The following is a 45914-nucleotide window of genomic DNA, read 5'->3' as shown; positions in this document are numbered from 1 at the left end:
CTTTACGTTATGATCGAGTTTTCAAATGGTTTTTTATTGAGCCTTTCGCTGTGTCTTGATATCGGGATTGCCAATATCGCCATGATTACCCTTGCCATGCAACGCGGGTATTTTCATGGTTTCTGGCTGGGAATGGGAACCTGTGTGGGTGACCTGGCATATGCATTACTGGCGCTGGCGGGAATGGCCGTAATGCTTCAGTATGAAGCAGTACGCTGGATACTGTGGATTGGCGGTGGTGCGATGCTTTTATGGTTCGCCGGCAAAATGCTGGTGGCCGCCTTCAGGAAGGCCTCAGAGCTTAACGTGAGCGAAACCCATCAGTATCGCCCGCTGCTGCGTGAATTTGGTCGAGGCGTGGTGCTTGCCATGTCCTCCCCCACGGCCATTCTGTGGTTTGCGACAGTTGGCGGTGCGCTGATATCCCGGATGGGCCAGCACAGCGTTACGGCAACGTCCTGGTTTCTGAGTGGCTTTTTCATCGCGGGAATGTTCTGGACCTGTGTTTTGTGCCTGGTTGGAAGTTTTGGAGGCAAACTGCTTGGCCATCGCCTGCTTAAATATTCCTACATAGCCTCAGCGCTCATATTCAGCTATTTTGCGCTTTACGTGATTGTGTCAGGTTACCGGGAGTTTATGGTGACCTAATCTGACCTGCGAAGCATAGTGATGGGGTGTTATTCCCATCACTTTGCGAAATGCATTAATGAAATGACTCTGATCGTAAAATCCCAGCATTATCGCCGCATCGAGCGGATGCACGTTTCTGCGAAGCAAGTCGCGGGCATGGTGCAGACGAAGCTGCATATGATATTGCAGAGGCGGCATACCCGTATGCCGGGTGAAGAAGCGCACAAGATGATATTTGCTCATCCCCGCCAGCTGCGCGAGCATCTCCAGCTGCGGTTTTACGCTGAGGTGCTCCTGCAAGTATTCGATAACAACGCTGATTTTCTGTTCATTACCTCTATGAAGTAGAGCTGGCGTCTCAAGCAGCTCACCACAAAGTAAAATCAGTTCCTGCTCCTCATCAGTGCCCTGCTCCAGCCGGGCTGATGTTGCAAAACGGTACAGCGCGTCAAACAGGCGAGTGTTATTAATTATGCCTTCTCGCAGAACAGGGGCTTCATGAGCGCTATTGAGATTGTCCTCATCTGCAAGCATTTTTATCACTGTCTGGGGTATGTGCACACTGATGAATTCCACGGCTTGAGTATCAAAACGCGAAGCCTGAATGGTTCCCGGATTATATAAGGTAACCTGACCACTTTTAACATACGCGGTTTTACCTGCCAGCCAGATTTCTTCCACCCCCGTCAGGTTGGCACTGATGACATATTCATCGTGAAGATGTTTCGGAAAGCCCGAATTACGGGCTCTGACCCGTGAACACTCTATGCCATTCCGGCTAAACCATTCTGCAGACTCTAGTGACAACGTATCTGACCCTATGCAGCAATAGTGAATAATTATTAATGAATTATAAAACCATTTACTGAACGCTTTTTCAACTGGTGGTTTTAGGACTCCAGCGAATAAATTATCCTCCGGGTGCAGTCTGCCAGCAATCGGACATGTCCCTTCCTGACCAGACAGGGCCCGCGCGGCCTGATAAATCTAGCTGGCTTTGTCGGTTAGTTCACCAGGACACACGGACTGGCAATGCAATAAAGGGACAGAAGGACGTTATTCCTGATGTCCGCTTTGTGCCATAAGGACATTATTATGTCCTTATGGCTGGCCCATTAGCAGGCCTCATTACCTCTGCGATTCACTGCGCTCTAAAAATTTTTTTGCAGAAGCCTCAGTCGCTCTTAGCTGCTCTTCCAGATCAATGCCCTGCAGCTTTCCCTCTGCTTTGATAATGCGGCCGTCGACAATGACCGTCTCCACATTTTCCGGTTGAGCCGAGTAGACGATGAGGGCTGCAGGATCGCCACCGCCAAATCCTGCCATATTCAGCGAGTTGGGATTAATTATCTGAATGTCTGCCCGCCTACCCTCTTCCAGCGTGCCGGTTAATGCCCCCAGCCCTATCGATTCAGCAGAACGACGCGTTGCTAACGCCAGAAGCTGGCGCGCGTCTGGAAGCGTTTCATCCTTTGCCTGACCACTTTCAGTAAGCGCAGCTGTGCGAAGCGTTTCAAACATGTTAGCCCCGCCAGACAATGCATTACCATCTATACCAAGCCCCTGCCTTTCAACAACCTCAAAGTGATCAAGCCTGGTCAGCCCATAACCAACGCGTTGCTCGCTGACCGGTGTTAATACCAGCCCACCACCCGATTTCTGCAACGCATTTAGCTGCTGCGGGAGCGCATCACTTGCGTGTATTACCGTCAGCGATGGCGATAAATATTGACGGTCTATAAGTGCATCGAACATTGGACGGGCATCGCCGCTAACATGCACCTGAATCGGCAAATTGTGCTGAACAGCAAATCTGTATTCTTTATCCCGCATAGCCCAGTTTTGCTGGCTGGATAAGTCCCTGGGGATCCGCCAGCCCAGCCCGAGTTGAACACGATCGGTTGACTGCTTTTTAAGTTCAGCCAGGTGCCTCAAATCAATCATGCTTCTCGTGGTTTTATCAGGACCACCGTAATACATGATGGCGCGAATGCCGCTTTTTTCCAGCGCTCTGAAGCCAGCATCACCCCATGCAGGGCCATGAATGTTATCAAAGAAGTCGCCAGTGGTCGTAATTCCTGACTGTAACAGTTCAAGCGAACCAGAATACATTGCCTGCCAGATATCATCCGGCTGCATCTCCTTTGCTAGCTTGTTACTGACAGGGAAAAACTTTCCCTGTTTATTTCTGAACTGGCCACGCATGGTGGTGACCCATAAATGATTATGCGCATCGACGAACCCCGGCATGACATATTTACCTCGGGCGTCAATTATCTTTGCGTCGGCGGCGACAAGATTTTTGCCGATCTGTACTATCTGGTTATTGCGGATCAGGATGTCGGTCGAAGGCTGATCCTGTCCGTTGACTGTCATGGGTAACAGGTAACCCTGGCGGATGAGCAGCGTGTTCTGAGGGGCGGCGCTGACTAAAGCAGAGAAACAGCAGGCGGTAATTAGTGCTGCTCGAAGTTGACATGACATACCTACTCCATCGTAATTAAACAGGATTGAATCAGAGTATAGGCAGGGCTTCTTTGTGACACTGGCCGAACAGCCGCACAGCGTCAGCCAGCAAATGATTACAAAGGAGATATCGTTTGGACGTGATGCTGGAAGACGTAAGGATCGGATAGCAGCTGAAATTGCTCATCATCCGGATAGGTAACTGCAATCTGGTATTGTTCGCCTGCGAATGCCTTTACAGCCTCAAGATCTTTCCAGTAAGTCGCCAGAAAGAAATGCTCCCACTTACCCTGCGTCTCTCTGCGTACATACGCTCCCAGATTTCCTGGTGTCCTCTCTGAATGTTCAACGCCCGTTTTTTGCAAATGGTCTGCAAAGCCTTCTGCATACTTGATGGGTACGCATCCGTGCCATGTTCTTACTATCATGTTTCTACCCTCATGTTATGGAAGGGTTTTAAACATAACATAGTGTAGGGGAAGGTGTGATTCGTGAGCGTACGCTGTTGTTAATTTCATCTCACCGGCATCCTGTAACGGAGAAAGCCTCGTGCAATGGTTCAGTCAGAATAAATATGAGATTCGCCTGGAATGGGGCCTGTCTGCCGTAGAGCATCTTGCAAGGGAGGTCGACTGTGCTGTCATTGTTGACGTTATGTCGTTCTCAACGTGCGTCAGCCTGGCTGTCGATAAGGGTGCCCGCATTTATCCGTATCCGTGGAAAAACGAGTCTGCCAGCGAGTTCGGCAGGAAAATCGGCGCGAAGACAGCCAGTCCTGACAGAAGATTCAGCGCTGGAGATTACAGTTTGTCACCAGTCTCGATTCAGAGGATTAGCGAGGGTGAAAGTCTGGTACTTCCATCTCCTAATGGTTCGGCCATTTCATTCAAAGCTAGAGATGAAGGCATTACGGTTTTCAGCGGCTGCTTCAGAAACCTTTCTGCTACGGCAGAAGCGTGTAGCGGCTTCAGGCGTGTCCTGGTGATCCCCTGTGGAGAGCGATGGCCAGATAACAGCATTCGTCCCGCTGTTGAGGATTATGCAGCAGCCGGTGGCATCATCGCCGCAATGGGACGCGGGAGTTATTCTCCAGAAGCGCAGTCAGCCATTGCTGCCTGGCAGTTTTATCAAAAGCAAAACCTGCTGCCGCTTCATGAGTGTTCTTCAGCGCTTGAGCTTCAGCAGCGAGGGTTTAATGAGGATATCGCTCTTTGTCTTGAAGTGGATACAGCTAAGCTGGCATGCCAGCTGTATGGTGATTTTTATGCATCGTTTAAACGCATACATGATGGCTGGTAAGAATGTCACTGCTGTAGCGGTGAATCATTAATGCGGGTGGATCAACGACAGGAGGAATATGTTTTGTTCCAAACCAGACGGGATTGGCCGGGCAGACAGAGCCACATATATAAGCGGGAACGCCTGCGAACGTGCCAGCAATCGGTCGGTGAACATGTCCGGCACAAATGGCCACTAGTCTGGCCGGAGTACGTTTAATTAATTCATCTAACTTACCAAGGCCTCTGCACATCGATTTATCCAGCGTAGGTATGCCTGATCTAAATACGTGATGATGCATAAACAGCAAGGATGGCAAGCTCTCAGCTTCATTGAGTTGTTTGTCCAGCCATTCTAGATGGTCAGTCACGCTGCCATAACCGTGAGTATCAACCGTAGAATCCAGACCTATTAATCGCAGACTGCCAACATCATGGATGAAGTGCAGGGTTTTCGCAGGCGCATCAGTCGCCCATTTATTTTCCGCCCATACCGAACGCATCAAACGGCGGCCGTCTGAATTGCCTGGCAGGACGAGCGAAGGATAACTCTGCTGGTTCAGGCGCACAGCTATCTGTTTATAACCCTCATGCCAATGTCCATCAGTTAGATCACCCGTAAGTACCAATACGTCAGGTCGCAAATGCGTAAGCCACATTAGCACCCGGTCAAACCGTTGTAAGTTATCGTTTTCAGGTGACGCGTGGATATCTGAAACCTGCGCTATCAACATAAAGACCTCGACAATTAAGGTGCGACGGTCAACCAAGGGGTTAATTTATATGTAAAGTGTGAGCCAACATTATGACGCTGAATATGATTGAGCTGATTCTTTGAAAGTACAGCAGACAACGGGCAAATTTTAGGCCCAGTGAGGCAGGCCAACAAAATGTTCAGCGCCTCATAGACGCAGTTGAGGTGCCCAGTCGCTGCCACAAGGTTTCTCGCCGCAGGCCCATCTGCTCCATACGGAATTCAATCGCCTCTAAAAGAAGAGGTGTAAAGGTGAAGCAGCGCTACATTCCTCTTGCACATCAGCCCGCAAAGCGTAACCTATATACAAACCATATACGTTTCATATAGGCCAACCATGGGCATTGTTAAAATATCCGATCTGATGCATGAAAATCTGCGCATCGCCAGCCAGGCGATGAGCCGCTCAATTAACGCCCAGGCTGAACACTGGCTCAAGCTAGGCATGCTGGCAGAGCTCTATCCGCACTTTACCCAGCAGGAGCTGGCGCAGTTGCTGATCCGCGTCGAGCTGGAGCACGGCAGCGACCTGCGTCAGCTCCTCTCCCCTGCCGATCGCCTGCCACAAGGAGAAGCGCAGTGAAGAGAAGCGTAAAGATTCATACCCAGGAACAAATTGAGCTGGCGCGCGCGGCGGGCCACGCGGCGGCACAGGTGCTGGCGATGATTGCGCCGCACGTGCAGCCAGGCGTCACCACAGAAGAGCTGGATGAGATCTGCCACGATTTTATCGTTAACGAACTGAAGGTGATCCCCGCCAATATCGGCTATCAGGGCTACACGCGCACCACCTGCACCTCGGTGAACCACGTGGTGTGTCACGGCATCCCCTCGGCCAAAAGGCTGAAAAAAGGGGATATCGTCAATATCGATATCGGCATCATTAAAGAGGGCTGGTACGGCGATACCAGCCGCATGTACTTTGTCGGCGAACCCTCGGTGCGTGCGCGGCGGCTGGTGGATATCACTTATCAGTCGCTGGTCGCGGGCATTCGCGCCGTGAAGCCGGGCGCGACGCTGGGCGATATCGGCGCGGCGATCCAGCGCGTCGCGGAAGGCGCCGGTTTCTCCGTGGTGCGCGACTACTGCGGCCATGGCGTCGGTCAGATCTATCATGACGAGCCGCAGGTCCTGCACTACGGCACGCCCGGGCAAGGCCTGGCGCTCGAGCCCGGCATGATTTTTACCATTGAGCCGATGATCAACGCCGGTAAAGCGGGCACCAGTGTGCTCTCAGACGGCTGGACGGTGGTCACCAAAGATCGCTCGCTTTCGGCGCAGTGGGAACATACCCTGGCGGTAACGGAAAGCGGATTTGATCTGCTGACGCCCTGGCCGGACGGCTACGGCGACTATCCTGCGATTTAACGCCCGCGCAGGCGGGAAATCACTCTTCGCCCCTTTTTTCGTGCCAGGCTTACTGTGCTTTCATGAAAAAAGGGGAAAACAGTGAGCAATAAACTGGCTTTAATCACCGGGGCATCAAACGGCATAGGTTTCGAACTGGCGAAGCTTTTCGCTCAACACGGCTACGATATTATCGCCGTCGCCAGAAATAAGGAGAAGCTCAATAACGCCTGCGAAGCGCTGCGACATGTTGGCGGCAGCGTACAGCCTATCGCCGCCGATCTTAGCCGCTATGAAGAGATTGAGGCGCTGAAGCAGAAAGTCGACGGCCTGGGCAGAGATATCGACGCGCTGGTTATCAATGCCGGACAGGGTTTAGGTGGACGTTTTATCGGCGGAACGGCGCTGGAAAAAGAGCTTCAGCTTATCAGGCTGAATGTGGATTCTTATGTCCATCTCTCTAAGATCTTCCTGCCCGACATGATCCAGCGCGGCAGCGGCCACGTGCTGATGACCTCCTCTGTTTCAGGGACGGCGCCCATTCCTTTTGAAGCGATTTATGGCGCATCCAAAGCCTTCGTTAACTCCTTCTTCTGGGCCATACGCAACGAACTGAAGGGCAGCGGCCTGAATATGACGCTGCTGATGCCTGGTGCTACCGAAACCAACTTCTTCAAAAATGCGGGGCAGACCGACACCGCCGTAGGCGCCTCGCAGCCGACGAAGCCCAGCGAGGTCGCCGAGCGCGCCTGGTATGCGCTGATGAGCGGTCATGAGTACGTTTACGGCAGCGATGAGGCTGAACATGAGGGCGACGTGCTCAATCGCCTGCAGAGTGAATCCCAGAAGGCGCAGCGCCATCGCATGATTTCTGAACCGGGCTCGGCCGGTAAAAAAGCCTCATCAGGCTGACAGCGCGCGCCCTGCTGGGGAATTTAACGCTCGGCGTTTACGCCGGCTGCCAGAGGCGCACGCCGTTGCGGCCGTCGCGCTTCACCTGATAGAGCGCCTCGTCGGCGTGGCGCAGCCAGTGATGGATCGAATCCGCCATACTGGCGGGCGCGATGCCGATACTCACCGTGCAGGAAAAGTCCGGCGACGTAGGCAAACGAAGCTGCGCGATGCGCGTTTTCAGGGTTTGCGCCAGTGCCAGAATCCCCGCATCCTGCGCATCGCGCACGATCACGCAGAGCTCGTCGCCGCCAAAGCGCGCCGGAATATCCTCGATGCCGACGCCGTCGCGCAGCAGCGCGGAGATCTCCGCCAGCAGAAAATCCCCCGCTTCATGGCCAAAACTGTCGTTGACCGCTTTGAAATGGTCGACATCGATCAGCATTAGCCAGGCGGCGCTTTCCCCGCGACGAGTGCGCAGAAACTCGCTCTCCAGGCGACGTTCAAACAGCCGCCGGTTGGGGATCTTCAGCCCTGGATCCATCAGCGCGATCCGCTCAAGCTCACGATTTTTCAAACGCAGACTCAGCGTCAGGTTATAAGAGACCACGCTTAACGCCAGCAGATAGAAGGTGGCGAGCGGCAGCGTCAGCCACACCGTGCGCGTGCTGAAGCTCATCGTGACCGGCGCGCCCTGCAACGCCCAGGTCAGCACGAAGGCGACCAGGAAAGCCTGCAGCGCGGCGATAAGCTGCGCCAGGCCGCCCGCGGCGTAGCGGTCTGCCACCAGAACCGCCATGATAACGAAAGACGGCAGCGGGCTGATCGCCATCATCGCTACCCAGATGCCGCCAAAGGCGGCGTCCAGCGTCAGGTTGGTGCGTTCGCGTCCGGTGGGATCGTCCGAGGCAAGCGCCAGCCGCCACGCCATCCAGGGCCAGAAAAAGGCATTAACGAACAGCAGCGCGCAGATGCTCAGGCTTTTTCCCGACTCCATTAATACCGACAGAATGGGATAGAAGCAGAGAAGGGTTCCCAGCTGTCGCATAGCAAACATGCGCCTGACGAACCGTGTCGAGCGTAACTTCAGATGCCTGTCATCAGGAGAATAATAATTCATTAAATCAGTATTGAGAGGCGGATGGTTCTCGCAGTTTATCGGGATTTGGTTTAAATCGGTGAAATTTTTTAGGAATTTTCTTATCTTCTCACAAGGATGCTCAAGAAAGCCGCCCGGACAGGTTAATGAGCAGGGTTTTAGCGGGGTCAGGATACGTTTTTAATAGAAGTGTAAATCGGCTGTCGTCCCCGCTGCTGGCATGTTAAATAAGGCTTTTTTAGCAGGAGTTAGCATGTCAGCATACTTACTGGTTTCACTCATGGCGCTCTGTATTGCGCTGGGATTCTTATTCATGGGCGTGAAGCGCCAGCAGAAAAACCTGCTGACGCGTGCGGGCGTCTACGCCGTGGTAGCCGTCGTGCTGCTTATCCTTGGCCTGGTGATGCCTTAGTTAAGCAGTGCGGCATAGATTGCGTAATTTTCCTCATCGAAACAGACAATTTTCACCTCGTCCAGCGCTGGATTGTCCGCCAGCGCCGCTTCTGTCGCCGCCAGCGCAATTTCAGCCGCCTTCTGCTTTGGAAAACGGTAGATGCCGGTGCTGATGTTGGGAAACGCGATGCTCCTGATATCGTGCTGCCGTGCCAGCTCAAAACAGCTGTCATAGGCGCGCCTTAGCAGCTCCGCCTCCTTCTGACTGCCGCCGTTCCAGACCGGACCCACGGTATGAATAACATAGCGTGCTGGCAGTTTTCCCGCGGTGGTGATCACCGCATCGCCGGTAGGGCAGCCGCCCTGCCGGTTGCGAATAGCCCGACACGCCTCCAGTATCTCCGGCCCGCCGGCGCGGTGAATGGCACCATCTACGCCGCCGCCGCCGAGCAGCGAACTGTTCGCCGCGTTAACAATCGCGTCGGCCTCGATTTTGGTGATATCGCCTGCCATCAGCGTGATCTTCTCTGTCATCATTAGCTCCTTATCCTGTTCGTTAAGTCTAGACGCGCCGGATAACGAGCACGCGGGCAACGCGCGCCTTTACTGCGACGGCAGCGAATAGCGCGACATCGGCGCGACCTGGCCAATAAGCTTATTGTCCAGCATATAACGCGCAAACGCCTGATAGCGCGCCTCGTCAAAGCGACCGGCATCGCTGGCGAACAGCGGCACCGTCGCCTGCCACGCCTGGTGGTTAAGCGGCGTGTTCAGCTCCGGGTAAGCGCGGATAAACGCCTGCCAGACCGCTTCCGGATGGGCACGCAGGTAGGCCACGCCCTCGTTCAGCCCATGCAAAAACTTGCCGATACGCGGGTCGGTGGCTGCGGTTCCGGCATTCGCCAGCAGGATCAGTTCGTCATAGGCGGGCACGCCGTGATCTTCTGGCTTGAACGTCAGGGTTTCCGCGCCCTGCTGCTTAAGCTCCAGCAGCTCGTAGTTGCGATAAAGGGTCATTGCGCCGCTGATTTTATGGCTAAGCAGCGCCGAGACGGCGTCCATATTAAGGTTGATCAGCTTTACTTTATCCACGTCCACGCCTGCGGATCTGAGCATGGTCTTGATGGCGACATCCTCAAACCCTGGAATGGCGTAGCCGAGCGTCTTACCCTCGAAATCTTTCAGCTGGTGGATATCGCCACTTTTCAGCGCGGTGAGGGTGTTGAGCGGCTGGCCGATCAGCGTGCCGACGCGGATGGCTGGCACCCCTTTATCCACCAGCGTGTAGAGCTGCGGCTGGTAGCCGACGGCGAGATCGGCCTTGCCTGCCGCCAGCAGCAGCGGCACCGAGGCGGAGTCCGCTGGCGCAATCATCTCAACGTCCAGCCCCTGACGCGCAAAGGCGCCGCTCTCTTTGGCAGCAAAGATCGCCGCATGGTTAGGATTAACGAACCAGTCAAGCAGCAGGCGCACCTTCTGCGCCGCCTGCGCGGGCGCCGCGCCCGCAACCAGTAGCGCCAACAACATCAGCAACACTTTTTTCACAATTATTCCTTATGCAGAGTAGAGAAAGCGACGGCGCAGCAGTGCGACGCCGCCTGATAACAGCAGCGCCAGCAGCATTAACAGCGCCAGCGCAGCGAAACTGAGCGGCGTTTCCAGCCGCGCGTTGGCGTGCATCATCAAATAGCCGAGCCCCTCACTGGCACCGACCCATTCGCCGATCACCACGCCGACCGGCGCAAGAATCGCCGCCATTTGCAGACCAGAAAAAAAATGCGGCAGCGCGGCGGGCCAGCGCACATGCAGGAACAGCCGCAGCCGCGAGCGGTTCATGGTCTGCGCCAGCTCCAGCCAGCCGGGCGGCGTGCGGCAGAGCCCGTCGAACAGCGACAGGCAGAGCGGAAAAAAGACGATCAGCGCCGCGACCGCCACTTTTGAGGCGACGCCGAAGCCGAGCCACAGCACCAGCAGCGGCGCCAGCGCGAACACGGGAATCGTCTGACTGGCGGCGACCAACGGAAACAGCAGGCGGCGCAGCAGCGGACTTGCAGCCATCGCTATCGCCAGCGTGACGCCAGCACCGCCGCCCAGCAGCAGCGCCAGCGCGATCTCGCCGAGCGTGTAGCAGGCGTGGTGGATCAGCAGGGCGTGCTGTTGCAGCAGCGCCTGCCCTACCGCCGCTGGAGAGGGCAACAGAAAAGCGGGCACGCCGCTATAGCGCGCCAGCTGCCACGCGCCGCCGACAATCGCCATCAGCCAGGCAAAACTTAACAGGCGCTTAATCATGACTGAGCACCTGGAAAAGCTGGCTCTGCGCCTGCAGGATTGCCTCAGCCTGCGCCGCACGCGGCACCTCGCCCTCGGGCGTCGGCATGTTGCGGACGTGCAGCGGCGCATCCTCCAGCAGATAGATATCATGCGCCAGGCGGCACGCCTCGAGCGGATCGTGCGTAACCAGCAGCAGCGTTTTGCCGCGCAGCAGTTCGGCGGTCAGGCTCTGTAGCCGCAGCCGCGTCATAACGTCGAGGGCGGCGAACGGCTCATCCATCAGCACCACCGGGCGGTCCTGATAGAGCGTGCGCGCCAGCGCCACGCGCTGCCGCATGCCGCCGGAGAGCGAATCGGGCCGCGCATCCCCCAGTCCGGCAAGCTCAACCTGCGTCAGCAGCGCCTCCGCGCGCTGGCTATCAGGCCGCTGGCCGCTGAGCCGCGCGCTGAGCATGACGTTGTCGCGCACCGACAGCCAGGGATAGAGATCGTCACGCTGGCCCATCCAGGCGATTTGCCGCGACAGCGCACCGGGAAGCGAGCTGCTGACGCGCCCCTGCTGCGGCGTTGAGAGCCCCGCCGCCAGCCGCAGCAGCGTGCTCTTGCCCGCGCCGCTGCGCCCCAGCAGCGCGCTGGTTTTGCCACCGCGCAGCCGCAGGCTGAAGCGCGCGCAGAGGGGGGCGCTCTTCCAGCCGAAGGTCACGTCGTCGAAGAGAATATCGGGGCCGTGCGATACCGGGCTCATAGCTGGTTCGCCGCGATAATCGCCAGCCGCTCGACGCCACGCTGCGCCAGCGCGGCAGCCGCTTTCGCCGCGCGAATGCCGCTGGCGCAGACCAGCACCACGCGCCGATCGGCAGGCGGCTGCCACGCGGCGATCGCGTCGGGCAGCAGGCGATCCACCTGCGCCGCCACGCTGTGCGGCGCTTCCGCCAGGCTGCGCAGCTCAACGATACAGTCGTCGGCACGCAGCAGTTCGCGATCGATAAAGGGAATGGCGGGTTGCGTCGGCTCCTGCGCGTCATCAAAGCGAAAGGCGCGAAAGTGCCACTGGCTGAAGTCACAATTTATTACGCTGCCGAGCGGTGACGGACTATGCCCCAGCAGCACGCTGAGGGCCATCTGCGCCTGCATCGCGCCCAGCGTCGCTACCGCCGGTCCCATCACACCGGCGGTGTCGCAGCTGCCAGCGGAGGCGGGCAGCCGGGGAAACAGGGCGCGATAGCCCGGCGCCCCGCCGCAAAAACCGCCAACATAGCCCTGCCGCCCCAGCACCGAGGCGCTGATCAACGGGATATTGCGCGGCCGGCAGGCGTCAGAGAGCGTATAGGTCACAGCAAAGCTGTCCGCAGCGTCAATCGCCAGATCCACCTGCAACAGTGCCTGCTCGACCGTACTGGCGCGCAACGCCTGCTGCCGCGCCTCGGTAACGCAGTCGCGGTTGCGGGCGGCCAGTGCGCGCGCGGCGCAAACCGCCTTCGGCTGGCCGACATCCTCCTCCGTGTAAAGCGTCTGGCGATGCAGATTATGCAGCGCTACCTGGTCAGCGTCCCAGATACGCAGATAGCCGACGCCCGCGCCTGCCAGCAGCGGCAGCAGCGTCGATCCCAGCCCGCCCGCGCCGACCACCAGCACGCGCGCGGCGCGCAGCCGCTGCTGTCCTGCTTCGCCGATTTCCGGCAGCATCTGCTGCCGCTGATAACGATTCATTAGGTTTTCCCGTTAGCTGAACTCTGCCAGGCCAAATACCGGCGTCGACGCGGCGGCCATATCGCGCCGCTCCATCAGGCCCGCCTGATGCGCCTGCTGCCCCGCGCGAATCGCGCTTGCGAAGGCGCCCGCCATCGCTGCCGGATCCTGCGCTTTGGCAACGGCGGTGTTGAGCAGAATGGCGTCGAACCCCATCTCCATCGCCTGCGCCGCCTGGCTCGGCGCGCCGATACCGGCGTCAATCACCAGCGGCACCCCCTTGAACCAGGCGCGGAAGCTGCGCAGCCCGTCGATATTGCGCAGCCCCTGGCCAGAGCCGATGGGCGCGCCCCAGGGCATCAGCACTTCGCAGCCCGCCTCCAGCAGTTTTTCACCGACGATGAGATCCTCGGTGGTATAGGGAAAGACCTGGAAACCGTCAGCGCAGAGAATGCGCGCCGCCTCGACCAGCGCAAAGGGATCGGGCTGCAGCGTGTCGGCGTTGCCGATCACCTCCAGCTTTATCCAGGATGTGTCGAAGAGTTCGCGCGCCATATGCGCCGTGGTCACCGCCTCTTTCACGCTGTGGCAGCCGGCCGTGTTGGGGAGCACGCGGCGGTTGAGCTGGCTGAGCAGCTCGCGAAATGCGCCGCCCTGACTGCCCTCACGCCGCAGGCTGACGGTGATGATCTCCGCCTCCGCGGCGCAGATCGCCTCGTGCAGAATAGCGGGCGACGGATAGCCCGCGGTGCCGAGCAAAAAACGCGAACGGGGAACAAAGCCGTAAAACATGGTTCAGCCTCCCTGCATCGGCGACAGCACTTCCAGGCGGCATCCCGCCTCCAGCCGCTGGCTCTCATACTGCGCGCGCGGCAAAAACTGGCCGTTATAGGCGCTGGCCACGCAGGCGGCGTCGATCTGCCGCTCCTGCAGCAGCGCGGCGACGGTCGTCGCCTCGGTTTCCACTCTCTGACCGTTAAGTTCGATTTGCATCATTCGACTCCTGACTAAGCAGTTGCATAAGCTGCTGCGCCATGGCGGGCGCGAGCAAAAAACCGTGACGGTACATGCCGTTAAGAGAAAAAACGCCGTCTTGATAGCGCACTTCCGGCAGGTTGTGGCGATAGGCGGGACGCCGCCCCGTGCCGCTCTCGACAATGCGCGCTTCGGCCAGCGCCGGATGGATACTCCAGGCGGCGCTGAGCAGCTCCATCATGGCGCGAGCGCTGATCGGGCTGGCGTCGTCGCTCTCGACCATGGTGGCGCCGAGCATAAAGCGGCCACGGGCGCGCGGCACCAGATAGCAGGGAAAGCGGGGATGCAGCAGCCGCACCGGACGGGAGAAATGGAGTTCATCGCACTGCAGGATCAGCATTTCGCCGCGCACCGCGCGCAGGTCGGGCTGGCTAGGGGCGGCGTGAATGCCGCGACAGTCGATCACCTTGCCGCCGGGTTTGCCGCGGTGAAAAGCCACGCCGCGCGTTTCCAGGCTGGCCCGCAGCTGGCGCAGGGCGTCGCGCGGATCAAGGTGCGCTTCGTCGGGAAAAAACAGGCCGCGCGCAAAGCGCCCTGCCAGTTCAGGCTCAAGCTGCGCGGGATCGCGCCACTGGTGCTGCCGCGTCATATGCGCGAAGCGCGTCAGCTCCGCCGTGTCGCGCGGCGCAGCCACCACCAGCGTGCCCTGACGTGCGACGCCATCGACCCGCTGCGCCCACCAGCCGGCGGCGTGCTGCCCCAGCTCAATAACCTGTTCAGGCGCGCTCTCCCCTTCGCAAAAGGGCGCCAGCATGCCGCCCGCCCAGTGCGACGCGGGCGTCTCGTCGCTGAGGATCACCTCTGGCGTCTCGCCCTGTTCAGCCAGCAGCGTCGCGACGCATAAGCCAGCGACGCCGCTGCCGAGCACCGACCAGCGGCTCATAGCGCGCACCCGGCAGAGAAAACGGTTTGAAAAAGAGTCATGTTCACGCAGGCCTCGATGTTGACGACCCGTGATACGTGAAGGGAAAAAGCGTGAGCGGTGAGCAGGCTCGCGCGGCAGGCATCTCAACGAGGTGAAAAACAATGAGATACGAGTCTTCCTACGCCAGTATCAACTGGGTCAGGTTCAAAGGGTCGCTAAACCGCGCGCTGCGCTATTAGCCTCTCAGTCTCTCTGGCGAGACTCCCCCGACGGCCATTAGTTGTAGGGCAACTGCCTGCCCGACGTCAAGCAGAGTGTGTTAATCAGGCGTTAAATCGGCGGTGTCGCGGCGGGCGGTCAGCGCCGATGCCGCAGCCCGACGCCGCTGACGTCGCTCGCTTAAAACCGCATAAATGCCGGCGAACGCCACCAGGCTGGCCCCAATCAGGGTGAGTTTCTCCGGCAGGGTGCCGAGGAAAACCAGGCCGATAATCACCGACCAAAGCAGTGAGCTGTAATCGAACGGGGCGAGCAGCGAGGCGTCGGCGTAGCGCAGGCTCAGCGTCAGCAAAATTTGCGTCAGGCCGCCGCACAGGCCGCACCCCAGCAGCAGAAGCAGCTGCTCTCCCTGCGGCACGCGCCAGCCAAACGGCAGCGTCAGCAGCGAGGTCGCGCCCGTCATGGCGGTAAACCAGAAGGCGATTGCGCCCGGCTTCTCTTTACCGCTGAGGTAGCGGATCTGAATCAGCGCGCCTGCGGTGCAGAGCGCAGAGAGTAGCGCCAGCAAGACGCCGACGGAAGAGGCCAGGCTGGCGACCGTTAGCCTGGGCGCGCCGCTGAGCGACAGGTGGCCGGAGAGCATAATGACGATCCCCACGAAACCGGCCGCGACTGACAGCCAGCGATTCAGCCGCACCTTTTCGCGCAGCACTAAGGCCGCCAGCAGCACGGTGAATAGCGGCGCGGCGTAGTTAATTGCGGTGGCGTCGGTCAGAGAGATATAAATCAGCGACAGATAGCTGAGGTACATGCTGAAGGTGCCCGCCAGGCCGCGACCGATGTGCCCTTTCACGTTGCGGGTTTTAATGTTCTGAATAATGCCGCCCTGAAAGGTTAGCCATACCAGCAGCGGCATGATGCCCACCAGCGAACGAAAGAAGATTACTTCTCCCACCGGAAACGCACCCTCCAGACCTTTTACGCAGGCAAGCATCAGCGTCGAGCTAAGTGTCGCCATAATTTTGAGTGAAATTCCCGTCGACGCGCTCACGTGGCGCTCCTTATTGCCTGTTGCAGAAAAGAGCGTTCAGAGTAACCCAGACGCACGGCGCGAGCGGGGGGAAACCTCAGTAAATACAGCGTATTCTGCCTTTATGAAGCGGCCGGACAGCATAAATATGCGCCTGGTTTTTTCGCTGTTTCGCTGCGGGCGATAAAGAGCGTTATTTCCCGTCTTGCCTGGCGAGGATAAATATATTTTTTGCCCTGACAAGAAGTGCGCTAAGCATCGTTCAAAGCGCCAACGCAAACAAAATCAGACCAGGATAAAATGATATAAAAGCGCAACGTAAACGCCAGCAATATAAATTAACCTACTGATAATAAATAATTTATACATAAAAACATTATTAATACAGCTCGAGCAAATCAGATAAGCGTGGATTATATAAACTGTTTATTAAACCGGCATTTAAATATCTCTGGCAAAAAAAATTGTGCGGCCCACCCTGAAAAGCAAAAAGGCGTCTTATTATTAATGCTGATCTCTCAACAGGTGGATTTAATAATCTTTCGCGAAATTTAATGTGACAAACTTCACATATGTGCCAGGCTTATTATTATCCGAAAACGATGTGCAAGGAGCTAAGCATGAGTAATCAAAACGACAAAACTCTCGTCCCGGTTGAATTTCCGACACCCTCTTTCCCAGGGCAGAAACAACCCGTGCCTGGTCTTGCCAGCAAAATGGAGCCGGTTCCAGACCACGGGGAAACAACGTACCGTGGTACGGGCCGCCTGACCGGCCGTAAGGCGCTGATCACCGGCGGTGATTCGGGCATCGGCCGCGCTGTGGCTATCGCCTATGCCCGTGAAGGCGCCGACGTGGCCATTAACTATCTGCCAGAAGAAGAGTCCGATGCGGCGGAAGTGATTCAGCTGATTGAAGCGGAAGGCCGTAAAGCCGTGGCGATCCCGGGCGACATTCGCGACGAAGCCTTTTGCCAGTCACTGGTAAAACAGGCTGTTGAAAAGCTCGGCGGACTGGATATTCTGGTCAACAACGCAGGCCGTCAGCAGTTTAATGAGTCGATCCGTACCCTCTCCACCGAAGACTTTGACGCCACGTTCAAAACCAACGTCTACGCGATGTTCTGGATCACCAAAGCGGCGGTGGATTATCTGCCACGCGGCGCATCCATTATCAATACCTCGTCCGTACAGGCTTATCAGCCTAGCGAAATTTTGCTCGATTATGCGCAAACCAAAGCCTGTATCGTCGCCTTCACCAAAACCATGGCACAGCAGCTGGGCAAAGAAGGCATCCGCGTAAACGCGGTGGCGCCCGGTCCTTACTGGACGCCGCTGCAGGTTTCCGGCGGTCAGCCGCAGGAAAAAGTGAAAGAGTTCGGTGCCAGCGCGCCGCTGGGCCGCCCCGGCCAGCCGGTTGAAATCGCGCCGCTCTATGTGACCCTCGCCTCGGTCGAAAGCAGCTACACCTCTGGTCAGGTATGGTGCTCCGACGGCGGCACCGGCACGCTGTAACCCCCTGCTTTTTGTCAAACTGGCCGCCCTGTGCGGCCAGTTTTTTCGTCTGTAGAGAATGCGTTTCAGACAAGGATGCTTCTGATGAAAAATGGTGATTACGCCTCGCCCATTCGCGAGGAGGGATTTGCTGGCCTCGGCGACTACGCTGCCATTGGCGAAGGGCGCTCCGTTGCGTTAATTGCGCCCGATGGCGCCATCGACTGGTGGTGTGCCCCAAACCTGGATTCGCCGCCGCTGTTTGACCGCTTGCTCGACCCGGCTATCGGCGGCTTTTTTTCGCTGACGCCCGTTAAGCCCTGGCGCGTGCAGCGCCACTATCGCGAAGAGAGCAATGTGCTGGAAACCTGTTTCTCCACTGACGAAGGGGAAGTGCGCCTGACCGAATCGCTCAACAGCACGCTGGCGGGGCGGCTGCCGTGGAGCGAACTGGCACGTCGCGTAGAAGGGGTGCGCGGCAGCGTAACGCTTAAACTGCATTTGCGTTTCGGCACTGTGGCGGAAACGCGATCGCCCTGGATGGGCGAGACTACGCAGGGCAATGTGTTTCATATCGGCGATATCATGGCGATGCTGCGCACCAGCGACGACGTGAAGATCACCCATATGGATGACGAAGAGGTGATCGCCGAACTGACCACGCAGCCGGATTCTCGCTCGCTGGTGGCGCTGCTGATTACCCAGCGCGAACCGCTGGCGGTGCCCGATCTCGACGCCATCGATACCCGTATTGAAACCAGCCATACTGCCTGGCAGGACTGGTGTAAAAGCCTGAGCTACGAGGGCGAGTACAAAGTCCACGTAAAACGCTCGGCGCTGTCGCTGAAGTTTCTGTGGTACTCCCCCACTGGCGCGCTGGCTGCAGCGGCCACCACCTCGCTGCCGGAAGGCATCGGCGGAGAAAAGAATTACGACTATCGCTACGCCTGGGTGCGCGACGCCTGCCTGATTATTAAATCTTTCGTCTATCTTGGCGCACTGGAGGACTGCAAGGCGGCTTTCTCATGGCTGTCGCAGACCATTCTGCGCCACGGCATTGAGCTGCGCACCTGCTATACGCTGGAGGGCGATATCGTACCGCCGGAGCGTTATCCAGCGCTGCGCGGCTACAAAGATTCGCAGCCGGTACGCGTCGGCAATAACGCACGCGACCAGCGCCAGCTAAGCATGTATGGCGATATGCTCGCCACGGCGCAGCTGTTTATCGAAGCGGGCCACGTGCTGGATCTGGGCACCTCGCGCCTGTTGGGCCAGCTGGCGAACCACTGCGCCGACCGCTGGCGTCTGAAGGATTCAGGCATCTGGGAGCTGCCCGATGAACAGCACTATACCCATTCGAAAATGGCGTGCTGGCTGGCGCTGGATCGCGCGGTCGTCATGGCCGAGGCGCGCCATATCGAACCCACCTGGATGGCGCGCTGGGCGCGTGAGCGCGACCGCATCCGCGACTGGATAGAAACACACTGCTGGTCAGAGAGCAAGCAGGCCTATCTGTTTTACGTCGGCAGCGAAGATCGGCTGGATGCATCGCTGGCGCTGGTGCATCACTACGGCAACGCGGTCAACCCGGCGCGTATGCGTTCAACCTATGCGGCGATCCAGCGCGAGCTAGGCCAGGGGCGCGCCATGCTGTACCGCTACAGCGGCGTGGAAGAGGAAGAGAGCACCTTTATTGCCTGCTCGTTCTGGCTGGCAGAGGCCTGGGCCTCAATGGGCGAAATCGACAAGGCACGCGCCTGCATGGAGGAGATCCTGGAGACGCTGTGCGACAGCGGCAACGTTGAGATCTTTAATGAAATGTTTGATGTGCGCAGCAACGAGTGGCGCGGCAACCTGCCACAGGGCCTCAGCCACCTGGCCCTGATCTGTGCTGCGCAGGCGCTAACCTGTCATCAACGTAATCAGAACACCAAAGGAGAAGCCTGATGGCGATCAGAGGCATTGAGCATATTGGCATCACCGTCAGCAATATTGAGCAGGCGGAAAATTTCTTTATAAAGGCGCTCGACGCGTCCATTCTCTATCGCATCGTGCCCTGGCAACAGAGCGAGCAGCGTATCAGCGGCGACCAGATGCGTCCGGTTAACGGCTTTCCGTCGCAGCTGAGCGTGGTTGGGCTGTCAATGTTACGCCTGGGCAACGGCTGTAACGTGGAGCTGTTTCAGCTCGATCCGGGAATTGCTGACGATTTAGCGAATATTGGTCAGCCTGGCGTTAACCATTTCTCTATTCTCGTAGAGGATATCAACGCGACCGCAGAAAAACTGAAGGCGCACGGCGCGCGCTTTTACGACGGCCCAAACGACTGCTTTGCGCAGGAGGAAGGCGCAGGCAATCAGACCTGGTTCTGCCTGACGCCGTTTGGCGTACTTATCGAGCTAATCGCTCTGCCCTCGCCGCTGGACTACGACAGCGAAGCGACCCAGACGCGCTGGCTGCCCGCCGAATAACTGCTGTAACAGACCGCGCTTCGGCGCGGCTGCCCCACCCTGCTAGGACTATTCTGAATCACTGGCAGTCGCAAATTAATGTATATTTTTTACGGCAGCTTAAACCTGTACACCCTTATTATTCGCATACAACTTCACATATATTCTCTTTTATTTCCAGCCGCTTCTGCCAGCCAGATTAATTACTCTGTTATTTAACCTGCCATTTATCGCCTCGCCGCAGCGCTTGCGGAATAAAACAGGGCTTCTAATCTTAAGGCTGTAAGACGCACACAGCTTTGCAAACCGGCTGTGTTATTTCTCACTCATGAAGAGGACCCATTATGGCTCAACATCGAGGCGGATCAGGTAACTTTGCTGAAAATCGTGAAAGAGCGTCAGAAGCTGGTCGTAAAGGCGGACAGCACAGCGGCGGCAACTTTAAGAATGACCGTGAAAAAGCGTCCGAAGCGGGTAAAAAAGGCGGGCAGAACAGCCGCCGGGGCTCCTGAGCACCTGTCCCCCCACTAGGGTTCGGCGGTGTGAAAAGCGATGTGAAAACAGGACATCGCTGAACTTAAGCCGCCAGTCACTGCGCCGGGTTGCAAAACCTGGCGCATATTTTTTTCTGCCCGCACACTAAACCGCCGCACTTCTTCATTAATTACCCCGCACAGGCGCTACACCCGTTAATCAGAGCCAGCCGTCAAGACTGGCCCATTATGATTAAAAGGTGGCGTTTACGCCGATATTCCAGCCGATTTGATGCGCATCGCGATTGCCGCCAACTGCCGATACGCCGGCAAAAGCATTGACCGTTTCGCCCAGCGGAACGTTGGCGCCGACGGCGGCGTCCAGCCAGTTGCTGTCGCGTGCGCCTGTGGTTCGGCTGAAAGCGGTGCGGGTTGACTTCAGGCCGGCGGTTACGGTGGAGTCAGTATCGCCAAACTGATGGTTGTAGCTCACCTGAGCCCAGGGATTAACCGGCCACTGATGGCTGTCGATGCGCCAGCCGATGGCGCCGATTTGCGAATGGCTGGTCTGGTCACCGTAGCGCATTGACGTACTGCTGTTGCCCTCTTCGCGGTAGCCGCCGATACGGCCATAATCGAGCGCATAGCTGGCGATGGGGCCGGTTGTAAGATGCTCGCTCAGCGGCAGGTCCCAGCCGGTTTGCACGCGCATGCCCAGCAGCTTGCCGCCGGTGTTCCCCTGCTCGGTCCGGGTGGCCGGACCGATTTTTATGTCGCGCTGGATATCGTCAAAATCCAGGTCGGCATAGTGCAGATCGGCGTTAATCCATGCCTGATCGCCCAGTTCAAGCTGGCTGTAAAGCGCCAACAGATTGCCGCGCAGTCGGTAGTCGTAGCGCGAGGAAGGCGTCTGCCGCTGATTGGTATTCGAGAAGATCACCCCAGTCTGCCAGCTATCAGTAAGCTGATAGCCGAGCCCCAGCGTAAAGCTGGCGGTGGTGGCGTCGCCGTTGTACCAGGCATCGCCTTTGTAGTCCACATGCTGGCCAGCATAGCCGCCGAATACTGACAGATCGCCCGCACTGCTCGTCTGATGCCGCTGCTGTTGCAGGTGCCCGTCCAGCGTGCTTTGCATATCGCGCGCCAGGGTTTGCGGCGCCTGGGAGAGGGCCGCGACCTGCGCGGGCGCGTCGAGAATCGACTGAATATAGTCCGCCATCATCGCATGTACGTCGGGGCTGGGGTGCAAACGGTCAGCAAACAGATAGGCCTGGGCGCTGGAGAAGCCGGCGTCGGTAGAGGCGCATTCATCCGCTGCGGTGCCGACCGGGCAGGCAATGCCGATGGTATTGGTCAGGCCGTAGCGGGTCGGATCGGCGATCACCTCGTTAAACAGCCCGGCAATATCGACGCGTACAATATTGCCGTTAAGCGTCGCCAGCCCCTGCTCCTCCTGCTGGTTATAGCCCGCCGTCAGCGCCGAAACCTGCGTGCTCAGTGCCTCCCAGGCGCGATAAAGCAGTTGCGCCAGCGCGTCGCGCTGGGCTGGCACGGCGGTCACCTGAGCCGCCGCCTGGGTGAAGGCGTTGCGTACCGCCTGCTGGCGCGAGGCGACATCGGGCGTGGCGGTGCCTGCGAGGGACTGAAAGGCGGCAGTTGTGGCCGCGCTGGAGGCGGGCCCCAGCGCGCGTAACACCGTCTGGATCATATAGGGGGTTTCGCCCAGCTGCGGGACGGTCGGCACAATCACCGCGCCTGCGCCAGCATCCAGCAAGGTCTTCACCTGCGCCGTCGCCGCTGCCGCGCTGGTGCTGAGCGTATTGGTCGCGGTAGCAGGATTGGTGACGGCGGCGGCAACGTCGTTAGCGCCGATCCAGTGGATATAAAGTCCGTTGCTGTCGGCGCGTCCGCCGGTCGAGCTCAGGTAGCCGGCGAGCTGGTCTTCAGTATTGAGCCGGGGATCGAGTTGCGGCCGTGATACTGCGCCACCCTGCGCATAGTTGCTGCCGCCCAGCCTCGAGCGCTGTAGGTCCTGCCCCAGATGTGCAGCCAGAATCTCATCATAGAGCGGATGGCGAGCACCGTCCCAGGTAAAACGGCCGATATTGCCGCTGTCGCTCAGGCTGTCACCAAACACGGTAAGGCTATCCCACGCCAGCGCCGACAGCGGCGTCATTAAGACGCCAAGGGCAGCAAGGGCAGCGAGAGAACGCGCGTCTTTAAGGGTTTTCATCATCGACTCCGGAAATCGCCAGGCGTCACTCGCCCGGCCGCAGGGTTGAAAGACAGACGCGGTCGAAGATGCCCGCGCAGCCTGAAAAGCGCCGCATCACTGATGCAACGTAAAAAAATTGTTAACAAGGACGATTAAAAAACTAGTCAGAGAAAAGCGCTATTGCCACTCTTTCGGCAATATTTTGTCAGGCAAGGGTTAAAACGAAGCGGAGGGTAACGCGTTGTTGTGCCAGCACTCCTCGCTGGCACAGACTTTTCAGGCGGCCTGGATTTGATAAATCCAGGCAGTGACGAGATCGCCTTTTTCAGTGTTCACTGTAACTGGCACGCGTTCGTAACCCGCTTCAAATTCATCCAGCATCGGCCAGTGCTGCGCCAGGCTGGTTGACTGAAAAACATAGCCATGTACAGGCGATCCCTTGGCATCCAGCTGGATAGCCGGGAATCCCAGCGCCGCGCCCCAGCCCGACTCATGCAGTACGCCCTTCACCCACCCCGCCAGCCAGTCACCGCCGATATTTTCCAGAATATGGGCGCTGGAACGCCCCGGACACAAGGTGCCGTAGACAAACAGCTTTTCCATTTACTACCTCCTTTTAAAAGCGAAAGCCTGACTTTACCGACGATGTCAGGCAATGTCATGCTCTGCGCCGGTTACAGTGAACAGATCTGACGTCTGACTGGGCTACTGATTACAGTGAATGTTGTCGCATCGACGTCAGCACCACACTGCTGATTACAGTGAATGTGTTTGCGTCTGTGAAAGCACAGCGCGGCTGATTACAGTCAATCTGCCTGCATAGCTGCCCGACATGCGAACAACAGGCCGATCTGTTTAATCCCTGAGCGATTGTGGGATGAAATGTGATCGCATCTGTCAGTTACCAGACATTCACTGTAATCAGTAGAGAGATGAGAAAGGAGAGCGCGCTACCCATCGACGGTTAGCGCCAGGCAAAGCTGGCGATTTCAGGCTGAAACGCTTAAAAATCAAGGGGCTTATCCTTCAGCCCCTTTTGTTGTTACCAGCGCGTCTGCGCCATATCGATAACGAAGCGATATTTGACGTCGCCCTGTAGCATACGAGCGAAGGCGCTTTCGATCTCTTCACCCGCGATCATTTCGACGTCGGCGGTAATGTTGTGTTGGCCGCAGAAGTCGAGCACCTCCTGCGTTTCGCGGATGCTGCCGATAGAGGTGCCGCTAATGCTCAGTCGGCGGAAAACCATCGGCGTGACATTCGGCGACGGGTGTGGCCGATCGGGAATGCCCACCAGAACCAGCTGACCGTTGGTTTTCAGGGTCGCCAGATAGGGATCAAGATCGTGCGGCGCGGCGACGCAGTCGAGAATGATATCCAGTGAGGCCTGACGGGCAGCCATCTGCTGCTCATCGCGCGATACCACTACGTGGCTGGCGCCCAGGCGACGCGCATCGGCACCCTTTTCCGGCGAGGTGGTAAACAGCGTCACCTCTGCGCCCAGCGCGCTGGCCAGCTTCACCGCCATATGCCCTAGCCCGCCCAGCCCGATTACGCCAACTTTGTCCCCTGGCTGCACCTTATGGTGACGCAGCGGCGACCAGACGGTTACGCCAGCGCAGAGCAGCGGCGCGACCGCTTTCAGATCGAGAGTCTGCGGAATAGAAACCACAAAATGCTGATCGGCAATCAGATGCTGAGCGTAGCCGCCGAAAGTGGGGGCGCCAGTATATTTATCGGTTCCGTTATAGGTGGGCGTAAAGCCTGTCTCGCAGTATTGCTCTTCCTGCTGCTGGCAAAAATGGCACTGGCCGCAGGCGTCAACCATTACACCGACACCGACAACGTCGCCCGCTTTAAAGCGGGTGACGTTAGCGCCAGCGGCTTCGACGCGTCCGACAATTTCATGGCCAGGCACCAGCGGATAACGGCTTACGCCCCACTCATTGCGCGCCATATGCAGATCGGAATGGCATACGCCGCAGTAGATAATGGCAATTTTAACGTCGTCCGGCTGCAGTTCGCGTAACTCGACCTGACCGACAGCCAGCGGTTGCGTCGCCTGCTGAGCGACCAGTGCGTTAATTTTCATGGTGTCCTCCTGATGTCTGCCTGAAGCGGCAAAGAAAGCGGCCCACTATAGACAGGCGGGGAAGCTATTGGTAGTAGTTACCTTTTGGTGACCACAAGGAAATTTTGCCATGCCAGCCTGGATTGATGGAAAGCTGATGTTTTTCGCGGATTCACCGCCGCGGCGTCTGCTGGAGCTGTTTGCCGTAAAGTGGAGCACGATGGTGCTGCACGCCCTTTATCACTGGCCTGAGCAGCGCGCGCGCACGGGTGAACTGCAGCGCAGCCTGCAGGGAATTTCCAAAAAAATGCTGGTGCAGACGCTGCGTGAGCTGGAGCAGCGCGGGCTGGTGTCGCGCAAAGTGTTTGAAGTGGTGCCGCCTAAGGTGGAGTACGCGCTGACACCGCTGGGTAAAACCTTTGCCGAACCGATTGAGCGGATGTATCAGTGGGGGCTGGAGCATCAGGCCGCGCTGGATGAGATGGAGCAGAATCTCGAGGCAGCGCGGCGGCAGGCGTAACCCCGCGGCACCGCATGCGGGGTCGGCAGAAGCTTATCCGAAGGGAAATTCGCGCGAGAGCACGCGAGCGATAACGTTTAACGCGCCGTCGTCATTATTGCTTTCGGTTTTATAACGCGCCACGGCGCGCACCGGCTCCACGGCGTTCGCCATCGCAAAGCTGAAGCAGGCCTGGCGCAGCATCTCCAGATCGTTGGCACTGTCGCCGATAGCGACCACTTCGCAATCGCTGATGCCCCATTTTTCCTGCAGCAGCGCAATGCCGTGCGCTTTGTGGCAGCCCGGAATAATCAGATCGATAAAGCCATAGCCGCTGGAGACCGGATGCATAATGTTTTCGATCTCGCCCAGTTGATTATGCAGGCGCGCCAGCAGCGCATCGACGCCTTCATGCGCCAGGTTCAGGGAAAATTTAAAGATGGTGTCGTCGAGAGCGTAGAGATCGTCGCGTTTCTCCAGCCGGGCATAATGGTTGGACAGCAGGTTGACTACCTCATCCGGGACCGATGAGTGAACGTAGGCGCCATTACGCCCGCACACTACGGTGCTGATATCGGGCTCTTTTGCCAGGATGTCCAGCACCTGATGCACGCGCGATTGCGCCAGCTCGCCACAAAAAATCTCTTCATTGCTGTCTGAAACCCAGGCGCCGTTCTCGGCAACAAACGCAATTTCATCCTTAATTTCAGGAAAGTAACGCTGCAGCTGGTAGTACTGATTGCCGCTGGCGACCACGAAACGAATGCCTCTCTCTTTCAACAGCGCGTACTGTCGTAAAAAGCGCTGAACGTTGTACTCCTTGTTGTCGTCGAGAAAGGTGCCATCCATATCCACCGCGATCATCTTTACCGCCATTGTCATCTCCTTGCTGAGGCTGTTGTTTTAGTGATGCCCACTCAATGAGTAAAGCTTACCCGCAGTGTGGATTAATGAGAATTCTAATAATAAGAATGTTCAGGGCTTTCGGAGCTTTCCTGACGTCATGTGCAGGCGATCACGAAACGGGGGGTTGCCTAATCATAGCTGCTCTGCTTAAACTTACGAACGAAACATAATTTTATTACAAATGAAAAACAGTTACCAGCCTACGGAGGCCAAAATGACCCTACACACACAGACTACGCCGTTGCCCGACGACACCAGCGTAGCGATTCGCACCTTTAAACAGCAGCTTCGTGAGCAAATCGGCGATGTCGAGGCGCTTTTCGCCCGTGTCAGCCAGCGCATCGAAAGCGCGATTGCAGAAGCAAAAGAGGAAGAGCATCAATACGGTACGGCATGGCCGATTGTGTCGCTGGACGCTATCGCGCAGGGAGCGGTTTCGAATGAAACCCTGGCGCGCATTAAACGACGCGGCTGCGTCGTGGTGAAGCAGCAGTTTCCTCGCGAGCAGGCGCTGGCGTGGGATCAATCGCTGCTGGACTATCTCGATCTGAATGACTTCGACGTGCAGTATCGCGGCCCCGGCGATAATTTCTTCGGCAGCCTTGAAGCGTCACGTCCGGAAATTTTTCCCATCTACTGGTCGCAGGCGCAGATGCAGGCGCGCCAGAGCGACGCCACCGCGCAGGTGCAGTCTTTCCTGAATCGTCTGTGGCGTTTCTCTTCACAAGGCAAGCAGTGGTTCGATCCTGACGTCAGCATTATTTATCCCGACCGCATCCGTCGTCGTCCGCCGGGCACCACCTCGAAAGGGCTGGGCGCGCACACTGATTCCGGCGCGCTGGAGCGCTGGCTGCTGCCCGCTTATCAGCAGGTGTTCGCCGCCGTCTTCCGTGGCGATATAGAGGCTTACGATCCCTGGGACGCAGCGTGGCGCACCGAGGTGAATGAGTACGACGTGCCCGACACCACCAAATGCTCCGCGTTTCGCACTTTCCAGGGCTGGACCGCACTGTCAGATATGCTCGCCGGACAGGGTCTGCTGCATGTGGTGCCGGTGCCGGAGGCGATGGCCTATATTCTGCTGCGTCCGCTGCTCGACGACGTACCGGACGACGAGCTGTGCGGCGTCGCGCCCGGCAAGGTGCTGCCCGTCAGCGAGAAGTGGCATCCGCTGCTGATTAACGGCCTCTGCTCGATTCCGCCGCTGGAAGCGGGTGATTCGGTATGGTGGCACTGCGACGTCATCCATTCCGTCGCGCCGGTGGTAAATCAGCAGGGCTGGGGCAACGTGATGTATATTCCCGCCGCGCCGATGTGCGCCAAAAACCGCGCCTGCGCGCAGGCGGTCGCCGAAGCGCTGGCGCTCGGCCGGTCGCCCGCCGATTTCCCGCCTGAGGATTACGAAACAGGCTGGCGCGATCGCTTTACGTTCGACGATCTCAACGACAACGGCCGCCGCGCACTCGGTCTGGCCTGATCATTGCCGCGCAGCGTCCCCTGCGCGGCCTCTCTCTGCTACACTGGCGCCACCCTTTTCCACTAAACGGCCCGCATGAACGCTCGTCATCAACAGATTATTCAACTTGTTAACACGCGCGGCAGCGTGACGGTCACCGAACTGGCCCAGCTGACCGGCGTTTCCGAAGTCACCGTCCGTAAGGATCTCAACCTGCTGGAGCGCGACCATTTCTTGCTCCGTGTTCATGGCTCCGCGATGGCGCTGGACAGCGATAACGTTGGCATGCGTATGCATACGCGTTATGAACTCAAACAGGCGCTCGCCAGTCACGCCGCGGGCCTGATTGACGCCGGCGAGGCGATCTTTATCGAAGGCGGCAGCACCAATGCGCTGCTGGCTCGCCTGCTGGCCGATCGCGCCGACATTACGGTGATTACCGTCAGCCATTTCATCGCGCACCTGCTGAAAGACGCGGCGTGCGACGTGATCGTGCCAGGCGGGCTGTTGCAAAAGAGCAGCCAGTCGATGGTCGGCCCGCTGACGCGCTACTGCATTCAGCAAATACACTTCCATAAAGCCTTTATCGGCGTTGACGGCTGGCAGGCGGAAACCGGCTTTACCGGCCGCAATATGCTGCGCTGCGATGTGGTTGATGCGGTACTGGCGAAGAGTGTACCGACCTGGGCGCTGACGGACGCCTCGAAGTTCGGGCAGATCCATCCCTATCCGCTGTCGTCAGGCTATCGCGTTACGCAGGTCATCACCGACAGCGGGCTGAGCGCCGAGACGCTGGCGCAGCTAGAGGAACAGGGCGTCGCGGTCACGCGCATTGCACCGCACTGACTGTCGCCTAAATCTTCATATGATCGATGAGCGCCCGCAGCTTAGGCGCCAGATTTTTCCGACTGGGGAAGTAGAGATAGAATCCGGCGAAGGTCGGCAGAAACTCCCCCAGCAGCGGCACCAGCTCGCCGCGCGCGATATAGGGCTGATAGGTCTCCTCCATGCCGAATGCGATGCCACCGCCCGCGCAGGCGGTGCGGATCATCACCCCCATGTCATTGGTATTCAGTCGCGCGTTAACCGCCACATCGAACTCCCTGCCCTCTTCTGCAAATTCCCAGCGATAAGGGGCCATGCCCGGCTCGCGGCGCCAGCCGATGCAGCAGTGCTGCAGCAGCTCATGAGGGTGACGCGGTGTGCCGCAGCGCGCCAGATAATCGGGCGAGGCGACGGCGACCTGCCGCTGGCGCAGCGAGACCGGCACCGCAATCATATCCTGCGCGATGATCTCTCCCAGCCTGACGCCAGCGTCATAGCCCTGCGCCACAATATCGAACTCTTCGTCAGTGATGGAAATATCCAGCTCGATATGGGGATAGTGGCTGAGAAACGACGCCAGCAGCTCACCGTTGATAAAACGTTCGGCAATAGAAGAGACGGCGAGCCGCAGCAGCCCTCGCGGCTCGCCCGCCAGCGCGCTGACGTCCACCACCGCCTGATTGAGCTGTGAGATGGCTGGCGCCGCCTCGGCGAAGAGCCTCTCCCCGGCCTCAGTAAGGCTCAGACTGCGCGTAGTGCGATGTATCAGCGATATCTGTAGCCGATCCTCCAGCCGCCTTAAGGCCTGGCTCACTGCCGGTCGCGTCACGCCCAGCGTCTCAGCCGCCACGCGAAAGTTGCGCGTTTGCGCCAGGGTGACAAAGACCTCCAGCGCGTTTTTATCCAGCATCATTGGTTAGCCTCTATTACCAGTCAGGTAAGGAACGGGTGGATTCTCTTTATAGAGCAGCAGGCCTAGGATCGCCAGACACTTAACAGCAGGAGAGAAACCATGAGCAATAAAGTGATCTTAATCACCGGCGCCTCAAGCGGCATAGGCGCAGGCATCGCGCGTGAGCTGGCGGCGAGCGGCGCGACGCTGCTGCTAGGCGCACGCCGTGTCGATCGTTTAGAGAGGCTGGCGGCGGAGCTTGAGCGCCAGGGGGGAGAGGTGGCCGTCGCCGCACTGGATGTCACCTCACGCGCGTCCGTTCAGCAGTTTGCCGACGTCGCGCTGGAAAAATGGGGACGGATCGACGTGATGATTAACAATGCGGGCGTGATGCCGCTGTCGCCGCTGGCATCTCTGAAGGTTGATGAGTGGGATCAGATGATTGACGTCAATATCAAAGGGGTGCTGTACGGCATCGCCGCCGTGTTGCCGCCAATGCTGGCGCGTGAAGCGGGCCATATCATCAATATCGCCTCCATCGGCGCGCTGAGCGTTTCGCCCACCGCAGCCGTTTACTGCGCGACCAAGTTTGCCGTGCGGGCGATCTCAGACGGTTTGCGTCAGGAGAATACGCAGCTGCGCGTGACCTGTATTCACCCTGGCGTAGTGGAGAGCGAACTCGCCTCTACCATTACCGATCCCGCCGCCGCCGCGCTAATGGAGGATTATCGATCTATCGCGCTCCAGCCAGCGGCGATCGGACGCGCCGTCCGCTTCGCTATCGAGCAGCCTGACGATGTCGACGTCAGCGAGATTGTGGTGCGCCCTACCCGCTCGCCCTATTAACCCCGCCTTAGCGGTTAAGACTGGGCAACAAAAAAGGCTGCCTTGCGGCAGCCTTTTCTGGCACGTCCCTGTACGACCATCCGTTATTTATAGAGTTCAGCGGTCATGTAGACGCCGTTATCGGCGCGGGCGCTGGTAATTTTGTAGCCTGATGCGCCTTCAGCCTGCGCTTTTGCGGCGATATGGGCTTCAGCGCTGTCCAGCGTGCTGCCGTGTGCAGAGATGCTTTCTGCGGCAAAGCTGCCGAATGAGATCATAGAAAGTGCAGCGACGGTAGCAAGAGCGAGTGTTTTTACGTTTTTCATGGTCAAAATCCTTCTTTTGTTAGTGCAAGGCAACATGCCTTCGATGGGTGTAATAGTAACCCCAGTTACTATTACTCACCTAACAAAAAGTGCGATCTTGATCACTCTTTTTTTAATGCCTGCTGGACCGCCCATTGCGCATGAATTTGCGTGGTATCGAACAGGGGCACGCAGGCATCGTTCACTGTAACCAGCATAGTAATTTCGGTACAGCCGAGGCTAATCCCTTCGGCACCCTGCGCGGCAAGCATGGCCATGATCTCGCAAAACCGCGCCCGCGATTCCGAATTGATTACTCCCTGACACAGCTCCTGATAGATAACCTGATGGACAAAGTCACGGTCATTCTGCTCAGGCGTGATAACCTCCAGCGCCCATTTATCCGTGAGCCGTCCGCGGTAAAAAGCCTCTTCCATGGTAAAGCGCGTGGCCAGCAGCCCGACCTTCTTTAATCCTTGTTCATGGATGCGTTGCGCAGTTGCATCGGCGATATGCAGCAGAGGGATCGTTACCGCCTGTTCAATCTGGGGTGCCACTTTATGCATGGTATTGGTCGCCAGCACCAGAAAGTCAGCGCCTGCACGCGAAAGCGCCTGCGCCGCTTGCGCCAGCAGCAGGCCAGCTTCGTCCCATCGTCCCGCCCTTTGCAGCTTCTCTATCTCATCGAAGTCCAGGCTGTAAAGCAATACGCGCGCCGAATGCAGGCCACCCAGGGCGAGCTTAACCTCTTCATTTAAAATGCGGTAATAGAGCGCCGTCGATTCCCATGACATGCCGCCGATTAAGCCGATGGTTTTCACATTACGCCTCGCTTCTTCAGATGATGATTGTTATAGCATGCCTGATAACAGACCGCGCAGGCGCGGCTTTATTGCCAGGCGGGTGCGCTTGAGCACAAAAAAACAGCCACAGATATGGCTGTGCTTATTTTCCGGGAATGGATTACGCCTGCTGTGGCCAGCGGGCCTGAGGAAACAGCGAGAGCCGTACGTTGAACAGATACAATAACGGCGCATAAAAGCGACTATCGTGTTGCGCCAGGGTTTCCAGCGCCAGCACCAGCCTGTCCAGCTCACCTAGCAGCGCCTGATGCGGCGGCGTCTGTAACACCCTGATACGGCTTTTAAGGAATTGCCGTAGTTCGCCGAACAGCGGGTCGCAGCTAATCTGCTGCTCGGCCAGCAGCGGCTGATGACGGACGTAGAAGTCATAGCAGTTGGCGCCCAGCCAGGCTTCGGTAATCAGATTGCCACCCGCCGCCAGTTCGGCATCGTTGTCGATACGCTTACGAGGAAGGATAACGTTAACCTTGTCCAGCGTGCGCGCCACAAACTGCTGACGCATCAGCAGCGAAGCGCTGTTGAGTTCAACCGCAGTAATAAACTGCAGCAGTTCTTTCAGTCCTTTGCGCAGCGCACGTTTAGCAGTCCAGGCAGGCCGTTTGTTGCGGATCACCGCGGTAACCATTACCGCTGCCGCAATGCCGCTGAGGGTAGAGAGGGAGGCATTCACTATAAGCAGCAGGTTGGGTTTGAAGTGATGACTCATTCCGATCAGGCCAGGGATCTGCGTCGCCACAATCAGGCCGATCAGATTAGTGGAGGGATTAGCGATCACCAGTCCTAACGCCATCAGCCCTGGCGCCAGGCAGAGCACCAGCGCTTCAAAGGAGGTCGCTTCCGGTATCAGCAAGGTGGTGTAAAGCATGCTGATGACGATCGCCACCACCACGCCCTTGAGAAAAATCTTCATCGGCGCGAGCGGACTGTCCATGGCAGCAAAGAAGGAACAAAGAACCGCCGCCATCATGGGGGCAGTGGCGCCATCCACCCAGCCGCTGCCTATCCAGAACAGACAGGTCAGGAAGGTGGCGAGAAAAGCGGTCAGGCAGGAGAGCAGCAGCATGCCTTTATCGACATGTTTATGGCTGCGCGCCACCTTGCCAGGTTTCGTGCTCGGCGTCAGATCGCTGACACGCTCGCCCACCGTCTGGTAAGCCTCTGCGATACGCACGAAATTCAGTAGCCTTTCCAGCAGACCGGCGAGCAGGATGCTCTCCTCAACTGGCAGCTAACCGCTTTCCCACTCCGCCTTAAGTTGCTGCTGCGCTATCGACAGCCTTTCATTAATCGCATGCGTTTCGGCGCCGTGCTCGGCGCTGTTCAGCCAGCGCAAAAACTGCTGAAACGTCTGCGCGACATGTTCTGGAAAGCGTATCTGCTGTTCCGCCAGCAGGCTGAGGCGCGCCTCAATCGCCGTGAGCGTGGGAATTAAATAGGAGAGATGCTGATACTGCACGCTGACCAGCCGAATTAGCCGCCGAGCCGCTTCGCCTTCATAAACGCAGTGGGTAATCAGGGTCTCAACGTTCAGCGGGTAGTTCGCCATCTGGACAAGAATATCTTCCCGTTCCAGCGACTTCTCTTTAGGCATCACTGTAATCAGCTCGGCGCAGAGCTTTCTGGCATTTTGATACCAGTTGCTGACGCTCTGCTCCAGCATGCTGCTCATCGAGACCGGCATAATGAGCCGATGCACCAGGCTGCTACAGAGGATAGCGACACTAATCTCCTCCACGCGCGAGATAACCGTATAGGTGATATCGGCCGGAGCGGTGACGTCAGGAAAGCCCATAATCGCCGCGCTATATCCCGCCAGCATGAAGACATAACTTTTGGGCGTGCGGTCGTGTAGCGACAGGTAGAGACAGAGCGCAACCCATAGCGAGATGCAGAGGCTGAACAGCATTGGGTCCTGCACCGTGGCGGGATAGATCAGCAATACGAACAGCCCGCCCAGCAGCGTGCCTAAAAACCGGAAAACAGATTTTGAGATAGTGGAGGCGGAATAAAGTTGTGAAGCGACATAGACGGTGGTCAGTGACCAGGCAGGTTTATCAAGGTTGAGTTCTAGTGCGATAAAGAGCGCTAAGAAGGCGGCCAGGCAGGTTTTGCTGGAAAAGAGTAGCGCGCTTTTTGAAAACCACTTCATACGGTGAATGGACCTCAGACAGGCATTTTTGGCCGTATCCTGGCAGAAGGCCTGGCGGAATGCTCTTTGATTATTACTACAAATTATTAACGTGCTAACTATTCTCTCGCAGCATAAGTCAATGCAATTGGTTATTTACCGGTTATATCCGCTATTTGCTAGGTTAGCGAAAAAAACGGAGAGCAACAGATGAAAAGAAATGGATTAACGCTGGCAATAGTGGCCTGCGCCCTGACTGCCGCCAGTCACGCAGCACCTGAACAGGTAAATATCGGCTATCAGAAAGCGAATATCTTTGCCCTGCTTAAATATCGCGGCACGCTCGACGCCGCCTTCAAAAAAGAGGATATCGCCGTTCGCTGGGTCGAGTTTCCCGCCGGACCGCAAATGCTTGAAGGACTGAATGTAGGCAGCATCGACCTGGCGGCCACCGGCGATGCCCCGCCCGCATTTGCTCAGGCGGCAAAAGCCGATCTGGTTTACCTGGGACACTCACCTGCGAATCCGAAAACCGAAGCAATAGTAGTGCCTTCCTCATCTGCTATTCACAGCGTTAAAGACCTTAAAGGTAAACGTGTGGCGCTGAATAAGGGCTCAGACGTTAACTATCTGCTTATCGCTGCGCTTGAAGAAGCCGGACTGACCTATAAAGATATTACGCCGGTTTATCTGCCGCCAGCCGACGCGCGCGCCGCTTTTCAGAAAGGCGCGGTGGATGCCTGGGTGATTTGGGATCCCTATCTCGCAGAAGTTGAAGCCAGTACTGGCGCGCGTCAGGTGCGCAATGCGGAGGGACTGGTGCCGCATTACACCTTTTATCTCGCCAGCCGGAAATTTGCCGACAGCAAGCCTGATACGGCCAAGAAAGTGCTCCAGGAGTTAAGTACTTTAAGCCGCTTGGCAAATGAGCATCAGGATGAGGCAGCCGCAATTCTGGCGCAGTCCACCGGCCTGGATAAAGCGATCTGGCGCACCACGCTCACACGTCTGCCTTATGGAGCGAAACGCATGTCCGAAAGCGTGTTTTCGCAACAGCAGACACTGGCGGATACCTTTACCCGTGTGAAGCTGCTGCCGGTTAAAGTCGATGTGCGATCGGCTACCTGGTCAGCAGATAAGTAATAATGTGTTATTGCCCTGACCTCAGGGCAATCATCTCCTCACTTATCGCCAAGCCTGGCGATTTCAGCCTGAAATCCTGATTAAAAAATAATTTTATTCAATCACTTACATATGAAACTGCACTGGAGAAGGTTGTTTTGTTTTCAGCATGGGCAAAGTATAGCGAGAGATCTTGCACTTTTTATAGCTAGCGCTTTGCCTGATAGCTTTTGACTTTAAATTAGATTGAAATTCTGGCGATTTCAGCCTGAATTTTTTTTGTAAAAATCGCAAAAACAGTAAGTTAGCTTTGAAATACTGATGGCGAACAGAGAGGCGGGAAGAGGGGGGATAAAACACATCCGGGTAGCGATTTACCCGGATGTAGAAGCTTACTGATCGCCCAGATATTTGCGTAACGTTTCGGCAATCACTTTGTCCAGTTCTTCCTGCAGCTCTCTGGATTGGCGGTTAAACTCGTAGCTGAACATGCGGCCGCGAATTTTCTTCCGGGCAAAACGATCCTTATCCGCAAAGGTCCAGAGGTTTTCTGAGACAGGTTTCTCTTTTGCGGGGACTTCCATCAGCGTCTGACTGCCGTTACGCACCAGACGAAGGATATGGTTTTTCACCTCATCTTCTGCCAGGCCTTCGCGGGCGCAGATACTATCCACATCCATAGACACGGTTTCGATGAGCCGCTCAATCGGCTGTCCTGTTTCAGAAAGTTTATCGGCGGCCATCAGCAGCGCCTTGTAATCAGGATAGGTCAGTTCGGAATGGTTGGGAAAAAGTGAAATCAGCTCTGCCGGCACGCTCGCCGCCTGTAAAGCTCGCGTCACTTTTGCCTGTGACAGGCCCTGACTCTCTGCGATCTCTTTTTGCGACAGGCCACCGTTTTTTAACGACAACAGACGCAGGCCAACTTCACGCAGGTTATGTTCACGCGCGGTCTGGATATCCTGAGCCAGCCGACGCGCCTCTTCGGTGGTGATCGCAGTTTCAGAAACCAGGATATCCAGCCCGGTCTTGCAATACAGCGCGGCAGCGCGACGGCGCGAACCGTCCAGGATCTCAATCCGCCCGTCCCGCTTTACGCCGATTGCCGGGAAAAACTGCTGAAGCTTGATAGTGCGGATAATATCGCGCAGCGAATCGGGCGTCAGACCCGCCTGATCACGACCGTTGGTTTCCATCACCACAAAGGTTTTATCTTCTATTTCCCTGGCTTCAATGCGCTCAAGGCGAAACAGGGCGCGCTTTCCCTTTGAAAGGACAAAGGTTTGGGTGAGCGTGTCTGTTGTCGCTTCAGCCTGCACAGGCGTCTGGCTAAAGGTTCTGCCAATAGTAATTCTTTTTGCACTCATAGCGACCTCAGTTCAGGCGAATAAATTCAATACGGTCAAAAACCGCTTTCGCAAAATCTTCCGCGGCTGAGCGCGCGTTCTTTAACGCTTCGCTGCTGCCGACGTAGGTAGAAGGGTTAGCCGATATAACGGTGTCAAAGGATTCGCCACAGCGCTCAAACCCGTCCAGGCGCGGCAGAGCGGCATCAAGCATATCGCCGCCGAATATCTCTTTTGCCAGGCTGTGACAGAGTTTGTGATCCGCCTTGTTCGACAGCTTAGACATAAAGCCGATATTGCCCTGCAGGCGGCAGGGCGCGCCGGACTGTTCGATGATATCGATCAGCTCAGGAAGGCGCGTCAGATACTTAAGAGTTGAGTGGAAATCGACCTGCGCTGGCGGCACGGGCGTCATCAACAGATCGGACGCCGCGATGGCATTTTTCAAAAATGCATCCAGATGCGGGCCGCTGTCGATAAAGATGAAATCATAATCTTTCTTGAGTTTAGCAATGACATTCTCATACAGCACCGCATGTACATTCTGTTCAGAAAGATGTTCGGCACAGAGTTCTTCCCAGCGGGAAGCGATAAAAGCATCGTCAATGGATGCCGGCAGCACATCAACGCCGGGAATAATCGACGGCACGATAAATTCTTTTAACAGCTCTTCACGACTGACGTTTTGCAACATTGCCTGCGCGGCTGTCGCTTCGACAATACCCACTGAGCGTTCATGGTTGAGGAACATCGTCGCAGAAGACTGAGGATCGAGGTCGATAACCAGTATACGTAAATCTTCAAAAAGCAGATGTGGATGCGCCCTTAGTGCATGAGCAAGAGAGACGGTCGAGACAGTTTTAGATACGCCACCTTTAAGATTACCCACGAAGATTGTATAGGCTTCGGAATGGCGATCGCGATATTTAGGCACGCCACGATGGTGATAAATATCGATGATGTTTTCAATCGACATAGCGTACTTGGTCGAACTACCCGCAGCGCGCTTGTCAAACTGGTAGCCGCTTTCTTCCATCTCATTGACAGCATAGTCAACGCTCGCGCGCGTCAGTTTTGGCAATTTTGCCAGCGCAGCTTTAGCGTAAACCTGGTAAAAAGTATTTTCGTGTAGCTCTTCTTTCTGCGCCTGAATCTGTTCTGTCAGGCTTAGCAGCATCCGCTCAGACCGTTGTGCGACTTTCAGCACCTGCTTTTCGTCGTTAGCCATACTTGCTCCACACATGTAGGATTTGTGACTTTATACATAAATCCTGCATGTCGGGCAAGAAAATATCTTTCATACCGGAATAAAGAAGGATCCAAATTTGGCTGTTAAGATAAGAGGTTGTTTCCAAGATTCACTGTAATCAGTACCAGGCCGTAAAGATGTTAACTAAAAAAGCTAACATTCACTGCAATCAGTTATTCGTTCACTGTAATCAGTAGCCTGGAACCATTACCCGCTTTAAGTTTCCTTATTCCCTGCATCACCTAGCTAAACGTTCACTGTAATCAGCTGTTGCCCCAGCAAGCATTCACTGTAATCAGCGGAGGAGGGCAAGAAAACGATACACGCTCAAACATTCACTGTAATCAGTAACCGCATCCTCGATGCATAAGCTGGCAGAGTTTCAAAGCGGAAATGTTCACTGTAATCAGAACAGCATTCACTGTAATCAGCAAATATGCTCACTGTTCACTGTAGTCAGCAGCCAGCGTTGAAGGGTGGAGCAAGCAGGAAGGAAAGAATGGTGGTGCGGCAAACATTCACTGTAATCAGCAAACAAGCTGAGAGTGGCCAAAGCAAAGCACTAACGTTCACTGTAATCAGCAAAGTGAGTAAACCCAACCGACAGGCAAGACGTCAGCACAGAAAAAACGAAGAAAGAGATGCAGAACGCAGGAGAGAAAAGTCAAAGATTCACTGTAATCAGCAAAAAATAGTAGGCCATGGAGAGGCGCAGCAGCGTTCACTGTAGTCAGTAGGCGCAGCTAATCGGATCCTTAGCTATCTGATAACACCGTGTAGAAGATGAGATTCACTGTAATAAGCAATAGCGCTTAAATAAGCTGCAAAAACCGTTCGTCAGGCTGAAAAGATTTACTGTAATCAGCAGAAAAGCTGACCCTGTCACGTTTCACCGCGACAGACATGATGGTGTTGGTGTTCACTGTAGTCAGTAAATCGAGATCTCCGAAGGAAGTTAATAAAAATCATTGTAATTCATTGATTTAAAAAATCATTCACTGCATGCAGTACAGCGCCTCTTTGAACCATTCACTATATTCAGCAGATAAGCTTCCCAGAGTGGCCTCAGAGAATATTCACTGTAATCAGTGTAGACAGCATTCTGCAGATAGCAAGAGAGTGGAAGATAAGGTTAGTAAGCGCAAACAAACTAGCTAACCGTCTGTTTTAACTAACTATTGAAAGGATAAAAAACAGAGTAAGAAGATATGCATCGGTTCGAGTTCACTGATTACAGTGAACGATGCCCATTACAGTGAACGGTGCAGAGGACCCACCACTGTGAACGGTATGCCATCGCGGCAACCATCCCGTTCCCAGAAAAGTGACAGTGCCGCAGGCAACATACCGATTACAGTGAACGATGCCTATGACTCATCGAAATCGATTTCGTCGAGAGCATCAATACTCTCCAGCGTACTGATTCCATCAAGTTTTGGCGTACGACTGTGGATGATAAAAAACACCGAGCGGCCACGTTTAACCTCGGAATAATCGAGATAGCCAATCTCCTTCAGCTGCTCCATAGCGCGTCGCACAACGTGGTTCTGCGTCGTGGTTTTTGAGCCGAGATTCAGGCGCATACGCAGACGCGCCAGCGAGATAGGCGCAGGATTGGTCGGCAGGCTCTCAAGAAAGGTATAAAGCGCCTGCGCAGACTCTTTGCGCTTAAGCCGGGATATCGCTCTGAGCTGCAGCAGAACTTTATGGTCAAAGTTATAGAGCTCAAACAGCTTGGGATCGGCCTGAATGCGCACCACATCTTTTTCCCGATCGTAATAGGCTGACTGCACAAGGTGCGTATGGTAAGCCTTACCGTTACCCTCAAAGGAAAGGGTATTTGTGGCGATGCGCCGCAATGAGGCGTCCAGCCGCTTACGCAACGCCGCAGAAGAGTTAGCGGAGGGAATGCCGCACATCTTAACGAAGTCGATAAAGGGCAGGGTAACGGTATCGCCCTGAGTCGGATAGCGGGAAAAAGACTGAATGATCCCCGCCCAGGTTTTGAAATCGTTATCCATATCCAGCCTCGCGCCGGTAATGGTAATCTTCTCATAACCCTCTGCTTTCACCAGCGACAGGTTTTTAAGCTCTTTGGTCGCATCGGTGGAAGCCATTGCTCCTGACTTTCCGCGCGCTGTTGACTTTAGTGTCGGGACAAACAGTCCCAGACGCATCAACGCGACGGGCTGAACAGTATTGTTCTTATTGGGATGAAGCTGAATAACTTCGCCGCTGTTTTTGGTCACCGACAGAAAAGGTTCAAGTAACGCTTTGTTTTCGCTCTCTTTATCTGCCATAACATGAGATCTTCATTCTGTGGATGAAAGGGATCGTTTTCTGACTACAGTGAACACTAGCACTGTTTATAGTGAACATTCTACAGTGTATAGTGAATAAAGTACTGATTACAGTGAACTCTTTACTGATTATAGTGAACGCGATCACCTTCTGAGCCCTTGTGCCGTGCGGCCTGCGACGATCGGGGATCTCTTAGGATCTCTTTTAGATCTCTTTATGATCGTTTATTAGGATCTTCTCACTGTATATGTGGATAAACGATCGTCGCTATGATGTCAGTCAGGCACCGCCTGCAACAGATCGACCGAGAAACCGCATCAGGCGCCAATGCTCTCTTCATAATATAAAAACAAGTTGCTCACTATTATTCATTTTTCATCACGAAACAGGAAGGGTAGGGTAAGCCCATCGTCCACAGATATGCTGAGAGGCAACATGACCGATTACGCTGTTTCAAGAAATCCCGCCAATGGCGACATTCTGGCTCGCTATCCTGTGCAGTCTCTGACGGAGCTGGATAACATCCTTGCAGCCAGCGCTGCAGCCTTTAAACAGTGGCGCGAGACCGATATGGCGTCGCGCGTGAAAGTGCTGCGTCAGCTGGCTGAACAGCTGCGCCAGCGCGAACCGGAACTGTCACGCACAATCACGCTGGAAATGGGCAAACCTCTGGCGCAGGCGCGCGCCGAGATCCTTAAATGCGCCACTCTCAGCGACTGGTACGCCGAGCACGGCCCGGCAATGCTGGAAGATCAACCCACGCAGGTGCCTGACGCCTGGCAGCGCTTTAAACCTGTCGGAACCATTCTGGCGGTGATGCCATGGAACTTCCCCTTCTGGCAGGTGTTACGCGGCGCTGTGGGCATGCTGCTCGCTGGAAATACTTACGTTCTCAAACATGCGCCGAACGTCATGGGCTGCGCCACGCTGATGACGGAGCTGTTTGACGCGACAGATCTGCCTAAAGGAGCCTTCGCTTCCGTAAATGTCGATAATGACGGTGTCTCTGCCGCAATTAAGGATCCGCGCATTGCCGCCGTCGCTGTAACCGGCAGCGTACGCGCCGGCTCCGCTATCGCTGCCCAGGCGGGCGCAGCGCTGAAAAAAACCGTTCTCGAACTGGGTGGATCGGATCCTTTTATTGTGCTGGCCGACGCCGATCTGGACGAAGCGGTAAAATCAGCCGTAACTGGACGCTATCAGAACACCGGGCAGGTCTGCATGGCCGCTAAACGCTTTATCGTCGAGGCGTCCATTGCAGAGGAGTTTGAAGCGCGCTTCAGCGCGGCGGTACAGGCGTTAACCATGGGCGATCCACTGGATGAGAAAAATTATCTCGGCCCTATGGCTCGTTTCGATCTGCGTGATGAGCTGCACAATCAGGTGCAGCAGTCACTGCGCGAAGGTGCGCGTCTGGTGCTGGGCGGTGAAAAGATCGCGGGCGAAGGTAATTACTATGCACCGACGATCCTGTCAGATGTCACCACCGAGATGACGGCGTTTCGTGAAGAGCTGTTTGGCCCGGTAGCGGCGATCGCTGTGGCTCGGGACGCCGATCATGCACTGGCTATCGCCAACGACAGCGAATTTGGTCTGAGCGCCACGGTGTGGAGCCGTGACAGCGCCACGGCAGATCGTCTGGCGGATCGTATCGAAACCGGTGCCGTGTTTATCAACGGCAACGGCGCGTCGGATCCGCGCGTCACCATCGGCGGCGTTAAAAAAAGTGGCTATGGCCGCGAGCTCTCCCATTTTGGCGTGCATGAGTTCTGCAACATTCAGACCGTCTGGAAGAACCGCCGCTAAAACCCGCTACGCGTCGATCAGAGAAGCGAGGGCAAGCTGGCCCTCGCTTTTGCCGTTTAAGGGCACCACGCTGCGCTGAGGCGCTTAATCCGCGCTTCGCGAAGTTGATGTTCGATGAGACAGAAAGAGTAAGCCTCTATTTAGCCTGCCCGACACGCTCCATAAACATTTCAGCCAGGTCAGAGATCGCGCCGTTGCCCACCAGCCTCTGCTCATTAATGCGTAATATAAGCGAGGTTGCGCGTCGTTTTCCCTGCAGCAACGGCAGAGGGCGAAGCTCACCGCTCTCAAGCAAAGGAGCGATGTTCCACTCCGGCAACCAGCCATAGCCTAACTGATGCTGCACCGCCTCAATAGCGGCTGAGAGCGTGGTGAAGGACCAGCTCTCGGCCTGCTCGCCGTTCAGTTCCGTCTGTTGCTGCTGTTGACGATCCAGGATCGTTATGCAAGGCCAGCGCGCGAGCGTCGCGACGCTCAGCGGCGGCGGCTCGCTGTGCAGTGGATGATCGCGATGGGCGACGGCGATGAAATCGACGCTCAGAAGACTTTCTCCCGTTATTTGCTCATCGCCATACTGCGCCACCAGCCAGAGATCGGCCTGCTGCTCAGCCAGCCTGTCAGCTGTTTCGCTACGCACAATTTCGCTGAGCCAGATGCGAACATGGGGATAGCGCTGCTGAAACGCCTGTAGCACATCAAAAAGCAGCGGTTTCGGCATAATGGCATCAACCATCAGGTCGATGCGCGAGCGCTCGCCTCGCTGCAGTGCATTTGCCCGCGCTTCAAGGGCGCTGAACCCTTCCAGCAGCGGACGCACCTGCGCGAGAAGCTGGTGCCCCTCCGCGCTGAGCACGGCGCGACGTCCTTCCTGTTTTAACAGCGTCATGCCCAGCCGCTGCTGAAGCAGACCAAGCTGATAACTCAATGAAGACTGGCTACGATTGTTCTTCTCCGCCGCCAGCGCGAAACTGCCTTCCTTCACGACGGCATCAAGCAAAACCCACTGTTCGAGCGTTGTTTTAAGCATAGTTATTTATCTAAAAATTAAATCATTAAGCGCTAAAAATAGCGTTATTAATCGTTTTTGCAACGAGTAATACTCTCCTCAAGGCAAATCAATGAGGAGGCCACAATGAGCACTTTCGATAAACACAACCTGTCTGGTCTGGTCGGCAAACATCTGGTTTACACCTACGACAACGGCTGGAACTACGAGCTTTATATTAAAAACGCCAATACTGTCGACTACCGCATTCACAGCGGTATGGTGGGCAACCGCTGGGTTAAAAATCAGCGCGCGTTTATCGTTCGTCTGGCAGAATATGTCTATAAAGTTTCCTGGACCGAGCCTACCGGTACCGACGTCAGCCTGGCCGTTAACATGGCCGATAAGGTGTTCCACGGCACCATTTTCTTCCCACGTTGGGTGATGAACAATCCGGAAAAAACCGTTTGTTTCCAGAACGATCATCTGGAAGAGATGGCCAGCTACCGTGAAGCAGGCCCGGCTTATCCAACGGAAGTGATCGATGAGTTCGCGACGCTCACCTTTGTACGCGACGCAGGAGAAAACAACGACACCGTGATTGATTGCCCGGCCAGCGAGCTGCCCGCCAATTTTCCGGCTAATCTGAAAAACTAGAGGAGGTCAGAAGAGCTCAACATGAGCTCTTCTGGTTTCTGAACGGCAAGAGCGGAAAGGGCTAGAAAAACTGGTAGGAGCCATCACGTCGCGCCTTCGCCTGGTACATCGCGATATCGGCATGTTCGAATAACATTTCAGCCGATGCTGTACCAAATCGTGCGAGACTGATGCCGATGGCGGCCCCGATCCGTACCTCCATGCTGTTGGTAACAAAGGGCTCTTTCAGGCTGTCTATAATGCGCTGAGCGATAGCGGACGCGGCATTGCGATGGCCGCATTTGGCAGCAACCACAAATTCATCTCCGCCCAGCCGCGCCACCGCATCGCCTGGACGCATGCAGCGCTGGAAGCGTTCACTCACCTGCTGCAGCAAGGCATCCCCTGTAGCATGGCCCATCGAATCATTCACCGCCTTAAATCCGTTAAGGTCGATAAACAGCACAGCGGTGTACGCCGGATCTTTACTCTGCGCGAGCATGCAGCGAACCTGGTCGTTGATCCAGGTGCGATTAGGTAAACCCGTTAAGGCATCACGGGTCGCCAGCCTCTCGAGCTTGCGTAATCTTTCCTTGTCACGTGTGATATCGCGCGACACCAGCACCGCGCCGATATTGTGGCCCGTAGAAGGATCGCTGACGCTGCAGGCTTTGGTGCCAAGCGTTATGTGGTGACCGTCGCGATGAAGCTTGCGCACTTCAATTACGTCCGGCAGTTCGCCGCCTTTGAACAGGTTTGCCAGCGCCTCGGCAGCCGGCGCGCGGTCGTCAGAATGCAGGAAATCCACCACCGGTTGGCCAATCATCTCTTCGGCAGACCAGCCGATCATTTCACTGTAGGAGGGGGAGATTGAAACGTATCTGCCTTCGGCGTCGCAATGGGCAATAAGGTCAGTGCTGTTTTCTATCAGAAGACGGTATTCCGCCGCCGTGCGCAGTGCGTCTTCAAGCGCTTTGCGCTGCCCGGTGATATCAAGTATGAACCCGTTGTACTTCAGGCGGGAGGCGGCAGGCTGGCCATCCGGCAAGCCTGATACCAGCACGCGCCGCGTTGTGCCATCAAGACACTGAATCGGCACTTCGATATGAAAGGGGGTTACGCAGTCTAACGCCGCAGTAAGCTGCAGCGCGATTTGCGCATCATCATCAGCCTGGGCGAATCTGAGCCATTCGCACAAAGTAACGCCTTTCAGCGCAGGAATCAGACCTTCAGGGCATTCCTGGCTGAGGATGCAAATGCCTCTGGCGTCCGTGGTCCAAACAGCGGAAAAGGTAGGTTGGATCACAGGATTCATAGTGGTCGGCTCCATGGTTGGCTGACAATACTGGACAACCTCAATACCCGTCGTAACAAACCTCTCAATCACCCTGTTCCAGCAATCGCAAAGCAGGCGATGCGTCTAAGGCGTGTGCGCTGAGGAAAGGTGCGCCATCAGCGGTGATAAGTGCTATGGCTTGTCTGAGCGCTTTTATATCGCGCTCTTTTGCACGTAAAGATGCGCGGCGATCTATCGTTGACGTAATGCAGGGTAAGAAGTGTGACACTTCCATTATCGGCGAATCGGCCCATAATCTTTAATTGTCCTGGCTGATGGCTACGATTGGCAACAGCGCGTTAATTACTGATGTTATCTCTGGAGTGAGAGGGTGAGCAGAGCGGTGTTTTTCAGGCGGCGGTTTAAAAAAGTCTGGCTATAACCAGCCAGACTTAACGCAGGCGAGCGGGCGACAATTTCTCCTGAAAGAATTGAGGCCTGGCCGACCTTAGCCCGTTGAAAGCCGGAAAGTTGAGACGGAATGGGTCAAGTGTTGCACCTGGTCTTCAAGCGACGCCGCTGCCGCAGCCGACTCCTGTACAAGCGCCGCGTTTTGCTGGGTAACGGAATCCATTTCGGTGACCGCTTTTTCAATTTGCGCGATACCGCGACTCTGCTCATCAGAGGCGGTTGAAATATGTTCCATCAGGACGTTTACGCGACTGACAGAGGAGATGATGGCATTCATCGCTTCGCCTGTCCGGCTCACTTGTTCCGCGCCTTTGCCGATGATATTTACAGACTCGGCAATAAGGCTTTCAATTTCCTTCGCCGCCACGGCGCTGCGCTGCGCGAGGTTACGCACCTCACCGGCGACAACGGCGAATCCTCGTCCCTGCTCCCCGGCGCGGGCGGCTTCCACAGCGGCATTCAGCGCGAGAATATTGGTCTGAAATGCGATGCCATTAATCACGCTGATAATATCTTCAATTTTCTTCGAGCTTGAATTAATCAAATCCATTGAAATAATGACTTCACGCGAAACATCTTCCCCTTTATGCGCATTTTCAACCGCTTCACCTGTAAGTCGACAGGCTTCATACACATTATCTGTGTTCTGTTTTACCGTTGCGCCCAGCTCTTCCATACTGGCGGCCGTTTGCGTTAATGCGGCAGCCTGCTGCTCGGTACGTGAAGCCAGATCAACGTTCCCGGCCGCTATTTCGCTGGATGCAGAAGAAACGGAATGGGCGGAATCGCGCACCTGCATAATAATTGTCGTCAGGGACAACCGCATGGCCTCGAGAGAACGCATCAGGCTCTGAATTTCGCTACGCGAAGCGGACGTTACCGGAACGGGGGTATCGAGATGGCCTTCGGCGATTAAATTACAGTGTTTTCCTGCGTTGATTAAAGGCGTAAGCACAAAGCGATGCATCAGTATCGATATGGAAATCACTATCAGGCCAAATAAGCTTCCAATGACCAGCAATAGCATAACGCCTGAGCTGAAATGGCTTTGGGCATCTTCATTCAGTTTTCTCGCATAGGCTTCATGCTGCGCCAGCACTTTATCCAGAATGATTTCGTAGGCGCGATCAAGACGAATGACAGCAGGCAGGCGTTCCCTGAATAGAACCTGATTCCGGGCTTCAGCAGCCTCTATCAAGGGTTGAATGCCCTGATTTCGGTATGCCAGATAAGCCTGCCGATAGGCGTCAGCCTCCGCTTCTTCACCCTTTAGTCGAGGGCTGTCGAGATAGGCGTGAAACGCCACATCTGCTTTTTCCGCGGCCGCTTTTACGCCGTCCAGCGACGCGGCGGAC

The 45914-nt window shown here is 56.2% G+C and carries 44 protein-coding genes, 1 pseudogene and 1 riboswitch; of the genes and pseudogenes, 17 read left to right on the top strand and 28 right to left on the bottom strand.

Annotated elements, in window-relative coordinates; all coding sequences use genetic code 11:
* Positions 1-9: 9 nt before the first annotated feature.
* On the top strand, positions 10-648 hold the full coding sequence (locus tag Q9R34_RS20070; RefSeq protein WP_485896086.1) for a LysE family transporter: 639 nt from the start codon (positions 10-12) through the stop codon (positions 646-648).
* Here Q9R34_RS20070 and Q9R34_RS20065 read toward each other — a convergent pair.
* From Q9R34_RS20065 to Q9R34_RS20055, 3 genes are all read right to left on the bottom strand, one after another.
* Positions 619-1437, bottom strand: coding sequence for a helix-turn-helix transcriptional regulator (locus Q9R34_RS20065; protein WP_485896084.1), 819 nt, complete (start codon positions 1435-1437; stop codon positions 619-621). The genes Q9R34_RS20070 and Q9R34_RS20065 overlap by 30 nt on opposite strands.
* A 321-nt stretch (positions 1438-1758) precedes the next feature.
* Positions 1759-3114 carry an amidohydrolase family protein gene (locus Q9R34_RS20060; RefSeq protein WP_485896082.1) on the bottom strand — a complete coding sequence of 452 codons (1356 nt, stop codon included), beginning with the start codon at positions 3112-3114 and terminating at the stop codon, positions 1759-1761.
* Between the two features lie 98 nt (positions 3115-3212).
* Positions 3213-3524 (bottom strand): antibiotic biosynthesis monooxygenase, encoded by a 312-nt coding sequence (locus Q9R34_RS20055; RefSeq protein WP_485896080.1) that lies wholly within the window; start codon positions 3522-3524, stop codon positions 3213-3215.
* Positions 3525-3645: 121 nt separating this feature from the next.
* On the opposite strand from Q9R34_RS20055, the gene Q9R34_RS20050 reads away from it, so the two are divergent.
* Positions 3646-4395: a 2-phosphosulfolactate phosphatase gene (locus tag Q9R34_RS20050; protein WP_485896078.1), complete on the top strand. Its 750-nt coding sequence runs from the start codon at positions 3646-3648 to the stop codon at positions 4393-4395.
* Here Q9R34_RS20050 and Q9R34_RS20045 read toward each other — a convergent pair.
* The gene (locus Q9R34_RS20045) at positions 4370-5107 is read right to left on the bottom strand and encodes a metallophosphoesterase (protein ID WP_485896076.1); all 738 of its coding nucleotides are present in this window, start codon (positions 5105-5107) and stop codon (positions 4370-4372) included. The two genes, Q9R34_RS20050 and Q9R34_RS20045, sit on opposite strands and share 26 nt — an antisense overlap.
* Positions 5108-5464: 357 nt before the next feature.
* Between Q9R34_RS20045 and Q9R34_RS20040 the strand changes: the two genes are divergently transcribed.
* The 3 genes from Q9R34_RS20040 to Q9R34_RS20030 all read left to right on the top strand — a co-directional run bounded on the left by Q9R34_RS20040 (position 5465) and on the right by Q9R34_RS20030 (position 7386).
* Entirely contained in the window at positions 5465-5710 is a 246-nt protein-coding gene (locus tag Q9R34_RS20040; RefSeq protein ID WP_434123523.1) for a ParD-like family protein, read from the top strand.
* On the top strand, positions 5707-6495 hold the full coding sequence (gene map, locus Q9R34_RS20035; RefSeq protein WP_485896074.1) for a type I methionyl aminopeptidase: 789 nt from the start codon (positions 5707-5709) through the stop codon (positions 6493-6495). The genes Q9R34_RS20040 and map overlap by 4 nt, the downstream gene beginning before the upstream one ends.
* 81 nt (positions 6496-6576) lie before the next feature.
* Positions 6577-7386: an SDR family NAD(P)-dependent oxidoreductase gene (locus Q9R34_RS20030; RefSeq protein WP_485896072.1), complete on the top strand. Its 810-nt coding sequence runs from the start codon at positions 6577-6579 to the stop codon at positions 7384-7386.
* A 37-nt stretch (positions 7387-7423) separates the two neighbouring features.
* Here the strand turns inward: Q9R34_RS20030 and Q9R34_RS20025 are convergent, their stop codons facing one another.
* Positions 7424-8485, bottom strand: a complete 1062-nt coding sequence (locus tag Q9R34_RS20025) for a diguanylate cyclase (protein WP_485896070.1) — start codon at positions 8483-8485, stop codon at positions 7424-7426.
* 232 nt (positions 8486-8717) lie between these two features.
* On the opposite strand from Q9R34_RS20025, the gene Q9R34_RS20020 reads away from it, so the two are divergent.
* Positions 8718-8876, top strand: coding sequence for a hypothetical protein (locus tag Q9R34_RS20020; protein WP_434123518.1), 159 nt, complete (start codon positions 8718-8720; stop codon positions 8874-8876).
* Here the strand turns inward: Q9R34_RS20020 and Q9R34_RS20015 are convergent.
* From Q9R34_RS20015 to Q9R34_RS19975, 9 genes are all read right to left on the bottom strand, one after another.
* Complete coding sequence (locus tag Q9R34_RS20015) at positions 8873-9391, bottom strand: O-acetyl-ADP-ribose deacetylase (RefSeq protein WP_485896068.1); 519 nt, start codon at positions 9389-9391, stop codon at positions 8873-8875. The two genes, Q9R34_RS20020 and Q9R34_RS20015, sit on opposite strands and share 4 nt — an antisense overlap.
* A gap of 69 nt (positions 9392-9460) precedes the next feature.
* Positions 9461-10402 (bottom strand): ABC transporter substrate-binding protein, encoded by a 942-nt coding sequence (locus tag Q9R34_RS20010; protein ID WP_434123516.1) that lies wholly within the window; start codon positions 10400-10402, stop codon positions 9461-9463.
* Positions 10403-10411: 9 nt separating this feature from the next.
* On the bottom strand, positions 10412-11146 hold the full coding sequence (locus Q9R34_RS20005; protein ID WP_485896066.1) for an ABC transporter permease: 735 nt from the start codon (positions 11144-11146) through the stop codon (positions 10412-10414).
* Positions 11139-11873: an ABC transporter ATP-binding protein gene (locus Q9R34_RS20000; RefSeq protein ID WP_485896064.1), complete on the bottom strand. Its 735-nt coding sequence runs from the start codon at positions 11871-11873 to the stop codon at positions 11139-11141. The genes Q9R34_RS20005 and Q9R34_RS20000 overlap by 8 nt, the downstream gene beginning before the upstream one ends.
* Positions 11870-12838 carry a HesA/MoeB/ThiF family protein gene (locus tag Q9R34_RS19995; RefSeq protein WP_485896062.1) on the bottom strand — a complete coding sequence of 323 codons (969 nt, stop codon included), beginning with the start codon at positions 12836-12838 and terminating at the stop codon, positions 11870-11872. The genes Q9R34_RS20000 and Q9R34_RS19995 overlap by 4 nt, the downstream gene beginning before the upstream one ends.
* 12 nt (positions 12839-12850) lie before the next feature.
* On the bottom strand, positions 12851-13609 hold the full coding sequence (locus tag Q9R34_RS19990; RefSeq protein ID WP_485896060.1) for a thiazole synthase: 759 nt from the start codon (positions 13607-13609) through the stop codon (positions 12851-12853).
* A 3-nt stretch (positions 13610-13612) separates the two neighbouring features.
* A complete protein-coding gene (gene thiS / locus Q9R34_RS19985; protein WP_434123510.1) occupies positions 13613-13810 on the bottom strand; it encodes a sulfur carrier protein ThiS in 198 nt (65 codons plus the stop codon).
* Positions 13794-14735, bottom strand: coding sequence for an FAD-dependent oxidoreductase (locus Q9R34_RS19980; protein ID WP_485896058.1), 942 nt, complete (start codon positions 14733-14735; stop codon positions 13794-13796). Before Q9R34_RS19980 ends, thiS begins: the two co-directional genes overlap by 17 nt.
* Positions 14736-14875: 140 nt before the next feature.
* Positions 14876-14995, bottom strand: a riboswitch (TPP riboswitch).
* A gap of 41 nt (positions 14996-15036) precedes the next feature.
* Positions 15037-15987: a DMT family transporter gene (locus Q9R34_RS19975; protein ID WP_485896056.1), complete on the bottom strand. Its 951-nt coding sequence runs from the start codon at positions 15985-15987 to the stop codon at positions 15037-15039.
* A 599-nt stretch (positions 15988-16586) separates the two neighbouring features.
* Here Q9R34_RS19975 and Q9R34_RS19970 point away from each other — a divergent pair.
* The 4 genes from Q9R34_RS19970 to Q9R34_RS19955 all read left to right on the top strand — a co-directional run bounded on the left by Q9R34_RS19970 (position 16587) and on the right by Q9R34_RS19955 (position 20421).
* On the top strand, positions 16587-17480 hold the full coding sequence (locus Q9R34_RS19970; protein ID WP_434123506.1) for an SDR family oxidoreductase: 894 nt from the start codon (positions 16587-16589) through the stop codon (positions 17478-17480).
* An 84-nt stretch (positions 17481-17564) separates the two neighbouring features.
* Positions 17565-19406 carry a glycoside hydrolase family 15 protein gene (locus Q9R34_RS19965; RefSeq protein ID WP_485896054.1) on the top strand — a complete coding sequence of 614 codons (1842 nt, stop codon included), beginning with the start codon at positions 17565-17567 and terminating at the stop codon, positions 19404-19406.
* Complete coding sequence (locus Q9R34_RS19960; RefSeq protein ID WP_485896052.1) at positions 19406-19930, top strand: VOC family protein; 525 nt, start codon at positions 19406-19408, stop codon at positions 19928-19930. The genes Q9R34_RS19965 and Q9R34_RS19960 overlap by 1 nt, the downstream gene beginning before the upstream one ends.
* Positions 19931-20253: 323 nt before the next feature.
* Complete coding sequence (locus Q9R34_RS19955; protein WP_071997418.1) at positions 20254-20421, top strand: con-10 family general stress protein; 168 nt, start codon at positions 20254-20256, stop codon at positions 20419-20421.
* A 214-nt stretch (positions 20422-20635) separates the two neighbouring features.
* On the opposite strand, the gene Q9R34_RS19950 is transcribed toward Q9R34_RS19955, so the two are convergent.
* The 3 genes from Q9R34_RS19950 to Q9R34_RS19940 all read right to left on the bottom strand — a co-directional run bounded on the left by Q9R34_RS19950 (position 20636) and on the right by Q9R34_RS19940 (position 24689).
* Positions 20636-22615 carry an autotransporter outer membrane beta-barrel domain-containing protein gene (locus tag Q9R34_RS19950; protein WP_434123502.1) on the bottom strand — a complete coding sequence of 660 codons (1980 nt, stop codon included), beginning with the start codon at positions 22613-22615 and terminating at the stop codon, positions 20636-20638.
* 258 nt (positions 22616-22873) lie between these two features.
* Complete coding sequence (locus Q9R34_RS19945) at positions 22874-23200, bottom strand: gamma-glutamylcyclotransferase family protein (protein ID WP_485896049.1); 327 nt, start codon at positions 23198-23200, stop codon at positions 22874-22876.
* 439 nt (positions 23201-23639) lie between these two features.
* Positions 23640-24689 (bottom strand): NAD(P)-dependent alcohol dehydrogenase, encoded by a 1050-nt coding sequence (locus Q9R34_RS19940; protein ID WP_485896047.1) that lies wholly within the window; start codon positions 24687-24689, stop codon positions 23640-23642.
* Between the two features lie 109 nt (positions 24690-24798).
* Here Q9R34_RS19940 and Q9R34_RS19935 point away from each other — a divergent pair, with 109 nt between their 5' ends.
* The gene (locus Q9R34_RS19935; RefSeq protein ID WP_485896045.1) at positions 24799-25188 is read left to right on the top strand and encodes a winged helix-turn-helix transcriptional regulator; all 390 of its coding nucleotides are present in this window, start codon (positions 24799-24801) and stop codon (positions 25186-25188) included.
* Positions 25189-25221: 33 nt separating this feature from the next.
* Here Q9R34_RS19935 and Q9R34_RS19930 read toward each other — a convergent pair whose 3' ends face one another.
* On the bottom strand, positions 25222-26043 hold the full coding sequence (locus Q9R34_RS19930; protein WP_485896043.1) for a Cof-type HAD-IIB family hydrolase: 822 nt from the start codon (positions 26041-26043) through the stop codon (positions 25222-25224).
* 244 nt (positions 26044-26287) lie between these two features.
* Between Q9R34_RS19930 and Q9R34_RS19925 the strand changes: the two genes are divergently transcribed.
* Both Q9R34_RS19925 and Q9R34_RS19920 read left to right on the top strand, forming a co-directional pair.
* Positions 26288-27550, top strand: a complete 1263-nt coding sequence (locus tag Q9R34_RS19925; protein ID WP_485896041.1) for a DUF1479 domain-containing protein — start codon at positions 26288-26290, stop codon at positions 27548-27550.
* Between the two features lie 75 nt (positions 27551-27625).
* Positions 27626-28375, top strand: coding sequence for a DeoR family transcriptional regulator (locus Q9R34_RS19920; RefSeq protein WP_485896039.1), 750 nt, complete (start codon positions 27626-27628; stop codon positions 28373-28375).
* 7 nt (positions 28376-28382) lie between these two features.
* Here the strand turns inward: Q9R34_RS19920 and Q9R34_RS19915 are convergent, their stop codons facing one another.
* Entirely contained in the window at positions 28383-29267 is an 885-nt protein-coding gene (locus tag Q9R34_RS19915) for a LysR family transcriptional regulator (protein ID WP_485896037.1), read from the bottom strand.
* A 99-nt stretch (positions 29268-29366) separates the two neighbouring features.
* Between Q9R34_RS19915 and Q9R34_RS19910 the strand changes: the two genes are divergently transcribed.
* Positions 29367-30092, top strand: coding sequence for an SDR family oxidoreductase (locus Q9R34_RS19910; protein WP_434123492.1), 726 nt, complete (start codon positions 29367-29369; stop codon positions 30090-30092).
* 83 nt (positions 30093-30175) lie between these two features.
* Here the strand turns inward: Q9R34_RS19910 and Q9R34_RS19905 are convergent, their stop codons facing one another.
* The 3 genes and pseudogenes from Q9R34_RS19905 to Q9R34_RS19895 form a co-directional block, all read right to left on the bottom strand.
* Positions 30176-30397, bottom strand: a complete 222-nt coding sequence (locus Q9R34_RS19905; protein WP_485896035.1) for a YdgH/BhsA/McbA-like domain containing protein — start codon at positions 30395-30397, stop codon at positions 30176-30178.
* A 101-nt stretch (positions 30398-30498) separates the two neighbouring features.
* Positions 30499-31197: an aspartate/glutamate racemase family protein gene (locus Q9R34_RS19900; RefSeq protein ID WP_485896033.1), complete on the bottom strand. Its 699-nt coding sequence runs from the start codon at positions 31195-31197 to the stop codon at positions 30499-30501.
* A 142-nt stretch (positions 31198-31339) separates the two neighbouring features.
* A pseudogene (locus tag Q9R34_RS19895) lies at positions 31340-33388 on the bottom strand (FUSC family protein).
* 189 nt (positions 33389-33577) lie between these two features.
* Between Q9R34_RS19895 and Q9R34_RS19890 the strand changes: the two are divergent.
* On the top strand, positions 33578-34510 hold the full coding sequence (locus tag Q9R34_RS19890; RefSeq protein WP_485896031.1) for a sulfonate ABC transporter substrate-binding protein: 933 nt from the start codon (positions 33578-33580) through the stop codon (positions 34508-34510).
* A gap of 371 nt (positions 34511-34881) precedes the next feature.
* Here the strand turns inward: Q9R34_RS19890 and Q9R34_RS19885 are convergent, their stop codons facing one another.
* The 3 genes from Q9R34_RS19885 to Q9R34_RS19875 all read right to left on the bottom strand — a co-directional run bounded on the left by Q9R34_RS19885 (position 34882) and on the right by Q9R34_RS19875 (position 39384).
* A complete protein-coding gene (locus Q9R34_RS19885; protein ID WP_485896030.1) occupies positions 34882-35856 on the bottom strand; it encodes a ParB family protein in 975 nt (324 codons plus the stop codon).
* A gap of 7 nt (positions 35857-35863) precedes the next feature.
* Positions 35864-37063 carry an AAA family ATPase gene (locus Q9R34_RS19880; RefSeq protein ID WP_434123483.1) on the bottom strand — a complete coding sequence of 400 codons (1200 nt, stop codon included), beginning with the start codon at positions 37061-37063 and terminating at the stop codon, positions 35864-35866.
* A 1388-nt stretch (positions 37064-38451) separates the two neighbouring features.
* The gene (locus tag Q9R34_RS19875; RefSeq protein WP_434123482.1) at positions 38452-39384 is read right to left on the bottom strand and encodes a RepB family plasmid replication initiator protein; all 933 of its coding nucleotides are present in this window, start codon (positions 39382-39384) and stop codon (positions 38452-38454) included.
* Between the two features lie 436 nt (positions 39385-39820).
* Between Q9R34_RS19875 and Q9R34_RS19870 the strand changes: the two genes are divergently transcribed.
* On the top strand, positions 39821-41191 hold the full coding sequence (locus Q9R34_RS19870; RefSeq protein ID WP_485896027.1) for an aldehyde dehydrogenase family protein: 1371 nt from the start codon (positions 39821-39823) through the stop codon (positions 41189-41191).
* A 136-nt stretch (positions 41192-41327) separates the two neighbouring features.
* Here the strand turns inward: Q9R34_RS19870 and Q9R34_RS19865 are convergent, their stop codons facing one another.
* Positions 41328-42218 (bottom strand): LysR family transcriptional regulator, encoded by an 891-nt coding sequence (locus Q9R34_RS19865; protein WP_485896025.1) that lies wholly within the window; start codon positions 42216-42218, stop codon positions 41328-41330.
* Between the two features lie 105 nt (positions 42219-42323).
* On the opposite strand from Q9R34_RS19865, the gene Q9R34_RS19860 reads away from it, so the two are divergent.
* Complete coding sequence (locus Q9R34_RS19860; RefSeq protein ID WP_485896023.1) at positions 42324-42833, top strand: phenolic acid decarboxylase; 510 nt, start codon at positions 42324-42326, stop codon at positions 42831-42833.
* 61 nt (positions 42834-42894) lie between these two features.
* Here the strand turns inward: Q9R34_RS19860 and Q9R34_RS19855 are convergent, their stop codons facing one another.
* Both Q9R34_RS19855 and Q9R34_RS19850 read right to left on the bottom strand, forming a co-directional pair.
* On the bottom strand, positions 42895-44127 hold the full coding sequence (locus Q9R34_RS19855) for a diguanylate cyclase domain-containing protein (RefSeq protein ID WP_485896021.1): 1233 nt from the start codon (positions 44125-44127) through the stop codon (positions 42895-42897).
* 469 nt (positions 44128-44596) lie between these two features.
* On the bottom strand, positions 44597-45914 hold a 1318-nt coding region (locus tag Q9R34_RS19850), incomplete at its 5' end, for a methyl-accepting chemotaxis protein (protein WP_485896019.1).

Origin of the sequence: Enterobacter sp. BRE11 (genome assembly GCF_031844285.1) — a bacterium.
Taxonomy (GTDB): domain Bacteria; phylum Pseudomonadota; class Gammaproteobacteria; order Enterobacterales; family Enterobacteriaceae; genus Pantoea.
The sequence above is the reverse complement of the archived record's forward strand: the minus strand, read 5'-3'. Positions and strand labels throughout refer to the sequence as shown.

Bases quoted from the DNA above. Each gene is read 5' to 3' on its own strand.
- Q9R34_RS20070 (WP_485896086.1), top strand. From the start codon at position 10: ATGATCGAGTTTTCAAATGGTTTTTTATTGAGCCTTTCGCTGTGTCTT.
- Q9R34_RS20060 (WP_485896082.1), bottom strand. From the start codon at position 3,114: ATGTCATGTCAACTTCGAGCAGCACTAATTACCGCCTGCTGTTTCTCT.
- Q9R34_RS20055 (WP_485896080.1), bottom strand. From the start codon at position 3,524: ATGATAGTAAGAACATGGCACGGATGCGTACCCATCAAGTATGCAGAA.
- Q9R34_RS20045 (WP_485896076.1), bottom strand. From the start codon at position 5,107: ATGTTGATAGCGCAGGTTTCAGATATCCACGCGTCACCTGAAAACGAT.
- Q9R34_RS20040 (WP_434123523.1), top strand. From the start codon at position 5,465: ATGGGCATTGTTAAAATATCCGATCTGATGCATGAAAATCTGCGCATC.
- Q9R34_RS20025 (WP_485896070.1), bottom strand. From the start codon at position 8,485: ATGAATTATTATTCTCCTGATGACAGGCATCTGAAGTTACGCTCGACA.
- Q9R34_RS20020 (WP_434123518.1), top strand. From the start codon at position 8,718: ATGTCAGCATACTTACTGGTTTCACTCATGGCGCTCTGTATTGCGCTG.
- Q9R34_RS20015 (WP_485896068.1), bottom strand. From the start codon at position 9,391: ATGACAGAGAAGATCACGCTGATGGCAGGCGATATCACCAAAATCGAG.
- Q9R34_RS20005 (WP_485896066.1), bottom strand. From the start codon at position 11,146: ATGATTAAGCGCCTGTTAAGTTTTGCCTGGCTGATGGCGATTGTCGGC.
- Q9R34_RS20000 (WP_485896064.1), bottom strand. From the start codon at position 11,873: ATGAGCCCGGTATCGCACGGCCCCGATATTCTCTTCGACGACGTGACC.
- Q9R34_RS19995 (WP_485896062.1), bottom strand. From the start codon at position 12,838: ATGAATCGTTATCAGCGGCAGCAGATGCTGCCGGAAATCGGCGAAGCA.
- Q9R34_RS19990 (WP_485896060.1), bottom strand. From the start codon at position 13,609: ATGTTTTACGGCTTTGTTCCCCGTTCGCGTTTTTTGCTCGGCACCGCG.
- thiS (WP_434123510.1), bottom strand. From the start codon at position 13,810: ATGCAAATCGAACTTAACGGTCAGAGAGTGGAAACCGAGGCGACGACC.
- Q9R34_RS19980 (WP_485896058.1), bottom strand. From the start codon at position 14,735: ATGAGCCGCTGGTCGGTGCTCGGCAGCGGCGTCGCTGGCTTATGCGTC.
- Q9R34_RS19970 (WP_434123506.1), top strand. From the start codon at position 16,587: ATGAGTAATCAAAACGACAAAACTCTCGTCCCGGTTGAATTTCCGACA.
- Q9R34_RS19965 (WP_485896054.1), top strand. From the start codon at position 17,565: ATGAAAAATGGTGATTACGCCTCGCCCATTCGCGAGGAGGGATTTGCT.
- Q9R34_RS19960 (WP_485896052.1), top strand. From the start codon at position 19,406: ATGGCGATCAGAGGCATTGAGCATATTGGCATCACCGTCAGCAATATT.
- Q9R34_RS19955 (WP_071997418.1), top strand. From the start codon at position 20,254: ATGGCTCAACATCGAGGCGGATCAGGTAACTTTGCTGAAAATCGTGAA.
- Q9R34_RS19950 (WP_434123502.1), bottom strand. From the start codon at position 22,615: ATGAAAACCCTTAAAGACGCGCGTTCTCTCGCTGCCCTTGCTGCCCTT.
- Q9R34_RS19945 (WP_485896049.1), bottom strand. From the start codon at position 23,200: ATGGAAAAGCTGTTTGTCTACGGCACCTTGTGTCCGGGGCGTTCCAGC.
- Q9R34_RS19940 (WP_485896047.1), bottom strand. From the start codon at position 24,689: ATGAAAATTAACGCACTGGTCGCTCAGCAGGCGACGCAACCGCTGGCT.
- Q9R34_RS19935 (WP_485896045.1), top strand. From the start codon at position 24,799: ATGCCAGCCTGGATTGATGGAAAGCTGATGTTTTTCGCGGATTCACCG.
- Q9R34_RS19930 (WP_485896043.1), bottom strand. From the start codon at position 26,043: ATGGCGGTAAAGATGATCGCGGTGGATATGGATGGCACCTTTCTCGAC.
- Q9R34_RS19925 (WP_485896041.1), top strand. From the start codon at position 26,288: ATGACCCTACACACACAGACTACGCCGTTGCCCGACGACACCAGCGTA.
- Q9R34_RS19920 (WP_485896039.1), top strand. From the start codon at position 27,626: ATGAACGCTCGTCATCAACAGATTATTCAACTTGTTAACACGCGCGGC.
- Q9R34_RS19915 (WP_485896037.1), bottom strand. From the start codon at position 29,267: ATGATGCTGGATAAAAACGCGCTGGAGGTCTTTGTCACCCTGGCGCAA.
- Q9R34_RS19910 (WP_434123492.1), top strand. From the start codon at position 29,367: ATGAGCAATAAAGTGATCTTAATCACCGGCGCCTCAAGCGGCATAGGC.
- Q9R34_RS19905 (WP_485896035.1), bottom strand. From the start codon at position 30,397: ATGAAAAACGTAAAAACACTCGCTCTTGCTACCGTCGCTGCACTTTCT.
- Q9R34_RS19890 (WP_485896031.1), top strand. From the start codon at position 33,578: ATGAAAAGAAATGGATTAACGCTGGCAATAGTGGCCTGCGCCCTGACT.
- Q9R34_RS19885 (WP_485896030.1), bottom strand. From the start codon at position 35,856: ATGAGTGCAAAAAGAATTACTATTGGCAGAACCTTTAGCCAGACGCCT.
- Q9R34_RS19880 (WP_434123483.1), bottom strand. From the start codon at position 37,063: ATGGCTAACGACGAAAAGCAGGTGCTGAAAGTCGCACAACGGTCTGAG.
- Q9R34_RS19875 (WP_434123482.1), bottom strand. From the start codon at position 39,384: ATGGCAGATAAAGAGAGCGAAAACAAAGCGTTACTTGAACCTTTTCTG.
- Q9R34_RS19870 (WP_485896027.1), top strand. From the start codon at position 39,821: ATGACCGATTACGCTGTTTCAAGAAATCCCGCCAATGGCGACATTCTG.
- Q9R34_RS19865 (WP_485896025.1), bottom strand. From the start codon at position 42,218: ATGCTTAAAACAACGCTCGAACAGTGGGTTTTGCTTGATGCCGTCGTG.
- Q9R34_RS19860 (WP_485896023.1), top strand. From the start codon at position 42,324: ATGAGCACTTTCGATAAACACAACCTGTCTGGTCTGGTCGGCAAACAT.
- Q9R34_RS19855 (WP_485896021.1), bottom strand. From the start codon at position 44,127: ATGAATCCTGTGATCCAACCTACCTTTTCCGCTGTTTGGACCACGGAC.